This window comes from Devosia sp. 67-54 (genome assembly GCF_001899075.1).
Taxonomy (GTDB): domain Bacteria; phylum Pseudomonadota; class Alphaproteobacteria; order Rhizobiales; family Devosiaceae; genus Devosia_A.
The window spans coordinates 35,180-91,786 of record NZ_MKVA01000001.1 but is presented as its reverse complement, the minus strand read 5'-3'; the positions used below and the strand labels follow the sequence as shown (position 1 = coordinate 91,786).

The window sequence follows — 56,607 nt, the reverse complement described above, 5'->3', positions numbered from 1 at the left end:
GCTTGGCAGATACGCTGTCGATGGGCATAAAGAAATCCCCGCGGCCTGCGAAGCCATCGCATGAAAATTCTCCACGTCTTCAAGACCTATCTGCCGGACTCCTTCACCGGCATCGAGCGGGTCATCTGGGAAATTGCCGAGAACACGCGGCAGTTCGGGGTCGAGACCGAAGTGCTGTCGGTCAGCCGCAACGCCGAGCCCGGCGAGGTGCCGGTGGCGCATCATGTGTCGGTGCGGGCGCGGCAGGACCTCTATGTCGCTTCGACCGGCCTGTCGTTGGCGCTGTTCCGCGAATTCCGGCGGCGGGCCGCCACCGCCGACATCGTCCACTATCATTTCCCATGGCCGATGATGGATCTGCTGCAGCTGCTGACGCCGCCGCACAAGCCGTCGGTCGTCACCTACCATTCCGACATCGTGCGGCAGAGGACCCTGCTGCGCCTCTACCGGCCGCTGATGCACCGCTTCCTGCGCTCGGCGGACCGCGTGGTGGCGACCTCGCCCAACTACGTGCAGAGCAGCGACGTGCTGAAGCGCTATTCTACAAAACTGTCGGTCATCCCCATCGGTCTCAGCGAGCAGCCGCCGGTCGATCCGCAGCGGCTGGCCCAGTATCGCGAGCGGGTGGGGGAGGGCTTCTTCCTCTTCGTCGGCGCCCTGCGCTACTACAAAGGGCTGCCGGTGCTCGTCGAGGCAGCGCGCGCCAACGGCCTGCCGGTGGTGGTTGCGGGCAAGGGCGAGGGCGAGGAGCTGATCCGCGCGGCCAGCCTGCCCAACGTCACCTATCTGGGGCCGGTCAGCGACGACGACAAATGGGCGCTGCTGCAGCTCTGCGGCACCTTCGTGTTTCCCTCGCATCTGCGGTCCGAGGCCTTCGGCGTCGCCCTGCTGGAGGCGGCGCGGGCGGGACGCGCGATGATCTCGTGCGAGATCGGCACCGGCACCAGCTACGTCAATCTCGACGGCGACACCGGCCTCGTGATCGCGCCCGACGACGCCGGCGCCCTCGACCAGGCGATGCGCCGCCTCGCCGCCGACATCGGCCGGCGCGACGCGATGGCGGCGCGCGCCCGGCAGCGATACGAGCAGCACTTCACCGCCGCGGCGATGGGCGAGGCCTACATGGCGCTCTACCGCGAGCTGGCGCCGGAGGCCGCAGCATGACCGAGGCATTTGCGCCGGCGGCGGTGCGGCGGACCGTGTCGCGCACCGATGCGTGGCTCGTCGTGGCGCTTGCGCTGGCGGGCGTGCTGACGCGCTATCTCGCCTTCGCGCTCCTCAATGGCGACGCCGATCCGAACCGCTATTTGGGCGCGCTCTGCACCTGGGATTGCAACTGGTACACGCAGCTCGCCGCGCAGGGCTACGATCTCGTGCGGCGGCCCGACGGCACGGCCAACTGGGCCTACTTCCCACTGACGCCGCTGCTGCTCGCCGCGCTGCACGCGCTCAGCGGCTGGTCCTGGCAATTGTGCGGCGTGGTGATCGGCGAGATTACGATCGCTGCGGCCTGCCTGTTCGCGCGGCCGCTGTTCGACGGCGAGCGGACCTATCGCCTGTTCTGCGTGTTCGTGCTCATCGGCCCGTTTGCCTATGCCTATGGGCTGGGCATGAGCGAGCCGCTGTTCTTCGGGCTGTCGATCGCGGTGTTCGTCGGCCTGCGGCAGCAGCGCTACATGCTGGTCGCGCTGGCGGCGCTGCTGCTCGCCACCACGCGGGTCACCGGACTGTTCATCGTCGTGCCGATCGCCCTGGCCCTGGCGGCCTCGTTCAGGCGGACGGGACAAGGCGGCTGGACGAGAGCGTCCGTCGGCGCGGCGCTGGCCAGCCTCGCGGCCGCGCCCGTGGGGCTGCTCGCATACATGCTGTATCTCCACCTGCATGTGGGGGATGCGCTCGCCTTCATGCACGTGCAGACCGCCTGGGGACGCGGACTCACGAACCCCGTTACAAACATCATCGACGGTCTGCTGCTCAAGGCGCAGGAGGGCCACCATGCCGGCTATCGGCTGACCATGGCGATCTTCGCCTTGCTGGGGCTCGGCGCCGCGCTGTTCCTGATGCTGAGCCGGCGCGTGGGCATGGGCCTGTTCGTCGCCCTGTCGCTGGTGCTCTCGCTGCTGACGGGCATGCAGTCAATCCTGCGCTTCACCGCCGGCCTGTCGCCGGTGACGATCGCCGCAGCCGATCTCTGCGGCCGAAATCGCTGGTCGTTCTGGCTCTCCGCCTGCATTGGCGGCGCGCTGGGCCTGGTGTTCTCGCTGCTCTGGGTCGGCGGCTCGCCGCTGATGGGGTGACCGAGGCGGTGTCGCCGCCTACTCGGCCTCTGCCCGCGTGCGCTGCACCAGGACATGGGCGGCGAGGTTCATGGCGTCGAATTGCTCCCGGCGCTGTGCCGTCAGCTGAGGCGGTTCTGCCGCGCGCGACGCAGCCGCGTGCTGCGAAGAAAAATGCCAAGTGTTGCCGCCGGGATTGAGCTCGAGCACGTAGACACGCCCATTGCGGTGATCTCGAACGACGTCGCAGCCTAGCAGCGGCGGATGCGGAACGACCTGAGCAGCACGGCGAGCCGTCATGATGACGTCGGCGTCGAACACGTAGGTGCGCACGCGGTCCTCGACTGGCACGGCCTGGATTTGCACGATTGCTGCTTCCAGAACGTCATCCGGTGCGTCGAGCGCCACACGGGGCGGCCTGGCAACTATGCGATAGCAGTAGAGCGGCTCTCCAAACAGCAGCAGCACGCGGAACGACTCCACATGCTCGCCGGTGTCGACGAATTGCTGGACGATCATCGGCCCGCGTCGGGCCGGGTGGTCCTCGGGATAGTCCTCGGGCGGGCGGTAGCGCACCCGGGAGGTCCGCATGAGCTGGAAGCCGAGGCCGTGCGACGAGGTGGCGATGTCGCTAGGCTTGAGGATGACGAATTCGCCCCACAGCGCGGGATCGAGCGGCGTCTGCGCCGTGAGATAGGCGGTGCGCGGCACGGGCACGCCCGCCGCCGCCAGGCGCCGCAGCTGCTCGAGCTTGGCGATCTGGTGCCCGGCATAGACCTTGCCGCGCCGCGGCGCGAAATTGCCGAGTGGGCCGAACGACACCACGAGGCTCGGCCGCTCGGCCGCCTTCTCGCTGGCCAGGATGTCGTTGACCTCGGCCGTCACCACGAACACGGCGATGCTCGGGTCGAGCCACCGGACTTTCCTCGCGATCTGGAACAGGTCGTCGACCGACTGCCACCCCGGCTGGTTGACCAGCACCAGGTGCCGCGTGATCGGCGGCGCGGGTGGACGGCGCCGTGGATCGGGCGCCGCCGCCTGCGCGGATGTCGTCGTGTCGTCGCGTGCAGCCTGGTCGTTCATGCCCGATCCGGGAAGTTGAACAGCGCGTCCCGTGGTCGTCGCATGACTTCGGCCCGCCAGTAAAGGGCCGGCGCAGATGCAGGAAACCGGCGAGGACGAAGCATTGAGGCAGGATCGGCCTGAATTTGACCAGCAAGTCCGTGCTATAGACTTGCCCGAGGGTTTTTGGGAGGCAGCGATGCAGATGAGGGCAGATGCGGTTGGGCCGGTCGTCGGGCTCGCGAGCTGACGCGCCCATGTCGCTCGAACAGGCGCCAAGACCCGGCATCGTCCGCAAGCTGACGCTGGCCTTCATCGTGGCCGCCGCGGTGCTGGCGGCGGGCGCGGCGTATTTTGCCTGGCAGAAGCTGGTGCCGCCGGCCGTTCCCGACGCGACCGGCGCTTGGCCGGCCGCCGCCGCCGCGAGCAGCCGGCAGCCGGCGCCGGCAGTGTCGGCGACCCGCATCGGCGACTGGCTGGTGCTGTGCGACCCGCCGCAGGCCGACGTCGCCGGTTGCGTGCTGCAGCAGACGCTGCGCTCGCGCGACAGCAACCAGATCGTGCTGGTCTGGACCATCCGCAAGGACGGCAGCGGCGCCTATCGCACCAGCTTCATGGTCCCCGCCGACGTCGACCGGGGCAAGGGATTGGTGCTCGATCTCGGCGACGGCCGGCCCAGGGGCGTGCCGTTCGCCTCCTGCGGGCAGCAGACCTGCGAGGCGCGGGCGGTGCTCGCCAGCGATTACCTGCAACTGTTGCAAGGTGCGAGCCGCATCGTCGTCGCGGTGGTGGTGCCGTCGCGGCCGCAGCCGCTGGTGCTCGGTCTCAGCGCCGCCGGCCTCGCGGACGCGCTGGCGAAGCTCTAGCGCCGCAGCCTGTCGAGGAATTTGCCGAGCGGCGCGGCCCAGCTCGCCTCGGCGCCCTTGGTATTGATCAGCGCATGGCCGTCGCCCCGGACCGGCGGCAGCAGCACGAGCTGCGCCGCACCACCGGCCGTGGTGAAGGCCGTGGCCATGGCCTGCGCCAGCTCCGGTGCAAAATACGTGTCGTTGCGCGCATAGAGCCACAGCGTGGCGAGGCGCGCCGTGGCGCCGAACTGCCCGGCCGCCGCGACCAGCCGGTCGGGCGCGCAAGTGTTGCCCGGCAGATTGTGGTTGCGGCCGCCGCGGCCGCCGGCGAAATTGACGATGCCGGCGACGCCCGGCGGGTTCTGGCTGGCGAGCGCCAGCGCCCCCCAGCCGCCGGCCGAATTGCCGATCACCACCACGCCGTCGCGCCGGATCGACGGCAGCGTGCGCAGGTAGTCGAGCGCGGCAATAAGGCTCGCCGCGGTGCCGAGCCCCGCCTTGCCGTAGTCGGGCAGCAGGCACGGCCCCTGGCTCTCGAGATAGGGCCCGCCGGCCGCGCCATGCCCCGGCCGCTCCGGGATGGCGACGGCGAAGCCCCGCGCCAGCAGCCACGCCGTCAGCGCCGGAAAGCGCGGGAACGCCATCTTCCGCCGCAGCGACGCCGCCTCGTCCGAGCCGTGCGCGATGAGCGCGAGGCGGAACGGCCCTTTGCCGGCGGGAAGGTAGAGATCGGCCGGCATGCCGCCGCGGACCGCCGCCATCGGGATGGTGAGCCGCTGCGCCGGCGCCGCCTCCGCCGCGGGCGAGGCGGCAGGCAGGAACAGCAGCAGCATCATGGAGATAAGAGCGATTACTTGCATCCGCCGCGACGATCGGGATCGCTCAGAGTCGACGGCCGGAAACAACTTGGCCGCGTGAAATCGGGAGCAGGTTGTCGGCCACGGATGAGTCATGAGGTCTTGCTCGTGACTCCGAAATAGAGTCCGGGAAAGTCATCTAGTTTTTGTGTCGAGTCAGCAACACTGAAGTTGTTCTTCGGTGGATTCATCGAGCCGTTCTTGCGTCAGTAAAAGGCGGCAGATAGTTTCCGCCGACCAAGGATAGTGCCGTCCGTGGCCGTCCAAAAGGGGGTTGGTATGCGCCGTCAGCGAGTCTCCCGCCGTGCCTCTGTCAGTCGTTTCTTTGGAGATGCGGGGCGCTTGCGCCCCTCGCAACTGCTCGCCTCCACCGCCATCGTCGCTGCCGGAATGATCGCCGGCGGCGTGGCGCTGCCAGCGGTGGCGGTGGCATCGCCGGTGTGCACGGGTATCAGCGATTTCATCTGCAACGGCACCGGTTCAACCATCCCGTCGGCGGAATCGCTGATCCCGGAGGACGGGCCGTTTTCGGTTCTCATCGGCCCCGACCCTGAACTTCCCTTTGTGCAGGAGGTCAGGAGCAACACCACGGCTTTCACCATCGATGCCGATGGCTACAGCACCCATGGAGACGGCATCCATATGTATGCCGGGTCGTCGATCGGCTTTGCCGACGGCGAAACCGGCATCGGCCTGGCGATTAAGAATCCCGGCGAGGATGTGGAGGCGACTATCGACGGCGCGTCTGGCGGGAGCGCCGCGGCGTCGATCACCGGGACCACCGGCATCCTCGTGACGGGTGAGGACGGCTATGTGCACCTCACCAATTCCGGGCATGTGCTGGGGACTCAAAACTACGGCATCGAAGTCTATGGCGAGGACGGCGGCCTGGCTTTCGATCTCGACAATGATGGCTCGGTAGTCAGCGAGGGAACCGGCCTGTTAACGGGTATCTTTGTGCACGGCGTGCAATATACGCACATCAACAACAATGGGAGCGGCGTGATCGCGGGTTTCGGGGGGGATGGCGTCTACGTCGCCGACGTCACCGACGGGGTCAGCGTCAGCAACACTGGCGGTGTCATCTTCGGCAGTGGAGCCGGCGTCTACATCGCCGATGCTGGTGGAGAAGACGGCGTCACCGTCAACAATACAGCCGGCAGCATCATCGGCGACGGCAATGCCGGTATCCATGTCGGTAATCCCGAAGGAATCGGCGGAATCTCGCAGGCCAACGTCTACAACTGGGCCCAGCTTGGCGACAGCACCCCGACCGGCGGTGGGCACGTCATCGGGCAGTATCAGGGCATCATGCTTGCCGCGAGGCAGGTGTTCGTCGGCAACGGCCCCGGCGGCGCCATTCTTGGCAGCGGCTATGAAGGAAACGAAGATGGCTATGGGTCCACCCCGATCGTCGAACTGCATTCGTGGTATGGAGCTGGGGTCAACAATTACGGCCTGATCGCGACCAGCGATTCCGATCGTGCGCTCCCGCATTTCAACTGGACGCACGACTTTACGCTCAGTGATGACAACGGCGCCGTCGTGGACGCCGGCTATACCCTCGATACTTCCGCCATCGCGGCGGATGTGAGCCAGTTCGGGACGTTTGCGTGGACAGGCGGGCAAACCGGCTCGCTGACGCGCAACGGCACGTCACTTGCCGACTACGGAATGGCGGCGCAGGCGCTGGCCGTCCAGGCTTCCGGAGACACGGAGGATGGTCTCACGCCTGGTGGCAGCGCCAATGTTACCAACAAAACGTCCGGCATTCTGATCGGCCGGGTGGAAATGGGGGTTAGCAACGAAGACGGCGCCTCGCTGCAGAATTTCGGCACCTGGTACACGCAGGATCAGGCCGAAACCTACTACGGCTTCGGCTATGCGGCCGGTCTTTATTCCGAAGACGGATACGCCGGCATCGACAATGCGGGCCTCGTGCAGACGGCGTTCGCCCCATCGACGCAGGAGGCCGCGCACTTCATCGTGCCGAGCGGCTTTAGAAACGGTGCCTATTGGTCGGAGGAGCAGGATGGCCCGGTTGCGTCGCCCGGTCTGCTCAGCGCCATCGATGGCGGGGTCGGCGACGGCATCTATATTCTCAACGGCCCGAGCGAGGATGGCTTCGGGAGCTACCTCCACAACGGTGGCCGCTTCCACGGCTCGACCGGCGGAGCGCTGACCAGCTTCATCGGCCTCGATGCCAATCTCGCCCCGGGCACGGTCGAAGATCCGATGACCGACGACTGGAGCGATCCGTCGGCGTGGCGGTCCGACCGCTTCGCGGCGGGCAATGTCAGCGGCTCGACCGGGCTCATCATCAACAAGGTCAACACCACCTCGACCAATCTGATCGGTGACACTGTCATCCTGGCGCATGCCAACTACGTCGACGGTTCCGAAGACGGCGCCGATCCGGGCTGCGCTACCGACACCTGCAAGGCCGGAGACACGTTCTACATCGCGCCGCAATCCAAGGGCTATGTCGAGGTGGGCGGCGTGGGCGCCGTGCAGGACGGGGCTTATGCCTGGTTCCTGCACGCGGTGGGCACTGCGCCCGATCCCGACTACATCGTGGTCAGCGACTGGTCGCCGGCCGACGTGCAGATCCCCGGGCTGGTCACCGGCGCGCAGAACATCTGGTACGATACCTCGGGCGTCGTTGCCGATCATATCTACGGCAATCACTTCCCGCAGGCCGGCGAGGGCGGCGGCGGCGCCGATTTGCCGGTCGGCGTGGCGCCGCCGACGGTGCCGGCCGCCAAGCCGGCGGTCTCCATCTGGGGCAAGTTCAGCGGCGACCATTTCAACCGCACCACCGCCGTCACCGAAACGCTGGGCGGCGTCACCAGCTCGATCAACACCAGCCTGGTGCAGGACACCTTCTCGCTGCTTGGCGGCGCCGACTTCCAGCCGAACGGCGATGGCGACGGCATCCGTGCCGGTGCGTTCGCCGGTGTCGTGGGGTCGAGCCTGAGCTTCAGCTCGTACGGCGCCACGGCGACCTACCAGGGCGGCACGATCGGCGGCTATGCGGCCTACACCAGGAACGGCTTCTACGTCGATGCCGAGGCCAAGATCGATGCCCTCAACATGACCTATTCCGGCGGCGGGTTGACGGCCAACGCCTGGTCGACCAGCGCCGGCATCCTCGCCAATGCGGGCTACCGCATGCAGATGGGCGACGCCTTCATCGAGCCCGTGGTGTCCGCCTCCTATGTCAACACGACCATCCAGAACCTGGGCCTGAGCGGGGCCACCGTCAGCTTCAGCAACGGCCAGAGCTTCAGGCTGGGCGCCGGCGCCAAGGTCGGCACCACGGTGCAGGTCAACGACGAAATGTCCGCCGAGCTGGCGCTGCAGGGCAAGCTGTGGGACGAGCTCGGGCCGGCCAACAAGATCACGATTACGGACGGCTTCGGCAACAGCACGAGCTTCAGCGACAATATCAGCGGGCTGTTCGGCGAAATTTCCGCCTCCGCGACCGTGTACAATCTCGACAAGTCGATGTCGGGCTTCGTCACCGTGGCCGACAAGTTCAACGGCTCGTTCAACAATGCGAGCATCAAGGGCGGCATCCGCAAGACGTTCTGACGGCACTGCCGATATGCCAATCGAGGCCGGCCGCAATGGCCGGCCTTTTTGCTGGAAGCGGAATGGATGCGAGCGTCGCACGGCGGCTTCTTGATGGCCTGCTCGACAGCCAGGGCTGGAGCCAGGCTGCCTTCGCGGCCGAGCAGCGTCGCCGGCTCGGCGCGATCGTCGGCTTCGCCCATGCCGAAATTCCGTTCTACAGGAGCCGCCTGGCGCCGCTGTTCCGCGGCGATGGCAGCATCGCCTGGGACGCGTGGGCCGATCTCCCGATCCTGACGCGGCAGGATCTGGCGCGACATGCCGGCGCCATGCGTCCCTCGGCGTTGCCGCCCGGGCACGGGGATACGCACGATTTCAGCACCTCCGGCACCACCGGCGAGCCGGTGACGGTCCGCGTGTCGCGGTTCGCCAATGTGGTGTCGCAGTGCTGCCTGTTCCGCGGCCAGATGTGGAACCACCTCGACTGGTCCGGCGATGTCCTCACCTGGTTCGGCGACAGCGGTCCCGAAGCCGAGCCCGGCGTGCATCGTCGCGGCCCCTGGGGGCCGCCCTGGCGTCCGGGCAGTACCGGCAGCCTGTTTTCGATCGCCCGGGCGACGCCGGCGGCCGAAGTGATCGACGCGGCGCGCCGCCTGCGGGTGAGCTATCTCATGGGGCGTCCGCGGACGCTGCAGGAGCTCGCCGCCGAAACGCTGCGGCGCGGCGAGACGCTGCCGCTGCGCGGCCTGCTCACCTTCGGCGCCGAAACGACCGGCGATGCGCGTGAGGCCTGCCGGGCGGCCTTCGGCGCCGAGATGATCGGCGGCTATGCCTCCAAGGAGGCGGGGCTGCTGGCCTACGATTGCGCCACCTGCGGCAAGCGCCACATCAACGCCGATACGGTGCTGGTGGAGGTGGTCGACGCCCGCGGCCGGCCGGTGCCGCCGGGCGAGGTCGGGCGCATCGTGGTGACGCCGCTGTTCAACTTCGCCCAGCCGCTGATCCGCTACGACCAGGGCGATCTCGGGGTCGTCGGTACGGCGGAGGCGGCGCACACCGCATTGCCGGTGCTCGAGCGCCTCGCCGGCCGCACGACGGACCTGTTCCGTTTGCGCGACGGGCGCGTGCTGGCGCCGAGCATTCCGGAGTCGATCGGCGAAAGCGCCGGCGCCGCGCTGTGGCAGGTTGCGCAGGTCGACGAGGCGACCGTCGAGATCCGCTATATTCCCGCCGCCGGTCGCCGGTTCGACGAGGCGGTGTTCAGCCAGGCCATCGCGCAGTACCTGGATCCGGGCCTCCGCGTCCGCTTCGCGATGACTCCCGCGCTGGGGAAGGGCCAGGACAAGTTCCGTCGCTACAGCTTCGAGGCATAGCCGACGCTCACACCATCAAATGCCGGCGCACATCGGGGCGGTCGAGGTCGCTGGCGGGGCCGCTGTGCATGATCTGGCCGCGGTCCATGATGTAGATGTCGTCGGCGATCTCGCAGCAGAAATCCAGATATTGCTCGACCAGCAGGATGGTCATGCCCTTTTCGTCGCGCAGGAACCGCAAGGCGCGGCCGATGTCCTTGATGATCGAGGGCTGGATGCCCTCGGTCGGCTCGTCCAGCACCAGCACCCTGGGTCGGGTGACCAGCGCACGCCCGATTGCGAGCTGCTGCTGCTGGCCACCCGAGAGGTCACCGCCGCGCCGGCCGAGCATCGACTTCAGCACGGGGAAGAGGGTGAAGACGTCGTCCGGAATCGATTTGTCCCTGCCGCCGAGCCCGGCATAGCCGGTCTCGAGGTTTTCCCTGACCGTCAGCAGCGGAAAGATCTCGCGGCCCTGCGGCACATAGCCGATGCCGAGGCGGGCGCGCTTGTAGGGCGGCGCCTTCCTGAGAATCTCGCCGTCGAAGACGATCTCGCCGGCCGCCACCTGGTTGATGCCGGTGACGGCGCGCAGGGTCGAGCTCTTGCCGACGCCGTTCCGTCCCAGCACCGCGGTGATCCGCCCCGGCTTGCAGTCGATGGTGACGCCGTAGAGCGCCTGCGCCGCGCCGTAATAGAGGTCGGCGGACCGGATCGAGAGGCTCGAGCTCATCGTCCCAGGTACCTCTCGATCACCACCGGATTGGCGCTCACCTGGTCGAGCGTGCCTTCGGCCAGCACCGATCCCTCCGCCAGGCACGACACCCGCACGCCGAGCTCGCGCACGAAGCTCATGTCGTGCTCGACCACGACGACCGAGCGGGTCCGGGCGATATCCTTGAGCAGCTTCGCCGTCTCGACGGTCTCGGCATCGGTCATGCCGGCCACCGGCTCGTCCACGAGCAGGAGCTTCGGGTCCTGCGCCAGGAGCATGCCGATCTCGAGCCACTGCTTCTGGCCGTGGCTCAGTCCGGCGGCGAGCTCGCCCTTGCGGCCGCTGAGCCGGATGGTGTCGAGAATGGCGTCGATGCGGGCGACGTCGTCGTTGGCGGCGACATAGGCCAGGGTGGAGAACACGCCGCGCGGCGTCTTCAGCGCCAGTTGCAGATTGTCCCACACGGTGTGGCTCTCGAACACGGTGGGCTTCTGGAACTTGCGGCCGACGCCGAGATTGGCGATCGCCGCCTCGTCGAGCCGCGTCAGGTCGATATTGCCGTCGAAGAACACCTCGCCGTCGTCCGGACGGGTCTTGCCGGTGATGATGTCCATCATGGTCGTCTTGCCCGCGCCGTTCGGGCCGATGATCGCCAGCATCTCGTTGGGATGGACGATGATCGACAAATTGTTCAGCGCCTTGAAGCCATCGAAGCTCACGCTCACGCCATTGAGGTAGAGCATCGTCTTGAAGCGGTCGCTGGCTTCGCTCATGGCTACTCCGCGGGTTCGGTGACGAGCGGCGCGTCCTCGGCGCCGGTCGCTTCGGGCTGGGTATTGTCGCGGCGCGGCGGCGCCTTGCGGGCCAGGAGGTCGCGGATCGTGCCGACGATCCCCTTGGGCAGGAACAGGGTGACGAGCACGAACAGCCCGCCCAGCGCGAACAGCCAATAGTCGGGCCAGAGGCTGGTGAAGACGGTCTTGCCGAAATTGAGCAGCAGGCCGCCGACGATCGGACCGACCAGGGTGCCGCGGCCGCCCACGGCGGTCCAGATGACGATCTCGATCGAATTGCCCGGCTCGAATTCGCTCGGGTTGATGATGCCGACCTGCGGCACGTAAAGCGCGCCGGCGACGCCGGCGATGACAGCCGACACCACGAAGGCGAACAGCTTCACGTTGTCGACCCGATAGCCCAGGAAGCGCGTGCGGCTTTCGGCATCGCGGATGGCGACCATCACCTTGCCCAGCTTGGAATTGACGATCGCGGAGCACACCAGCACCGCGACGGCGAGTGCGATGCAGGTCGCGGCGAAGAGCGCGCCGCGGGTCGTCGCCGACAGCACGTTGAAGCCGAGGATGTCCTTGTAGTCGGTGAGGCCGTTATTGCCGCCGAAGCCGAAATCGTTGCGGAAGAAGGCAAGCATCAGCGCATAGGTCAGCGCCTGCGTGATGATCGACAGATAGACGCCGGTGACACGGCTGCGGAACGCCAGGAAGCCGAAGACGAAGGCCAGCACGCCCGGCACCAGCACCACCATCAGGCAGGCGAACCAGAAATTGTCGAAGCCGTACCAGAACCAGGGCAGCGTCTTGTAGTTCAGGAACACCATGAAGTCGGGCAGGATCGGGTTGCCGTAGACGCCGCGCGTGCCGATCTGGCGCATCAGGTACATGCCCATGGCGTAGCCGCCGAGGGCGAAGAACGCGCCGTGGCCGAGCGAGAGGATGCCGCAATAGCCCCAGACCAGATCGAGGGCGAGCGCCAGCATCGCGTAGCTCATGTACTTGCCGAGCAGCGGCACCAGATAGTTGGGCAGGTGCAGCGGATGGCCCTCGGGCAGCACCAGGTTCGCGAACGGGATCGCCAGCGCCACGAGCAGCAGGGCGCAGACGAGCCAGACGGCGCGCCGATCGAGCGCGCGCAGGAGCATCGCCGAGATCATGGCTCGACCGCCCGGCCCTTGAGGGCGAACAGGCCGCGCGGGCGGCGCTGGATGAACAGGATGATCAGCACCAGGATGATGATCTTGCCGAGCACCGCGCCAAAATACGGCTCCATGAATTTGTTGGCGACGCCGATCGAGAGGGCGCCGATCAGCGTGCCCCACAGATTGCCGACGCCGCCGAACACCACCACCATGAAGCTGTCGATGATGTAGCCCTGGCCGAGATTGGGCGAGACGTTGTCGATCTGCGTCAGGGCCACGCCGGCGAGCCCGGCGACGCCCGAGCCGAGGCCGAAGGTCATGGCGTCGACGAACGGCGTTCTGATGCCCATGGCCGAGGCCATGCGGCGGTTCTGCGTCACCGCGCGCATCTGCAGGCCCAGCGGCGTGCGGTTGAGCACCAATTGCAGGGCAGCGAACACCAGGATCGCGAACACCAGGATCCAGAGCCGGTTCCAGGTGATGTCGAGGCCGCCCAGCGACACCTGGCCGGTCATCCATTGCGGGATGAGCACCGGCCGGTTGGTGGGCCCGAAGATCGAGCGCACCGCCTGCTGCAGGATGAGCGACAGGCCCCAGGTGGCCAGCAGGGTTTCGAGCGGCCGGCCATAGAGCCAGCGGATGATGCCGCGCTCGATGGCGATGCCGACCAGGCCGGTGAACAGGAAGGCGGCGGGCACGGCGATCACCAGCGACCATTCCATGGCGCCCGGCGCGTAGCTTTGCAGCAATTGCTGCACCACGAATGTGACGTAGGCGCCCAGCATCACCATCTCGCCATGCGCCATGTTGATGACGCCCATCACCCCGAAGGTGATGGCGAGGCCGATGGCGGCGAGCAGCAGCACCGAGCCAAGCGAGACGCCATAGGCGAGGTTCTGCGCGACGCTCCAGAGCTGCAACTGCCGGTTGATGGCGTCGATCCCCGCCTGCACGTCCGGTTTGAGCGCGTCGGGTACCGTGGTGAGCGCCGCCGTCAGCACCGTCAGCGCATCGCGGTCGCCATGGCCGGCGACGGTCTGGATGGCGGCGCGCTTCTGTTCGAGCGTCGCGTCGGTCTTGAGCACGATGACCGCTTCGGCCAGCTCCATCACGCTCTTGATCTGGGGATCGGTCTCGGCCGCGAGCGCCGTCTGCAGCAGTTCGAACGTCGTGGGGTCGGCGGTCTTCAAAATCGACTGCGCAGCGGAGAGGCGCGTGGCGCGATCGGTCGAGAGCAGCGTCATCTGGCCGATGGCGGTGCGGATCTTGCCGCGCAGGCCGTTGTTGATCTTGATCTTGTCGAGATCGCCCGCGGCAGCGGTGCCCAATTCGCTGCCGTCGAGGGGCCCCTTCAGCGCGAAGGCGCTGCCGGCCTTGGCGGCGATCACCACCTTGCCGTCGGAAATGCGCGTGTAGAGGTTGCCGTCCGACAGCGCCTGCAGGATCGGCACGACGCGGGCGTCGCCGGTGGCGACGAGCGTCGCGATTGCCGCTTCGCGCTGCGGGAAGCCGCCCTGGCCGAGCGCGTCGACCATGGCCGCATTGGCCTGCGACTGCGCCAGGGCAGGGGTCGCCGCGAGCACGAGGCAGGCGAGCAGGACGCCAATCAGTCTCAACAGGCGGGTGGCCATCGTATGCGCTGTTCCCCCGGGGAGAAGCGAGGGCGGAGGCCGCCCTCGCACGCTGTTCCGGCGCCGGTCAGGGCGCGGTGGTGCAGGCCTGCTTGGCCGTGTCGTAGTGGCCGCAGCCCTTGATCGGGTCGGTCCAGTCGGCCTCGATGCCCTTGTCTTCGGGCAGTACGTCGGACCAGGCGTCGCCCGGCACCACGTCCTTGGTCTGCCACACCACGTCGAACTGGCCGTCCGCCTGCACTTCGCCGATCAGCACTGGCTTGGTCAGATGGTGGTTGGGCAGCAGCGTCGCGGTACCGCCGGTGAGGTTGGGAACCGACAGGCCCACGATCGCCTTGAGCACCGCGTCGGTATCGGTGGTGCCGGCCTTCTCGACCGCCTTCACCCACAGGTTGAAGCCGATATAGGCGGCTTCCATCGGGTCGTTCGTGGTGCGCTTGTCGTTGCCGATGAACTTGTGCCAGCCATCGATGAACGCCTTGTTCTCGGGCGTATCGACGGATTCGAAGTAGTTCCAGGCGGCGAGATGGCCCACGAGGTTCGTCGTGTCCATGCCCGAGAGCTCCTCTTCGCCCACCGAGAAGGCGACGACCGGAATGTCCTCGGCCTTGATGCCCTGGTTGGCGAGCTCCTTGTAGAACGGCACATTGGCGTCGCCGTTGATGGTCGAGACCACCGCCGTCTTCTTGCCGGCCGAACCGAACTCCTTGATCGCGGCGACTTCGGTCTGCCAGTCGGAGAAGCCGAACGGCGTGTAGTTGATCCTGATGTCTTCCTTGGCGACGCCGTGATCGAGCAGGTACTGCTCGAGGATCTTGTTAGTCGTGCGCGGATAGACGTAGTCGGTCGCCTCGAGCACCCAGCGCTTCACGCTGCCACCGTCTTCGCTCATCAAATAGTCGACCGCCGGAATCGCCTGCTGGTTCGGCGCGGCGCCGGTGTAGATCACGTTCTTTTCGGACTCTTCGCCCTCGTACTGCACGGGGTAGAACAGGATCGAGTTGAGCTCCTTGAACACCGGCAGCACGGATTTGCGCGACGACGACGTCCAGCAGCCGAACACCGCGGCGACATGATCCTGGCTGATCAGCTCGCGCGCCTTCTCGGCAAAGGTTGGCCAGTCGGACGCCGGGTCGACGACCACGGGCTCGAGCTTCTTGCCGAGCAGGCCGCCCTTCTTGTTCTGCTCATCGATGAGAAAGAGCATCGTGTCCTTGAGCGTCGTCTCCGAGATCGCCATGGTTCCCGAGAGGGAATGCAGCACGCCCACCTTGATGGTGTCGTCCGCGGCGACGGCGGGCGCCAAGGCGCCCACCGACACGATGGCGCCGAGGACGAGCCCTGCGGCGATGCGGTCTACTCCTGTCACGTTTGCCTCCGACAGATTTGTTGTTCGCAGGCAAAGCGGAGCAAGCGACGTGCCAGACGGCGAGCGCCGCTCTAACTATATGTTATTCCAGCGAGTTCTCGCACCGTGGCGAAAGGCGCCGGCCATTGCCGCCGCGCCGGATGCCGCTCGTTCAGGCATCGGCCAGGCAAATTGACTACAATATAGGCGGAAATAAAATGTGCCTAACAAATACGCAGAGTGGCGCAGCGCTGGCTTACTGCCGATCCTTGAAGATTTCGCCGCCGCGCATGATCAGCGACAGATGCTGGCCGTCCGCCTGCAGCAGCGACAGGTCGGAGAGCGGGTCGCCGTCGACGACGAGGAGGTCGGCGTGGGCGCCGGAGGCGATGCGGCCGAGCGCGTCGGGCATGCCGCAGAGCCTCGCACCCATAAGCGTGGCGGAGCGGATGATCTCGGCGGGGGTGAGGACCTTCGCCAAGAGCTCGAACTCCATGCAGTGGTATTTGCGCAGGCCGCCGAGCAGGTCGGAGCCGAAGGCCATCGGCAGGCCGGCGTCGCGCATGATCTCGAGCGATCTGAGGCCGCCCGCGCGCACGATGTCGATCTTTTCGAATTCCACCGGGCCGAGGCCGAGCGCCTTGCCCTCGAGCCAGAGCGCGTCATAGGCGACGAGCGTGGGAACGGCGATGCAGCCTTTTTCGGCGGCGAGCTTTGCGGTCTCGGGTTCGATCAGGTTGCAGTGCTCGAGCGAATGCACGCCGAGCTCGACGCAGCGGCGGATCGCCTTGTCGGTATAGACGTGGGCGGCGACGTAGAGGCCGGCGTTCTCTGCCTCCTCGACCATCGCGGCGATCTCGTCGCGCGAGAACTGGATGGAGTGGATGGGATCGTTGGGCGACGACACGCCGCCATTGGCCATCACCTTGATGAAGCTCGCCCCCTCCTTGATCATCTTGCGGCAGGCGAAGCGGACCTCGTCGACGCCGTCGGCGATGTAGCCCATCGAGCCCAGCCGGTCCGACATCATGCCGGGGCGGTCGTCGGTGCGCTTGCGCAGATCGGCATGGCCGCCGGTGGTGGTGAGGCCCTTGCCGCAGATGACGATGCGCGGGCCCGCGATCAGCCCCTCCTCGACGCCGCGGACGAGGCCGTGGTCGGCGCCGCCGAGGTCGCGCACGGTGGTGAAGCCGCGCTGCAGCATCTCGGACATCACCCGTGCGGCGCGCAGGCCGGCGAGCGAGGAGGGTGCGATGATGTTGGACCACAAATGGAGGCTCTCGGCGGTGACGTGCACGTGGCAGTCGATCAGCCCCGGCATCAGCGTGCGGCCGCCGAGGTCGACGATGCGGGTGCCGTCGGGCGCGGCGATGCCGCTTGCCACCTCCGCGATGCGGCCGTCGCGGACGAGGACGCCGAGTCCCTGGCGCAGGGCGCCGGCCTCGGGATCGAGGACGTTGCCGTTGATGAAGAGGATCGGCGCGGACATCGGGGCAGGGCTCCTAGCGGTGGTGGCAGGCGACGAGCCGGCCGTCGGCGCGGGGACTGAGCGGCGGCTCGACGGCGGTGCAGATATCGGTCGCGAGCGGGCAGCGGGTGTGGAACGGGCAGCCCGTCGGCTTGTTGATGGCGCTTGGCAGTTCGTCGGTGGTGGCGCTGAAGCTGTGGCGCTGGCGCGGATCGAGGGTCGGCGCCGAGCGCATCAGCTTTTCGGTATAGGGATGGGTCGGGGCGGCGAAGATCGCGGCCTTGGCGGCGATCTCGACGATCTTGCCCAGATACATCACCGCGACGCGGTTGGAGATATGCTCGACCACGCCGAGGTCGTGCGAGATGAAGAGGTAGGCGACGCCGAGGTCGCGCTGCAGATCGGCGAGCAGATTGAGGATCTGCGCCTGCACCGAGACGTCGAGCGCCGACACCGGCTCGTCGCAGACGATGATGTCGGGCTTGAGCGCCAGGGCACGGGCGATGCCGATGCGCTGGCGCTGGCCGCCGGAGAACTGGTGCGGAAAATTGTCGGCCTGGTCGGGCCTGAGGCCGACGCGCTGCATCAGGGCGGCGACCTCCGCGTCCCGCTCACGGGCGTTGCCAACGCCGTGGATGTCGAGCGCCACGCGGATGGCGTCGCGCACCCGGCGACGCGGATTGAGGGACGAGAACGGGTCCTGGAAGACGATCTGCATGCGCCGGCGATAGCGCTTGAGCGCACGATGGTCGAAGCTGCGGATCTCCTGGCCGTCGAAGCTGACGCGGCCGCCGGTCGGCTTGACGAGGCCCATCAGCGCGAGGCCGGTGGTGGACTTGCCGCAGCCGGATTCGCCGACGAGGCTCAGCGTCTCGCCGCGGGCGATTTCAAAGCTCACGCCGTCGACCGCCTTCACGGCGCCGACGCGGTTCTGGAACACGCCGCTGCGGACCGGGAAGTGCACCTTCAGGTCTTCGACCGCGAGCAGCGGAGCGGCAGCGGCTGCCTCAGTCATGGACGTGCTCCCAGCACGCGGCGAAGTGGCCGGGGCGCTTTTCCTCGAATGGCGGACGCTCGGCGAAGCAGCGGGCCGACGCGCCGGGGCAGCGTGGCGCGAAGGCGCAGCCCACCGGCAGGTCCCAGGGCGGCGGCACGGTGCCCGCTATGTCGGTCAGCCGCTCGGCCGCGGAGCGGCCGGGAACCGAGCGCGGGATCGCGCCCATGAGGCCGAGCGTGTAGGGATGGATCGGGTGGTCGAAGAGCTCGTAGACGCTGGCCTCTTCGACGCGGCGGCCGGCATACATCACCACCACCCGGTCGGCGACCTCGGCGACGACGCCGAGATCGTGGGTGATGAGGATCAGCGCCGTGCCGAGCCGCTGCTGCAGGTCTTCGATGAGGCCGAGGATCTGCGCCTGGATGGTGACGTCGAGCGCCGTAGTGGGCTCGTCGGCGACGAGGATGCGCGGATCGCAGGCCAGCGCCAGGGCGATCATGGCGCGCTGGCGCATGCCGCCCGACAGCTCGTGCGGGAACTGTCTGGCGCGGCGCGCGGCGTCGGGCATCTGCACCAATTGCAGCGTCTCGAGGGTGCGCTGCATCGCGGCACGATGGCCGACCTTGCGATGCTGGCGCACGGATTCGGCGATCTGCTCGCCGATGGTCAGCACCGGGTTGAGGGCGGTGAGCGGCTCCTGGAAGATCATGGCGATGCGCTCGCCGCGCAGATCCTCGACGCGATGCTCATTCATGGCGAGCAGGTCCTCGCCGTCGATCAGGATCTCGCCCCTGGTGACGCGCGCGGCCTCGGGCAAGAGGCGCAGCAGCGACAGCGCGGTCATCGACTTGCCGCATCCGGACTCGCCGACGATGCACAGCGTCTCCCCCGGCCGCACCGCCAGCGCCATGTCGGCGACGACGGGGTAGGAGCCGCGGTCGGAGCGGATCTCGACGGTCAGATCGCTGACCGCGATCACCGGCGGGCTGTCGCTGTGCTGCTCAGCTGCCATCGGCGGCTATTGCTCCGCGCCGTCGAGGTTGCCGACCATGAAGCCGTAGTCGCCGGCTTCCACCAGGTTGCGGGTCAGATGCTGCATCACCATGATGCCGTTGGCGAAGGGCGTCGGGATTTCCTCGATGACGGAGAAATCGTAGGGGCTGACGACGCGGCCGAGCAGCTGGCCGCCCTTGATGATCTCGCCATTGGGCGGCGACAGCGGCTCGAGCCAGCCGCCATGCTTGGGCCGGATGCCGACGAGCTCGCGCACGACGACCTGCTTCGGCGGCGCCTTGGGGGCGCCCTCGATGCTGCCGAGATAGCGGAGCTGGTTGAGCATGCCCTCGACGGTGCGCTGCACATAGGGCGTCTGGTCGACGATGCCGCCGCCGAGCTCGATGGTCACCACCTTCATCTCGGGCCGCCGGTCGATGGTCACCGTCTTGCTGGTGCCGTCGTAGAGCGTGCCGGCCTTGCCGGTGGTCGGGCGGTAGAGGATCTTGCTGCCGAAGGCGCGCGACAGGCCCTCGTCGCTCCAGATGTAGACGTAGTCCACGGTGGGGCGGTCGGTGCCCGAATGCAGGTCGATATTGGCATCGAGCTTGTCGAAATAGTCGCGCGTCAGGGCAAAGGCGAGCTGCTGGCTGTAGGTGCCGCGGTCGTCGCCGGGGAATTCGCGGTTGAGGTTGAGCTGGTCGAGCGGATTGTGCCGGTGGTTGACCGCGAAGGAGCGCGGGTTGGCGACCGGCAGCAGCAGGATGCGGCCCTTGAGCGGCATGTCCTTGAGCTGGCGGTAGAGCTCGAGGATGGCCTGCGAGCCGGTGTTCTCGTTGCCGTGGATGGAGCCGGAGATGCCCACGGTCGGCCCGTCGGTTTCGCCCACCAGCTCATGGATGAAGAGCACGGCGTCGGAGCCGTCGGCGTGGGTCGAAAATTTCGGCCGCAGCTTGTTGATGGATTTGACCATGGAGATTTCCTTCTTGTCGTCTGACTATTTGTTGCCGCCGGAGCGGCTGAGCTGGCGCGGGTCGAGGACGTCCCTCAGCCCGTCGCCCAAGAGGTTGAAGCCGAGCACGGTGATCATGATCGTGGCGCCCGAGATGATCGACAGCCACGGCTCGTCGCGGATGAAGCGGGTGCCGTAGGCCAGCGTCCAGCCCCAGGTGGGGGTCGGCGGCGGCAGCCCGAAGCCGAGGAAGCTCATGGCCGATTCGATGATCACCGCGGTGCCGAGGCCGAGCGAGGCGAGCACGACGATCGGGCCGAGCGTGTTGGGCAGGATTTCGGTGAACAGGATGCGCGGGGAGCTGGCGCCGAGCGCGCGCGCCGCCTGCACGTAGTTCTGCTCGCGCAAGACGAGCGTGGTGGCGCGCACCACGCGGGCATATTGCGTCCAGGTCACGGCGATGATGGCGGCCGAGATGTTGAGGATGCCCGGCCCGAGCACGGCGACGATGGCGAGGGTGAGGACCACCGCGGGAAAGCCGAGGAACACGTCGGTGATGCGCATCAGCAGCATGTCGATCCAGCCGCCGAAATAGCCGGCGGCAAGGCCGACCACGGTGCCGATGAGGGCGGCGACGGTGACCGAGATGATGCCGATCGACAGCGACACGCGGGCGCCGAAGATCAGCCGCGCCCACAAATCGCGCCCGAGATTGTCGGTGCCCAGCCAGTGCTGCAGCGACGGGTAGGAGAAGCGGTTGCGCATGTCGGGCGTATCGACGCCATAGCGCGCCAGCCACGGCGCGAACACCGCCAGCACGATGAGGATGAGGATGATCAGCCCGCCGATCACCAGCGAGGGATTGCGCAGGGGCTTGGGCAGGCGCCGGCGGGTCATCCGAGCCTCACGCGCGGATCGACCACGGCATAGAGCAGGTCGACGATGAGGTTGATGATGGCGAAGGTGAGCGCGAAGGTGAGGGTGATGCCCTGCACCAGCGGCAGGTCGCGCTGCGAGATGGCGCCGATGGTGAGCTGGCCGAGGCCGGGCCAGGCGAAGATCTGTTCGACCAGCACGGCGCCGCCGAGCAGGATGCCGAACTGCATGCCGATGACGCTGAGCACCGGCAAGAGGGCGTTGCGCAAGGCATGGCGGATGACGACGCGCGGCCGGCGCAGCCCCTTGGCATAGGCCGTGCGGATGAAATCTTCGCGCAGCACTTCGAGCATCGAGGTGCGCACCAGCCGGGAGATCACCGCCGCCGAATAGGCGGCCAGCGCCAGCGCCGGCAGCAGGATGTGCATGAGGGAATCGGCGAGCACCTGCGGCCGGCCGGTGAGGGCGGCGCCGAAGGCGTCGAGCAGCGGCGCGCCGCGGCCGATGGCGGGCAGCCAGTTGAGCTGCACGGAAAAGCCCAGCATCAGCAGCAGGCCCATCCAGTAGACCGGCATGGAGACGCCCAATTGGGCGAGCAGCATGGTCGCCGTGTCGATGAGCGAGCCCTGGCGCATGGCGGCGATGACGCCCAGCGTCATGCCGATGAGTGTGGCGAGCAGCAACGCCACGACGGCGAGCTCGATGGTGGCGCCGAGGCGCCCGGCGATGATCTGCGAGACCGGCGCGTTCTGGAAGATCGAGCGGCCCATGTCGCCCTGCAGCAGATGGGCGAAATAGTCCCACAGCCGCACGTACCAGGGATTGTCGAGGCCGAGCGAGGCGCGCAGATTGGCGATCATGTCCGGCGTCGCCTCGGGTCCGAGCAGCACGTGCGCGGGATCGCCCGGCACCATAAGCAGCAGGGCGAAGGTGACGATCACCATGCCCGCCGCCATCGGCACCAGCAGCAACAGCCGCCTGATGGCGTAGGCTAGCACGGCGAATTGCCCGGTCGGTGCGATAGAGTTTCAGGCAATGACGATCTCGTCGAGCTTGCGGGGATAGTGGGTGAGGCTGTCGGGGCCGGCGGCGGTCACCAGCACCGTGTCGGCGATGCGGTAGCCGGCGAAGTCCGGAATGGTGATCGACGGCTCGCTCGAGGCGATCATGCCCGGCGCCAGCAGGGTCTGGTCGCCGGCTTCGATCCACGGCGATTCATGGAACATGATGCCCATGCCGTGGCCGACGCGGTGCAGCGCGTTCTCCTTCATGCCCTACGTTTCGATGTAGTCCTGCGCGACGATGTCGGCCGAGGCGCAGGTATGGCCCGCGATGAGGGCGGCGGTTGCGATCCGCTGCGCCTCGTAGGCCACCGAATAGTGGCGCCGCTGTTCGGCGCTCGGCTCGCCGATGAAGAAGGTGCGCTCGCTTTCGGCGGCACGGCCGCCGACGCGGCAGCCGAGCGACAGGATCAGGCTTTCGCCGCGCTTGACCGGGTTGCCGGTGGGCATGCCGTGCGGGAAGGACGAGCGGATGCCGGAATAGACGAGGCCCGAAGCGAGGCCCTGGACGAGCATCAGGTCCTCGTGCTCGCTGTACATGATGTTCATGGCGTGCCGCGAGACGTGCGACTCGATCTCGATCTCGCTGGGCAGCGCGCCATTGCGGCGCAGCGCCTCGGAGATCAGGGCGACGCCCGATTTCACCATCTCGTCGGAGATGCGGGCGGCCTCGCGATGCAGGGCGATTTCCTCGGGATATTTGCGTAGCCGCATCTGCTGCACGATCGGCGACGGCACGACGCGGGCGTTGGGGAAAGCGGCAGCGATCTGGCCGACGCGGGCGAAGGCGATGCCGGGGCTGTGGCCGATGGTGCCGGTGATGGCAGGCAGCGCGCGGGCGAGCACGTCGAAGGGACGGTCGACGCCGGGGAATTCGAAATAGACGATCGGCTCCGCGGCGATCTGCTGGTGCGCCGCGTGGCCCTGTTCGAGCCGCGGCAGCAGCAGCCAGGCGCCGGCCTGCGTGATGGCGAAGACCACCGGACGCTCGGTCGTGTAGTGCGAAAAGCCGGTGGTGTAGATGACGTCGTCGTTGGAATCGAGCAGCAGCAAATCGATGCCGGCCTCGGCCATGCCGGCGCGGATGTCGCGATGCACGCGAGCGTAGAAGTCGGAACCGAGCCGCTGCGAGAAGGCCACTTTGTCGTCCTTTTGCAAAACAGGAACCGGCCGGCGCCAGGGCGCGCCGACCGGCAGGGAGGAGAGTCTTACTTCGGCATGCCGATCAGGCCGCGGAAATTGCCGCGCGGCGTGACGTCCACATCCACCGGGAAGGGCTTCTTGTAGAACAGCTGGTAGCCCTGGTCGGAGATGATGTAGTAGGGCAGGTCGCTGGCGAGGATCTTGGCCGCCTTCTGGTAGGCGTCCTTGCGGGCGGCCTGGTCGAGGCTCGATCGGCCGAGCTGCAGCAGCTTGTCGACCTCGGGGTTCGAGTAGCCGCCCCAATTGGTGGCGCCGCCGGTCGAGAGCTGGTTGAACAGCAACCGGTCGGGGTCGACGATGTTGAGCCAGCCGAGCAGCGCGATCTGGTGCTCGCTCTTCATCACGTAGTTGGTGGAGAAGGACGGCCAGTCGCTGATCTGCACCTTGGCGTCGACGCCGGCCGACTGGAAGATCGCCTGCTCGAGCTCGACCGCCTGGACGCGGTTGGGGTCTTCGCTGTGGGTGGCGATGGTCACCGTCAGCTTCTTGCCGTCCTTGTCGAGGATGCCGTCGCCATCGGTGTCCTTCCAGCCGAGCTCGTTGAACTTGGCGACCGCGCCGGCGACGTCGAAGGTCGGCTGCTTGATGTCGGGCGAGAAGGCCCAGGACGAGGGCAGGATGATCGAGGTCGCGACCTTGTCGACGCCCTGGTAGATGTCGTTGACGATCGAATTCTGGTCGATCAGCATCGAGAAGGCCTGGCGCATGCCGGCGTCGGCGAGCAGCGGGTCCTTGGTGTTGAAGTTGATGTAGGTGACGCCCAGCCCCGCCTCGATGACGTTGCCGAAGCGGGTATCGGCCTCGAGCCGCTTGATGTCGTTGGGCGACAGCGGCGACTGGATGACGTCGAGGTCGCCGGCCTCGAAGGCCTGGGCGCGGGCGGAGTTGTCGCCCACGATCTTGACCACCACGTCGGTGACCTTGGGCGAACCGGCCCAGTAGTTCGGATTGGCGACGAGCTCGATATTGTCGCCGCGGGTCCAGTTCTTGAGGGTCATCGGGCCTTCGCCCAGCGGGTTGGTGGCGAGGTCGCGGCCGCTTTCGGCCGCCGCCTTGGAGACGATGCCCTTGTCGAGATAGCTGAGCAGCGGCGCGTAGGGCGCGTTGAGGGTGAACTTCACCGTGTCGGGATCGACGGCCTCGACCTTGGTGATCGGGCTGTAGAGCCCGCGGTCGGGGGCGTTGAACTTGGGATCGGTGATGGTGGTGAAGGTATAGACCACGTCGTCGGCGGTGAGCGGCGAGCCGTCGGAGAATTTGAGGCCCTTGCGCAGATGGAAGATGTAGGTCGTCGGATCGGGCGACTCCCAGCTTTCGGCGAGGTCGGGCTTGGCCTCGAGGCTCGGCGTCAGGGTGACGAGGCCGGCATAGATCAGGTCCACCGTGCGATAGGCGGTGGTGTCGGTGGTCAGGCGCGGATCGAGCGTGCCGGCGTCGACGTCGGTGCCGATGGTGATCTTGGTATCCTGGGCCAATGCCGCCTGGGGCGACAGCAGCGCCAGCCCGCCGAGGGCGGTGGCTAACAACAATAGGCTTTTCATTTCCGGTCCCCTTGTGATGGCTAGAAGTGGTGTGGCCGCCCGCCCGCGATTGGTTCAGATGTTGGCGGCTCTCCGTGCTGGGCGTTTTGCAGATGCCGGCTGGTCGGTCTGGTTGCCGGCCAGCTTGTCGCGGCGCAGCTCGGCCAGATGCGGCACGAGCACGGTCTCGAGCGCACCCGGATCGGGCGCGTGCCGGTACTCGAAGCAGGGCACGCCGGGCGGCACGAGGTCGGCCACATGGTCGGCGCCCGAGGCGAAGATCACCGCGTCGCATTCGCGCACCAGGCCGGGCAGGTCCGGCGAGGAGGACCAGGTGACCTTGATGTCGGCGATGTGCGGGGCGAATTCGCGCACGCTGGGGCGCATGATGGCGATGTATTCCTGGAAATAGGTCACGGCGGCGACCCGCATGCGGGGGTCGAGCCCGGCCAGTGCCTGGCGCGTGCGCTCGGAGGGAATGAAGCGCAGGCCGAGCACGCGCGCCTCGGGGATCAGCGCCTTCACCTCGACCTCGCGGTGGAGGAAGGTGAGCACGATGTCGGCTTCGCTCGACACTTGCCGCGCTTCCTCGGACACCCGCAGGGCGTCGAGTGTCAGCAGCTGCACCTGGTCGGTGGCGGCGAGCACGGATTTGATCTGCGCGATGTAGTCGCGTCCGGGGCCCTCGAAGATGGCGATGAAGACGATCCTGAGCCCGGCGGTAGGGCGGCGTAGCAGCGCCTGGGCGCTGATCATCGAGGTCAGCGTCAGGGTGGAGACGCCGAGCTTTTCGGCCTTGCCGATCAGCACCTCGATATCGGCGCGAAGCGCCGACGCCGGAAGCTGGTCGCGGCCCAGCTTTTCCGGGTCGCTGACGGCGAAGGCACCCAGCCCGTGCTTCATTTCGATGAGGCCGGCGTCGCGCAGGCGCTGATAGACCTGTGCCACGGTCATCGGCGCGATGCCGAGCTCGGAGGCGAGCTGGCGCACCGATTGCAGCTTGGTACCGTGCGGGATGCCGCCGAACGACAGCGCGTAGCTCAACAGCCCATAGAGCTGCGAGCCGACCGGCACGGGCAGCGACTTGTCGATGCTGTTGGCGTCGATGGGGAACACGTGTTCTAGTTCCTCGATACACGTGGACCGTAGCCGGCCCGTACGGCAATGGCAATGGGGTGCCGCGCACTGTTGAAGCAGGACTTGGCAACACCCCGATCCGCGTGCAAGGAATAGCCGTGGGCACCCGAAACGTGCGAGGATATGGCGGTTTGCGGCCGGCTTGCCGCAGAGACGGCCTCGCCGCGATGGGCGTGCCCGACCCAATGGCCGGTGTACTGCGACACTAGGTCAGTTGGGCGGAAGGTGGATTTCTCGGAGAGCCAGGATGCAACTCGGACTCGAACTCGCCCGGCTCACCGCCGGCCTCGACAAGCTCTATCGCGAGGTGCCGCGCACCGGCAGCTTCCTCGATCGCGAGGGGCTGATCCCGGTGGCGGTGGCGCAGGTCGAGCCGTATCTGCTCAAGGATTATTGCGAGGCGCGCGACCGGCTCGAATCGCTGCAATCGCGCATTCCCACCGACGCGCCGACCGCGCTGCGCCAGGCGTATTTGCTCGAAATGGTCGACTCGCTGCTGGCGCTGCTCGACACCTTCGAGAACCGCCAGATCTCGTATGCCGAGCGGCTGCGCCGGCAGATGCGCGTCGACACGCAGATGGTGAGCGACGAGATTCTCGATGGATATCGCGCCACCATCCGCGGCAACCTCGACGAGCTCGGCTATCGCGGCGGCTCGCTGGCCGAGGACGTGGCGCGCTTCGAGCGCGACAGCGTCGTGCCGGCCGACAAGGTGCTCGACACCATGGCCGAGTACACGCGCGAGGCGCGGCGCCGCACCTCCGAGACGATGTATCTGATGAACGACGAATGGATCGAGCCGGTGCGGCTCGACGACGTGCCGTTCACCGCCTATTGCGACTATCCCGAGCGCAAGATGCGGCTGAATCTGGCGTTTCCGTTCACCCGCTCCAGCATCAAGCATCTCGCCTGCCACGAGGCGTTCCCGGGCCATCTGGTGCACCTGGCGCTGCGTCAGCGCTATGTCGCGGAGGGCAAGATGCCGCTCGACGGGGCACAGGTGGTGACGAGCTCGGCCTCGAGCGCGATGTTCGAAGGCATCGCCGACAATGGCTGGTTCTTCCTCGACTGGATCAACACGCCGGAAGACGTGGTCGGCATGACGCTGGAGCGGCTGCGCGCCGCGCTGCGCTGCAACGCCGCCTGGATGCTGCATGTGGAAGGCCGTTCGCCCGAAGAGGTGGCGCCGGTCATCGCCGCGGCGGGCTATCAGGACGTGGCGACGGCGGCGGGCCGCATCGCGTTCCTGCGGCACGGGCTGCGAGCGCCCTTCGTCTATGGCTATTGGTGCGGCGACACGTCGCTGCATGCCGTGTGGGAGAAGGTGCCCAGGGAGCGCCACAAGGAATTCTGGCAGTACCTCTACGGCAACATGCATACGCCGTCGACGCTGCGCGATTTCTGGGTGGCGTAGATGGCGGCGTTGGAGTCCCGCTGGCCGGCGTTCCTCGAGCTGGTGCGGCAGCCGGACGCCATCGAGCCGATGTTCGGCTTCGTCGCCGGGCTGATTGGCGAGGCGATCGGCAGCAAGCTCACCACGGCGACGCTGTTCGACGTGCCGGCGGGGCGGCTGCGGCGCGTCTACACCGAAAATGCCGCCGCCTATGCGGTCGGCGGCTACAAGCCGATCCCGGCCAACAGATGGACCGACACGCTGATCGGCCGGCAGCAGATCTATACGGCGCTCAGCATCGAGGCGATCGCCGAGGATTTCTTCGACTGGGAGCTGATCCGCTCGCTCGGCTGCGAATCCATCGCCAATTTGCCCATCGTCGCCGGCGGCCGCACCATCGGCGCCTTCAACCTGCTGCACGACGCCGGCCACTACACCCCCGACCGCCTCGCCCGCGTGCCGGACGTGATGCCCTTCGCCACGCTCGCCTACCTGGCCCTGCTGCAAGCCGAGAGCCCGCGAGCAGCGGCTTAGCCTCGCTCAGGGAAACGACCCCATCTGCTAACCGTCATAGCAAGGCGTCGGAAATCTCGTGACAGACTTTTACCAGTTGATCGCGAATGTCCTCGAATGCCCACTCCGTGCCGACGCGCTGCAGGCAGGGTATTGTTATGCCGGCGATCGCCCAGCCGGAGCGGTCGAGGATCGGCGCACAGATATCGGTGACGCCGACAAGCCGGTGACTCGCCGCGACCACCGAACCTGCCGCGGCGATGCGGTCGAGTTGCTCGATCAGCTTGTCGAGCGGCGGTGGGGTTTCGAGCAGCGCGAAGCTGTCACGGATCATGGCAGCACGCCTTTCGGCCGACTGGAATGCGATGATAGTTCGCCCGGACACAGCCTCGGTGGTCGGATTGCCATAGCCGAGCCGCAGGGTAAAGTTGAAGTCCGTGCGGGCCGCGGCGTGGGCGATCACCACTGTCTCGCCGCGGCTGATCACCACGAGGTGGCTGGCATGGCCCACCATGGCCGTCAGCCGCTCCATCGCCGGCAGCGCCACTTCGACCAGCGTACGTGAGCGCGGCGTCTTCATCCCCAACTCGAACAGCCGGTTGCTCAGCGAGAGCTGGTCAGTAGCAGGATCGCGACGGAGATAGCCGCGCTCGACCAGGACATAGACCATGCGGAAAATCTCGCTCTTGGATCGCCCGAGTCGCTCGCTGATCTGCCGGGTGGTCATCGGCTCGGCTTCCGTCGCGAGGAGCTCAAGGATGTCGAGGCCTTTCTCCAGCGCCGGAGCGGAATATCCGGCGCGCTCTTCCACCGGCGCTTCAGTCACCTCAGCCCTCTTGTCGATTTATATACAATTCTTGACTTCATATACAAAACAATGCCCTGTTGCTAGTGGCGACCCTGAACCGGTCGGATGAGCGTGCTTTTATCGCATGGCGCGCCCGAAGCGAAATTGGTCCACCGGCTCGCCCGAGGCAAACGAAAGGGAGGCGCGAGTGAGGAGTGTGCCGAGGGTGATCCGGTGCGGCGCTCTGGTGTTCGTGGGCGGCATCTTGGCGATTGATGCCGAGGACCGCATGGCGCCGCCGGACGTGACAGTGCAGACCAAAATGGTCTTCGACAGCTTGCGTGAGGCGCTGGCTGGCATCGGCGCGAGCCTTGCCGACGTGGTCAAGCACAGCATCTACTTCAATTGCCCGCCCGAGCAGGAGGCCATCGACGCCTTCATGGCGCAGGTCAATGCCGTGCGGAGCAGCTATTTCAGCGCGCCCGGTCCGGCGACCACCGAGATTCGCTGCGGGCTCGACCGCGAGGGCGCGCTGTTGATGCTCGATGTGTGGGTGGTCATCGGCGGCAAGCGCGAGGTGATCGCACCGCCGGACGGGCACTGGCGATGGGCGGACGATCTGCCGTTCGTGCATGGCTGGAAGGTCGACGACATGCTGTTCATCGGCGCGCAGCGCGCGCTCGATGCCAATGGGCAGGTGCTTGGGCAGGACGATATCGAAGTACAGACCGACGAATCCTTCCGTAACCTCGACACCATGCTGCGCGCCGGCGGCGGTGATCGCCACAGCCTGATGCGCCAGAACACCTACTTCCTGTTCTACGGCCAGGGCCGTGAGGTCACGAGCTATTGGGAGAAGATGAACGCGGTACGACGGCGCTATATGTCGGTGCCCTCGGCGGCCGGCGCCGGCCTCCGTGTGCAAGGCATGCCCCGGCTCGAGGAACTGATCCAGGTCGAGGGGATCGCCGTTCTGGGCGACGAGCGCCTGCGGTTGCAGCCGGCCAATCATTGGGACTGGAGCGTGCCCGGCATGCAGTACACCCAGGGATGGGTGAAGGGCCCGCTGATCTTCATCGGCGGTCAGATTTCAGCGGACAATCACGGCCGGGCCGTGGGTGACGACATGGAGACCCAGGCGCGCAACGTCTTTCAATTCATCCGCAGCACGCTGGCGGAAGGCGGCTACACGGAGGCCAATATCTCCAAGCTCTATATCTATTTCCATGCCGAAGGCGACTGGCGGCAGATCGAGGACACGCGCGCGGTGATCGCCAGAGTGCAGCGCGAATTCTATCCCGACCCCGGCCCGGTGGTGACGGCCGTGCGCGTGGCCGGCTTCGCCTACGAAAACCTGCTTGTTGAAATCGAGGCGTTCGGCGTGAGACCGGACTGATGTCGAAGGACGACTTCCCGGTCGCCGAGTTCAGCGAGCGGCTCGGCCGGGTTCGCCGAGCGATGGCGGCGCGGAACCTCGACTGGCTGGTCGCGGTGCATCCGGTGTCGATCCTCTGGCTCACCGGCAGCGAGGCTAAGAGCTATCAGGAGTTCCAGTGCCTGTTCGTCGGGGCGAATGACGAGCCGCTGACGGTTCTCGTGCGCGCCGGCGAAGTCAACGAGCTGGAAGCGGAGTCCATTGCGGACCGCGTGGTGGGCTGGGGCGGTGGCGTCAGCGAAAACCCGCTCGACGCCTTCGCCTCCCTTGCCCACGACCTCGGGCTGATCGGGCGGCGCGTGGGGCTCGAAGTGCAGGGCGCCTATCTGCACCCCTATCACTATCTCGGCCTGCGCGATCTGCTCGGTCCCGATCGGCTGGTCGATGCGACCTCCCTGATCGCCGACCTCAAGCTGGTCAAATCGGCGACCGAGCTGGACTATGTCCGGCAGGCCGCCCGAATGGCAGATGACGCGATGGCCGCTTTCCACGACGAGTTGGCGGCCGGCAAGACCGAGCTACAGCTCGCCGGCCGCATCTACGAGACGCTATTGTCGCGGGGCAGCGGCATCGCGGCGAGCCCGATCAATCTCGTCTCGGGGCCGCGTTCGGCCTTCAGCCACGGAGCGCCGACGACGCGGGTAATGCGCCGCGGCGATTTCGGCAATGTCGAATTCGGCGCGACCTGCCGGCGCTACACGGCGACGCTCGGACGGCAGTTCGTGCTGGGCGAGCCCAGCCGGCGGATGGTCGAGCTGTATGACGTGGTGCGCCTAGCTTCCGATGCCATGCTGGCCAGCATCGCCGATGGGGTGGCCGCAACGGCCGTGCACGAGGCGGCGCGCCGGGTCATCGCCGATGCCGGGCTCGACCGGCACCGCGTACATCTGTCGGGATATGGACTCGGCCCCGGGTTCCCGCCGACCTGGGCGGAGCCGCTCCACTTTCTGGATCGGAGTTCTTACACGCTGCAGGCCGGGATGGTGGTGACCGTCGAGCCGCCGGTGTTCGTGGGCGAGGAAGGGCTTGGCGCGCGGCTCATCGACAATGTTCTGGTGACCGCCACCGGCCATGCGACTCTCGCACAATATCGCAGGGAACTGATGGTCGTCTCGTAGGACTCTTGCAGGGCTCTTGCACGGTTCTCGCACGGTTCTCGCATCGAGCGTGCGCTGTTTCATGTATGGTACTTGACTTCATATATGACTCGATCATAGCCTTGCCCTGACTGCGAACGGGATCTGACCAGTGAGTTACAATTTCCGGTTCAGCGCGCTGTTGCCCTACACGGACGAGATCGTCCGGGGCGTGGTGCTGACCCTGCAATTGTCGGTCATCACGATGAGCATCGGGTTGGTCATCGGCCTATTCGTGGCGCTGGCGCGAACCGGCTCGATCCCGGTGCTGCGCGGCGCGGCCACGACCTATGTGGAAGCCATCCGCAACACGCCGCTGCTGGTGCAATTGCTGATCGTGTTCTTCGGCTTGCCGCATCTGGGAATCAGGTTCGACGCCAATACGGCGGCGGTGGTGGCGCTTTCGATCAACCTCGGCGCCTATTGCGGCGAAATCCTTCGTGCCGGACTGCAATCGATCCGCACCAGCCAGGTGGAGGCGGGGCGCTCGCTCGGGCTCACGGCCGGGCAGACCTTTCGGCACGTGGTGCTGTTCCAGGCCGTCAAGGCCGTCTATCCGGCGCTGACCAGCCAGTTCGTGCTGCTGCTGCTGGCCACCAGCGTCGTCTCCGCGATCGGCGCGACGGAGCTGTTCAGCGAAGCGTCCTTCATCGACTCGCGCACCTACCGCTCGTTCGAGACCTATTCGCTGATCACCGCGGCCTATCTGGTGCTGACACTGACGTTCCGCGCGCTCTTCGCCGTCGTCTGGCAGCTCGTCTTCGTCCGGCGGAGCCGCAGCAGATGATCCGTGAATTCGGGCCGAACGACATCGTCTATCTGCTCGAGGCGGCGCGCTGGACGGTAGCGCTCGCCCTGATCGCGGCGGTTGGCGGGGGTATCCTCGGCGTCATCGTCGCGGTGCTGCGCATCGTGCCGTTCAAGCCGGCCAACTGGCTCGCCATCGGGTTCATCAATCTGATCCAGGGTACGCCGCTGCTCGGGCAGCTCTTCGTCTTCTTCTTCGGCTTGCCGCTCTTTCATGTGGTGGTCGATCCGTGGGTCGCCGCGGCGCTGTCACTGTCGATCTACGCCTCGGCCTTCCTCGGCGAAATCTGGCGCGGCAGCCTGCAATCGGTGTCGCCGCGGCAATGGGAGGCGGGGGCATCGCTGGGCCTGCCCTACCACCAGCGCCTGCTGCATGTGATCCTGCCGCAGGCGATCCGCATCGCTGTTCCACCGACGGTCGGCTTCCTGGTGCAACTGGTCAAGGACACGTCGCTGACGGCGCTGATCGGCTTTGTCGAACTGACGCGCGAAAGCCAGATCCTCTCCAACTCGACCTATGCGCCGCTGCAGGTCTACGGCGTCGCCGCACTCATCTATTTCGTCATCTGCTTTGCCCTGACGCGCCTGAGTCAGCGGCTCGAAAGGACGCCTCATGCCGCTCGTTGAGGTCAGCGACATCCATAAGAGCTTCGGCGTGGTCGAGGTGCTGAAGGGCATCTCGTTGACGGTGGACAAGGGTGAGATCGTCGCCGTCATCGGCCGCTCCGGCTCGGGCAAGTCGACGATGCTGCGCTGCCTCAACGGCCTCGAAAAGGTGCAGGCGGGGCGGATCGTCGTCGCCGGCACCGAGGTCACTTCGCCGGACGCCGACCTCAACCGGCTGCGCCAGCAGGCCGGGATGGTGTTCCAGAGCTACAATCTGTTTCCGCATCTGTCGGTGGAACGCAACATCACGCTCGCCCTGACGCTGGTGCGCAAGATGAAGCTGCCGGCGGCGCGCGAGATCGCCAAGGAAATGGTGGCGCGGGTCGGGCTCGCCGACAAGCTGGGCGCCTATCCCGACGAATTGTCGGGCGGCCAGCAGCAGCGGGTGGCCATCGCCCGTTCGCTCGCCATGCAGCCGACGCTGATGCTGTTCGACGAAATCACCTCGGCGCTCGATCCCGAGCTCGTGGGGGAGGTGCTGCGCGTGCTCGAAGGCGTGGCCAAGGATGGCATGACCATGATGCTCGTCACGCACGAAATGAACTTTGCCAAGAACGTCGCCGACCGGGTGATCTTCATGCATGAGGGCCGCATCCACGAGGATGGCCCGGCACGTCAGACCCTGGTCGAGCCCCGTACCGCGGAGCTCAGGAGCTTCCTGAGCGCGGTTCTGCACTAACCGAAACCGACCACTCCAAGACCCAGAGGGGGAACTACCATGTTGAAGCATCTCTCCAGGATCGTCTCAGCCGTGCTCCTGGCCGGCGCCGTCTCGGTCGTGCCCGCCATGGCCGCCGACCTGCAGCAGATCATCGCGTCAGGCAAAATTCGTATCGGCGTGCCGGTCGATGTGGCGCCGTTCGGCTCCATGGACGCCAGCAACCAGCCGGTGGGGCTCGACGTGGATATGGCCAACGCCATTGCCAAGGCGCTGGGCGTCACCGCCGAGCTGACGCCGATCACCGGCGCCAACCGCATTCCATACCTGATGACGGACAAGCTGGATATCGTCATCGCGGCGATGGGCGCGACGCCACAGCGGGCGCTGCAGATCGACTTCACCTCGCCTTACGCGGCGCTGTCGGAGGGTGTGTTCGGCCCCGACAATATCAACGTCAGCAGCGCCGACCAGCTCGGCGATTACACGATCGCGCTCACCAAGGGCACGACGCAGGACCTGCTGCTCACCGCGCTGGCGCCCAACGCCAAGATCCAGCGCTACGATGACGATGCCAGCTCGGCGGCGGCGTTCCTGTCGGGGCAGGCGCAATTGCTGGCCACGGCCGACATCGTGGCGCAGGACATCATGAGCAAGAACAAGGGGGCGGTGCTGCATCCCAAATTCATCATGAGCGAATCGCCCTGCTATATCGGCCTGCCGCAGGGCGAGCCGGAGCTGCTGCACTGGCTGAACACCTATGTGCATCTGGGCTGGCATGACGGCTCGCTGTCGGCGCTGTCGCAGAAATGGCTCGGCACCAACATCACCTCGCTCCCCCCGATCTGAGCGATTCCCCGCGACGGGGAGGCGGTGCCTCTCCGTCGTCTTCCGGCGCCCTCCCAACAGAAAAGCGTTCCATGTCCAGCGCGCGCACGACCATCGACTTCGATCGCCACGGCAAGCAGATCGGCTTCATCGATATTGCCCACTCCCCGCACGAGGACGCGTGGGGGGCGACGCGCATCCCACTGGCGGTGATCAAGAATGGCACGGGACCGACGGTGATCCTCGAAGGTGGCAATCACGGCGACGAGTATGAGGGGCCGATCACGCTGGGCGAGATGATCCGCGAGCTCGACCCGGCCGAGGTGAGCGGCCGGCTGATCATTCTGCCGGCGCTCAATACGCCCGCGGTCGGGGCAGGGCAGCGCACCTCGCCGGTCGATGGGCTCAATATCAACCGCAGCTTTCCAGGCGACCCGCTGGGCACGATTACGCAGCAGATTGCCGCCTACATGGACGAGGTGATCCTGCCGATGGGCGATGCCTTCCTCGATCTGCACTCAGGGGGCTCGTCGCTGAACATCATGCCGAGCGCAGCGATCGAGCCGACGCCCGACCCGGTGCTGCGCAAGAAGAACATCGCGGCGGTGCTGGCGTTCGACGCGCCGGTGACGGTGGTGATCGACAATCTGGGCGACACGCGCACGGCCATGGCCACCGCGGTTCGCCACGGCCTCGTGGCGGTGGGCACGGAGATGGCCGGTGCGGGCACGGTGTCGCTCGATGCGCTCGGCATCTGCCGGCGGGGCGTGCGTAACGTGCTGGCGCATCTGGGGGTGCTGCCGCCGACCGGTGCGACGCCGAAGTCGCGGCCGGAGATGATCCTGCGCATTCCGGGACCCGAGGGCTTCGTGCTGGCGACGACCGACGGGGTGTTCGAACCGTTCCATGCGCTCGGCACACAGGTGTCGGCCGGCCAGCCGGCCGGACGCATCCACAAGCTCACCGATCCGTCGCGCCCACCCGAAATCGTCTATTATTCGGCCGACGGCATCGTTTACGGGCGCCGGCAGCCGGGCCGCGTGGTGCCGGGCAATTGCTGCGTCACGGTAGCGGTACCCTATGAGGGAGACATTGCGTGATCGTCGAGCTTGACGACATCCACCGGGCTGCGAGCCGGATTGCCGGCAATGTGCGCCGCACGCCGGCGATCGCCGCGACCGGGCTCAAATCTCCGCTGCCCGGCGGCTATCGGCTGCTGCTCAAGCTCGAATTGCTGCAGGTCACTGGCTCGTTCAAGGCGCGCGGGGCGACCAACCGGCTCCTCGGGCTCGACCAGCCGGCACTGGCGCGCGGCATCGTCACCGCCTCGGGCGGCAATCACGGTCTTGCCACGGCGCGCGCTGGCTACATGGCGGGGGTGCCGACGACGGTGTTCCTGCCCACCAATGCGGCGCCCGCCAAGATCGAGAAGCTGCGCGCCTGGGGCGCGGATGTCCGCATCGTGGGGTCCGCCTGGCACGAATCCAACGCTGCGGCGCTGGCGTTCCAAGCGGAAACCGGGGCGGCGTATTTCCATCCCTTCGCGGATCCCGACGTGGTCGCGGGGCAGGGGACGGTTGGGCTGGAGATTCTCGAGGATATGCCGGACGTCACGACGGTGCTGGTCGCGATGGGCGGCGGCGGGCTGGTGAGTGGCGTCGCCACCGCCATCAAGGCGCTGCGACCGGATGTGCGGATCGTCGGCATCGAGGCCGACGGCTCGCCGGTGTTGCTGCGGTCGCTCGAGGCGGGCCATAACATCGCGCTCGAGCGGGTGACGACGGCCGTCGCCACCATGGCCTGCGCACGCTCGGACGAACGCATCTACGAGGTGGTGCGCGAGCGGGTCGACGAGATCGTGTTGGTGAGCGACGACGAGATGCGCGCCGCCGCAGAATGGCTATGGTTCGAGATGGGGCTCGCCGCCGACCTCAGCGGCGCTGCGGCGCTGGCGGCATTGCGGGAAGGGCGGGTGCGGCCGGCCGATGGCGAGACGGTGTGCGCCATTGTCTGTGGCGCCGGGCCCGATGCCCTCACCTGAGAGTCCGCCAGGCCTGCATCCGCTGCTGGCGGCGGGCGTTGCAGCACGGCGCAGCCAGCCGCGCTACCAGGATGTCGGCATCGCCGAGGCCCGCGCCCTGAACCGCCGCCGCAATTTGCCGGATGGCGCGACGCCGCCCATCGATCTGCTTGCCGTCGAGGCGCTGCAGATCGCGGGGCCGGGCGGGACGCTGCCGCTGCGCCTTTATCGGCCCTCTGCGGAACGGCCGCTGCCGCTGCTGGTCTATCTCCACGGCGGCGGCTTCGTGGCCGGCGATCTCGACACGCACGACACGATCCTGCGGCGGCTGGCGCGGGAGGCATGCATCCTCATCCTGTCGGTAGACTACCGGCTGGCGCCCGAGCATCCGTTTCCTGCCGCCGTGGATGATGCCCGGGCGGCGACAGTCTATGCGCTGGAGGCGGCTGAGGCGCTGGGTGCGGGCGCCATCCTGGTCGGCGGCGACAGTGCCGGCGGTGCGCTGGCCGCTGCGGCGGCAGCGGGCGTCCCCGAACTCGCCGGGCTTGTTCTGCTCTATCCGGTCACCGATCTGTCGCGGATCGGCGAGAGCGAAAGCTATCGGCTGTTCGGCGACGGCCGGGCCGGGCTGTCCACCGATGACATGCTCTGGAACTCCGGTCTCTACGCTCCCCACCCGATCAGCCGAGGCGACTGGCGCTGCTCGCCGCTGCTGCTTCCGCCCGGCATGCGCCTGCCGCCCACGCTGGTGCTGACGGCAGAATTCGACGTGCTGCGCAGCGACGGTGAAGCCTTTGCCCACCTCTTGGGGGCGCGGGGCGTAGCTGTGACCCGCCACCGGATGACCGGGGCCAATCATGGATTTCTGGCAGCGCCCGATGCGGTGCCGCAAGTCAGCGCGGCCTTTGCAACGATAGCCGCATGGATCAAATCCGAGGCCAGGGGCGCCGCTTTCAAGCATCGGCGCTAGGCGCCGCCCTTTCGTGATCGAACGCGACAACGCCGGATCGGTCCACGATTTTCCTCGCATCGCCAAAAGTCTGTTGACAAATCCTTTCGGAAAAACTTCCATGCATACTGTCGCCTGTCGACAGACGGCATGAAGGGGAGGAATGGATGGGAATGGATCGGCGATCTTTCTTGGCTGGTGGTGTGGCGCTGGGTGCAGCAGCGTCGTTGCAACTGCCGCGGGCAGCTTGGGCACAGAGCAACCCGAACCGCTTAATCTATGGCGAAATCGGTGGCGTCTTCGACAAGGCCTACAAGAACTTGGGCGCCAGATTTCAGCAGAAGACCGGCATCGAACTGGTCACGGATGTTGCCTCGTCGGAGCCGATGCTGGCCAAGCTCGAGGCCTCTGCGGGACAGCCCTCGTACAATGCCGTCGCCATAAGCTTCGATGCCGTGCTGCGCGGTCTGCAGCGCGAGTTGATCGAGCCGCTCAAGATGAGTGATGTGCCGTCGCTCTCGAAGGTGCAGTCGAAAATCCAAGCACCGCTGTTGCTCGAAAATGGCCTGATCGGCGGTATCCCCACGCATTGGAAGGCGATCGGTATTCTGTGGCGCAAGGACAAGGTCCCGTTCGAGATCACGTCGTGGAAGGATCTGTGGCGTCCCGAACTGGCGAACCGCATCAGTGTGCAGAAAATGCCGACATTGGGCGCAGCCCTGATGCTGATCGCCGCCAATATCGTGCATGGCGGCAGCCAGAAAGACGACGACATGGAGCCGGGCTGGGCGGCGATGAAAGCGCTCAAGCCCAATATTCGTGAATTCTACCCGCTCACCTCGGCTGCAATCACCTCGCTGGTCGCCGGCGACACCTGGGTTAGCGTGAATACGCTCGATCTCGGCCTGCCACTGGCTTCGGAAAATATCGTCGCCACCATCCCGGCTGAGGGATGCACCTGGGCGGGCGATGCGTTCTGCATCCCCAAAGGGGCGGAAAACCGCGAGAGCGCCCTAAAATTCATCGACTTCATGCTGCAGGACGCAAATCAAATCGAGTGGGCCAAGGAGGCGCAAGTAGCGCCTTCAACCACGGTTGTGCTTCCGCCTGACGTGCAAAATGGCCTGATCGAAAATGCCGACGTAGCAGACAAGCTGTTCCCGATCGATTTCCTCCATGCCGGCACCAATCTGCCGAAATGGTCCGATCGCTGGCTGCGCGAGATCAGCGGTTGACGATGACGACGGCCGCTGCCGCAATCGCCGACGTGCCGACATCGCGGGCGGAAAAGCGACTGCTCGTTCCAGTGTTGGCCCTGCCGGTGTTGGCACTGCTTCTCCCGTGTCTGGTAGCGCCGCTCCTGCTGATGATCCGCATCAGCGTCGGCGGCGGCCGGATCGGGCTTGATGGCTTCACGTTCGATCGCTTCGGCGAGGTCCTGAGCGACCCCTACTATCTGGGGTCGCTCGGCGTCACCCTGTTCATCGCATTGTTGACTGCGCTGGGCAGTCTGGCCCTGGCGCTGCCGCTCGCCTACGTCATGTTGCGGCAGCCGCGTTGGCGCATGGTCATCATCGGCTCGCTGATCGGGCCGCTGGTGATCAGCGTCGTGGTGCGTCTCTATGGGTGGCAGTTGCTGCTGTCGGAGAGCGGGCCGGTCAACAATCTAATCGCGCTGGTCTTTGGCGATGAGGCTCGGATGATGTTCATCGGCTCATGGAGCGGTGTGGTCATCACCATGATCCACACCCTGCTGCCTTATGCCTGCATCGCAATCTTCAACTCGATGCAGTCGATAGGTCCGGGGGTAACGGAAGCCGCGCAAACGCTGGGCGCCAATCCCTGGCAGGTCTTTCTCAAGGTTGTTCTGCCGCTGTCTGCACGAGGTATCGCCACTGGAACGGTGCTCGTATTTGCTCTATCGGCGACCTCGTTTATCGTGCCCGCGGTGATGGGGGCAGGTCGCGTCAACACCTTCCCCATGCTGATCTATCAGCAAGCGACGGCGTTGAATTTTCCCGCGGCTGCTGCGCTGGCGGTCGTGCTGTTGGTGCTGCTGCTGCCTCTATCGGCGTTGTCCACCCGAGGGAGAGACATCGCGTGAGCGCCATGATCATGCGAGGCGTGGGTCGGCTGTATGCCTGCCTGATGGTCCTCTTCCTGCTGTCTCCGCTGGTGGTGGTGGTGATCCTCTCATTCAGTTCGACGAGCTTCATCGCCTTTCCGCCACGCGGTTGGTCGTTGCGCTGGTACGAGCAGCTTGTCGAGGACACGCAGATCCGCGAGTCCTTGTTGTTCAGTCTGCAGATCGCCGGCATTGCGACGGTTCTCGCGCTCCTGATCGCACTGCCAACGGCTGTGCTTCTGGTTCGCCACAGATTTCGGGGAAGGAACATGCTCCGGGCGCTGGCGCTCAGCCCGCTCGTGCTGCCGGAGGTGCTGCTGGCATTGGCGCTGCTGCTTTACATGCAGAACGGGCTGCACATCCGGCCGTCCATCTGGACACTCACCGTCGGCCATCTGCTCGTGATCTTTCCCTTCAGCCTGCAGCTCATCTCCAGTGCGATGGGGGATCTCGGACCCGAACTCGAAGAGGCCGGTATTACGCTGGGCGCTACGCCCGCCCGCGCCTTCTGGCTCATTGCCATCCCGGCGATGTTGCCCAGCATCGCGGCAGCGGCGCTCTTCAGCTTCATCTTCTCGTTCGACAACGTGGCCATCTCACTATTCCTGTCGGTGCCCGGACACGTCACCTTGCCGGTACGCATGTTCGAGTTGGCAAACACGACGAACGACCCCTCGCTCTCCAGCATCTCTTCGGTGCTCATCCTGGCCGGTGCTATCCTGATGGCAGTCCTTGGCCGCTTCAAGCTATTCGATGGAGTGGTGAATGCCCGGCAATAACGATGCCGCTTATCTGTCGGTGCGTGGGATCAACAAACGTTTTGGCACCGATGTCGGGGTTTTCGACATCGATCTCGATGTCCAGAAGGGCTCGGCACTTTGCCTGCTCGGGCCGAGCGGCTGCGGCAAGACCACGTTGCTGCGCATCATCGCCGGACTGCTCGAGGCTGACAGCGGTTCGGTCCGGCTGGGCGGCAACGATCTGAGCCGGGTGCCGGTCCACAAGCGCGACATTGGCTTCGTGTTTCAGACCTGGGCCCTGTTTCCCCATCTCAATGTGCGGCGCAATGTAGAGTTCGGCCTCAGCATGCGCGGCATCGATAGCGCCGAACGCGGGCGCCGCGCACGTGACGCGCTGGCGCTGGTGGGACTCGAAGAGCTGAGTGCGCGTATGCCGCGGCAATTGAGCGGCGGGCAGCAGCAGCGAGTGGCATTGGCGCGGGCTCTCGCCATCAATCCTAGCATCCTGTTGCTCGACGAACCGATGAGTAGCCTCGACTTCAATACTCGCGTTGAAGTGCGGCGGCAGATCCGCGAGTTGCAGCAGCGGCTTGGTGTTACCGCGATCTACGTGACGCACGACTACAGCGAAGCCATGGCGGTCGCCGACCGCACCATCGTCATGTCGGGCGGCCGCATTGTTGAGCGGGGCGAGACCGCTGCCCTGTTCCATCATCCGGGCACCGACTATGCGGCGCGCTTTCTCGGGATGCACAATGTGCTGGACGGCACGGTTGCAACGATCGGCGATGCCGTCGCACGGGTGCGCGTCGGCAACGGACTCGAGGTAGGGGTGCCGCTTGGCGACGCCGCCGTTGTCGCAAACGCGCCGGTCAAGCTTTGTTTCGATCAGTGGACCGTTGCGATCGGCGCGGAGGGAATGCCTGCCGAGGTGATCTCGGTCACGGCCGAGCATGGCTATACGCGCATCGTCGCGCGCCCGGCAGGCATGTCTCAGAATATCGACTTCCGCGTGCCCGGCATTAGCCTGGTTGCCCCGGGGGCGCAGGTCCGCCTGGCCATCGACTGGGGCCAGGCCTGGTTCCTCAAATCCGTCTGACATTGCCAAACCAAGGAGAACTCCTGATGTCCACCCTCGCCAACGCTTCGGCCGAGCAAGACCTGAAGACGCTGACTGCGCAATTGCAGGCGGACAATATTGTCTGGAACATCTGCGACACTACGCAGATCCAGCACGCTGATGCCGAATATGCGAAGAAGATCATCGACTCCGGAATGACCGCTTCAGTTCACACCGTGCTTGCCTACGACGTCGGAGCGGCCGAGGCGATGGAGCGAATGATCCGGTGGCGGCGCTTCTACGAGGAGTCGGGGCTGTTCATGCTTGGACTCAAAGCCGGCGATTCTGCCGAGGCGAAACGCAGGGGCAAGGTGGCGATGTATATCGCCTGGCAGGACATTGGCCCGCTCGAGGGCCGGATCGACCTCATCAATGCGTTCTACGATCTTGGCTTGCGCGTGTTGCAGCCGACCTACCAGCGGCGGAGCCTCGCCGGCGACGGTTGCGGCGAGCGCCATCCGGCGGGCCTCAGCCTGTTTGGAATCGAACTCGTCAAGCGTTGCAACGAGTTGGGTATCGGTCTCGATGTGTCGCATGTGAGCGAACCAACGACCCTCGACATGGTCGAGTTTTCAAGCGCGCCGATCTTGGCTACCCATGTCGGCGCCAAGTCGATCAACGACAATATCCGGAACAAATCGGATCGCGAGATCAAGGCCATTGCGGCCAAGGGCGGGCTGATCGGCGTGGTTGGCAAGTCCGGTTTTCTCAAGGCCGACGGTCTCAAGAAAGGTACGACGCTGGACGACTATGTCGACCACGTGGTGCGCATCTGCGAGCTGGTGGGCCCCGACCATGTCAGCATCGGCACTGATATCGCCGATGAGCGCAAATATTCGGCGGCGTTTCTCGGGGAGTTCAACAAGCACTTTCCGGAGAATTCGCTGGTGGACGAAAACATGAAGATCGAGCTGATCCACCCCAGCGACCTGCAGTCGCCGCGCTACCTGCCCAACATTACCGAGACGCTGCTGCGCCGACAGTTTTCTGAGGGTGATGTCAAGAAAATCATTGGCGGCAATGCCGAACGCGTTATGGCAGAAATCCTGAGGCCGCGTCGGGGAGGCAGCGCAGACAATGGACACGCCGGATAAAAGCGCGCCGCTTCTTGCCACAACTTCTGTCTCGAAGGCCATTGCCGAATGGCTGTCGCGCCGCATTCTGACAGGAGCGCTGGGGCCTGGCGAGCCGCTCGTCGAGGCCAAGATCGCTCGTGAACTGGGAGTGAGCCGGGCACCTCTACGTGAAGCTATCCAACGCCTCGCCAGCGAAGGGGTTATCGAACTCATCCCACGGCGCAGTCCGATTGTCGCAGGCTTTTCGCTTAAGGAATATCGCGACCTCTACGATTTCCGCATTCTGGTCGAGGGCTACGTGTTCAGCGATTTTGCCAAGACCGCGACCTCGGCCGATCATGATGCGCTCAGCGCCATCATCGAGCGCATGCAAGCTTCGTTCGCCGCAGCTAATATAACGGCCTTTCGGGACGGCATCTCCGATTTTCATCACTATGTCTACGAACGGACATCCAACGAAGTGGCTGGCCGCGAAGCTTCCAATCTCTGGCGACGCACGGCGCGCTATCGCAATTTGGTCGCGCACCGCAGCGGAGCGTCGGAGCGCTCTCTCAAATGGCACGGCGCCATCGTCGACGCCATGCGTTCGCGCGACGGCGCCAAGGTGCAACGCATTCTGATCGAGATGCTGACCACCGTGCGGGACGAAGGCATTCCCTTCCTAACCCCGGAGGGGTAGCGACCGGCGGCTCCTCCGCGAGCCGCGTTGTGTCATGGCGCAACGGCGCCACTCCAAGGAGTTGGAGTCCGTCGCTATGTGCGATCCGCGCCGAGAAGTGCGTCCATGAACATCGTGTGGTAGCGGGCCACATCGGCCTGCATGATCACGGTGACGCCCTCGTCCTTGGAGGTGTCGGGTTCGGTCAGCTTGCGCAGTTTTCGGCGGTCGGCCACGAGCTGGGAGCGGGTCAGCCGGCCGTTCAGCTCGACGTCGACGTTCAGCCGGTGGGTCTTGGTGATGAGTGTCGGATCGATCACCAGCGCGAGCAGCAGGCCGCAATGGCCGGCGCAGACGCGCTCGCCCAAGATGCTTTCGTAGAAATCCAGATAATAGGGAATGATCTTGACGAGGTGCTGCACACCCGGATGCCGGACGCGCTTCAGGCGGTCGATGTCGTCCTGCGAGATGAGGGCGTGCATGGTCACGTCCAGGGTCAGGATGGTCAGCGGCAGGTTCGAGGTGCAGACGATCTTTGCCGCCTCGGGATCGCCGTCGGCGTTGGCCTCGGCGACGGGGCTGGTGTTTCCCGAGACCGAGATGGCCCCGCCGATCCAGTAGATCTGGCCGACCTTGCGCATGAGATCGGGATCGAGGCGGGTTGCGACCGCCAGATTGGTCAGCCGTCCCATGGCGACGATCACCAGTTCTTCGCCATAGCTGCGGATCTGATCCAGGATGAAGATCGGCGCATAGCCGGGGGTGATCCGCGCCTCGAGGTCGAGCTTGCCGAGCGGTCCGCGCGAATATTTTCCGTGCACCTGCGGGGCAGGGCCGCAGCCGCCGATCAGGGGCTCGCTGATGCCTTTGACCACGGGCACGCTCTTGCCCATCAGGTCGATGATTTCGATCGCGTGATAGGCGCAGTCGATCATCTCGCCATTGCCGAAGACGCTGGTGACGCCGATGATCTCTATCTCGTCCGAGAGCAGGCCGTGGACGAAGGCCATGGCGTCGTCGAGCCCGGTGTCGGAGTCGATCAGGACTTTCTTCATAGTGATCTCCCTCTGGGGCGCGCGCGAACGTCGTTCGCGGCGCGCGTCTCAAACTGCCGGCCGTCTCCGGCGGATCGGCCATGCTTCACCTTGCGGCGGCCCCGCAATCGCACTGGTCCTGCCAGTCGCGCCGCCTGCTGGTGTGGCCGATGCCGGGGTTGAAGCTGTTGGTTGGATCGAGCGCGCGGTAGAACTCGCGCAGCGCCGGCTTGGCGACGTAGCGATGCCCGACATTGTGTTCGGCCGGATATTCGGCCCCCCGCTGATCGAGGAGCCGGCACATCGCCTGCTCGATCTCGAGGCAGTTCTCGCCCTTCTTGACGAGATATTCCTGATGCAGGACGTGGCAGAAGAAATGCCCGCAATACATCTTGAATTCGAGCTTGCTGTCGATCTCGGGGGGCAGCGTCTCGAACCAGTCGAGCGTGTTGCGCGGCAGCGCCACATCCAGCGCCACGATGTCCTCGACCGTGCGCGGATGCACGGCGCGATAGCGCACGATGGCGCCGCCGACCGCAAAGCGGTTCAGGAACGCAGCCTCGCCTTCCGGCCCGGTGCATTCGAAGAAATCCCCCGCCGATGACGGAAAGATCGATGTGAGATAGCCGCGCGCTTCCGCGCTGCCGGCGCCGTCCATGCGCAGCAGCAGATGATGGGCGAATCGATCGCGGTAGGCGTCGAGCCGTGCCGGCAGATGGTGCGGCAGCAGGCGGGTGGCGGCCTGGATCAGCCGGTCGCTGACGGCGCCACCGAGGCCCAGCCGTTCGGTGAGACCGTCGAACCGGCTTTTCCACGCATAGGCGCGCGGTACGTTGTCGGTGCCGAAGTGGCGAACGAACCAGAACAGGTCCTTGCCGTAGTCGCGGCTGGCGTCGTAGGCCGACCGGTGCATGTATTCGCCGGCGATGGGAAGGTTCCGGAAGTCGCCGAGGATGTGGCGGCGGATGGCCTCGAGCTCGCGGTGGTCGTTGCTGCCGATATAGAACACCGTAACATCGCGATCGGCGGGGAAGGTATCCAGCCGGACGGCAAACACCGCGACCTTGCCGGCCGATCCCGACGCTTCGTAATGCCGCCGCGGGTCGGCGTTGAAGCGGGCCGGGACGGGCGAGGCGATGTCGCGCACATGCTCGGCATACTCCCGGTCCGACGCCCAGCGCCCGGCCACATCGCGCACATCCTGCGGCGTGTAGGCGCCGCGGTCGAGCCGTCCGAGGATTTCTTCGGGATCGCGCCCCAGGTCGATGCCCAGATGGTTCACCAGCTCCAGCCGTCCCGCCGCATCGACGCGGGCGAAGAGGGCGCATTGCGTGTAGGCCGGCCCGCGGCGGATCAGGGCGCCGCCGGAATTGTTGCAGACACCGCCGGTGACCGAGGCGCCGATGCAGGTCGAGCCGATGACCGAATGCGGCTCGCGGCCGACGGGGCGCAGCGCCTTTTCCAGCTGGTCCAGCGTCGCGCCGGGCCGGCAGACGACCTGGCGTCCGTCCGCGATGAGGTCGATCGCCTTGATGCGCAATGTATTGATGATGACGACGGGCCGGTCGTAGGCGTCGCCGTCCGGCGTCGATCCTCCCGTCAGGCCGGTGTTCGCGGCCTGGCAGATCACGATGGCGCCGGCGTCGACGCAGGCCTTGAGGCAGCGCCATTGTTCGAGCAGCGAGCCGGGCCGGACCACCGCAAGAACCGGGCCGTCGCCATAGCGGTAGCCCTTGCGGAAGCGCCGCGTCGCACTGTCGCCGGTGAGCACGTGGCGAGCGCCGGCGATGCGTCGCAGGGCATCGGGCAAATCGTGCATGACGGTCTGGCCGGGCACCGGCTAGAGCTCGATGCCCAGACGCCCAGCGGCCCCGGCGATATGGTGCCGCATGGCGTCTTTCGCCCCCGCTTCGTCCTGCCTGGCGATCGCATCGTAGATCGGGCGGTGCTCGGCGATCGTGACCTCGACGACCGTCTGCAGGCCATTGGCCTGCCGCGCCTCGAGGATCGTTTCCCGCATCGTCTGCGCGATGAAGCGCAGAAAGGTGACGATGTAGTCGTTGCCGGTCGCCATGGCGACGCGATGATGGAAGGCAAGATCGGCGTCGATGCCGGCAGCGGACCATTTTTCCGCGCCGCTCATGCTCTCGAGCGCCTCCGCGATATCCCGCAACTGGCTGTCGGTCCGCCGCAGCGCCGCCATGCCGGCCGACTGGATTTCGAGGATCGAACGCAGCTCGAACAGCCCCCGGACATTGGACGTGTCGCGCAGCGCCGTCGCGTCGATGCGGATCGACTGCCGATCTTCCGGCGGCAGCACGAAGGCGCCCAGCCCCTGGCGCGAATCGATGACGCCGTCGGCCCGCAGGCAGGCGATCGCCTCGCGAATCACGTTGCGGCTGACATCGAAGGCGGTGGCGAGGTCATGTTCGGTCGGCAGCCTGTCGCCTGGCTTGAACTGGCCGCCTTCGATTTCGCGCAGGATCAAGGCCGCCACCTTCAGGTGCAGCGGCTCGGCCCGACCGAGCGATCCAAAAGACCCGCGCTTTTCCCCGGACATGCGGTCTTCCCCAGCCAATCGAAGTCTCCCTGGTGTTCCAGGCGGTCGAGCTCCACGCGAACGCGAAGCGTGAGGACAGTGATATAAGAAAGCCGGTTGCCCTACAACCGGCTAATGTGTATTTTGGGGTGAAATGACAAAGGCCGGTGGCGGCCGCGAATTTGGGAGGGCGACACGCGATGGCGCGGCATGTCGCAGATCGGTTCAAGGGCAGGGTGGCCATCGTGACCGGGGGCGCTGCCGGCATCGGCGCGGCCATTGTCGAGCAATTGCTGCTGGAAGGTGCCGCAGTCGTCTTCAGCGATCTGTCTGCGTCGGGCGCCGACGTTGCCGCGGCGCACGCCGCCAGGGGGCGCCAGGTGCTGTTCGTCGAGGGCGACATGGGCGACGAGGCGTTCTGCGAAACGCTCGTCCGCCGCGCCTTGGAGACCTTCGGCCGCGTCGATCATCTGGTCAACAACGCCTTCGCCTTCGTCGCGCGCGCCATGGATGCGACCACCGAGGACTGGCAGCGCTCGCTGTTAGTCGGTCCGGTCGGCTTTGCCCGCATGATCCAGCACTCCGCCCGCGCGATGCGTTCGACGGGCGGCGGCTCGATCGTCAACATCGGCAGCATTTCGGGCGTCGTCGCGCAGAAGGAGCGCTGGACCTACAATATGAGCAAGGGCGCAGTGCTGCAGCTCACGCGCTGCGCCGCGCTGGATCTGGCGTCCTGGGGTGTGCGGGTCAACAGCGTCAGCCCCGGCTGGATCTGGTCGCAGGAAGTCTTGCGCGCCGCCGAGCAGTCGGGCGGCCGCGACAAATGGGCTCCGATCTGGGGCAGCTATCACATGCTGCGACGCTGCGGCGAAGTGGACGAGGTGGCGCGCCCGGTTCTTTTCCTGCTTAGCGACGACGCCTCCTTCATCACCGGAACCGACCTGCCCGTGGACGGCGGCTATCAGGCGATGGGTCCTGAAGGGCTCGGGGATATGGGCGTGGTCGTCGGCAGCACCGCGGCTTCACAATGAATGGACAGGACAATGCGTGAACTGACGTCTCCGCGCGAGATCGCCGAATCGTATTGGCGCGCCGAATGCGCCCACGACATCCCGGCGATCCTTGCCCACTATCACCAGAACGCCGTTTTTGTGCCGCCGCGCGGCGACCGGCTGGTCGGCCATGAGCGGATCCGCACCTTCTACGAGGAATCGTTCCGCCGCTTCGTCGGGCTCGAAGTGGAGATCGTCCACGAAATCTCCCGCGGCAACGAGGCGGCGCTGGAATGGCGGGCCGTATTCACCGACGCCGCCGGCAAGCGCTACCCGCTCGACGGCATCAACGTGATCCGGGTGAGCGCGGGCAAGTTCGAAGAGGTGCGGTGCTATTTCGACCCCGATCTGCTGATGGGGTGAGCGCGAAGTCGCGGAAGCGGGGCCGGACGCTCAATCGCCGGCCGGCAAGGAGGAAAAGGCAATGACAATGCGTAAACGGCTGGTTCTGGCAATCGCGCTGCTGCTGGGCGGCAGCGCCGTGGCACAGGCTCAGGACGCGCCCCGGATCGTGATGGTGTCGCCCAACCCGCTCGGGGTCAACGACTACCTCAAGCTGGGCGCGGCCGGTACCCAGCAGGCCGCCGCGGCACATGGCGGCACGGCGAAGATCTTCGAGAGCGTCGATCCCATCACCCGCAAGCGGGACCTCGAGGCTGCCGCCAAGGACGGCGCGAGCATCGTCGTCTCGCTCGGCTTCGAGTTCACCGACCTCGTGACCGAGGTCGCCAAAGCCTATCCCAAGACGAGCTTCATCGCCGTCGACTATTGTCCGGCCGAGCAGCCCGACAATCTCTATTGCGTCTTCTTCCGCGAGCACGAGATGAGCTTCCTCGCCGGTGCCGAGGCCGCCTGGCTGAAGCCCAGCGGCACGTTCGGGGCCATTGGCGGCGTGGATATTCCGCTCATCCATCGCTACACGGACGGCTTCCTCGATGGCGTGAAATACGCCAGCCCGGATGCGCAGACCAGGACCGTGCAATTCGTGGGCGGCGCCAATCCCTTCTCCGATCCGGCGCGCGCCTCGCAGGTCGCCTCGGCCATGTTCTTCGACAATGTCGATACGATCCTTGTCGCCGCGGGCGCCTCGGGCGGCGGCGTCATCAATGCGGCGCAGGGCATGCCCGGCAAGACGGTGGTGGGCGCCGACGCCAACCAGTGTCCCACGGCGCCCGGCTCGGTGATCGACAATGTCGAAAAGCGGCCCGATCGTGGAATCGTGTTCGCCGTCGATGCCCTGTTGTCCGGACATCTGGAGCGGCAGATCTCGCTCGGTCTCAAGGAAGGCGCGGTGACGCTCTCGACCTTCGAAGGCACGGCGGACGAGACGCAATGCCTCGGCTCCAAGAACGCCGACGTGCTGGCGCGGGTGAAGGCCCTCCGCCAGGACATCATCGATGGCAAGGTCAAGGTCAAGGACCCCATGGGGCAGTGACATCGCCGGCCCGCCGCGTGCGGGCCGGCCACCCATCCGGCTTCGAGGGTAACAGGTTCGATGGACAATATTCTCGAAGTCGAAAACATCGAAAAACGCTACGGCGACCTGGTGGCGAACCGGGACGTCAATCTCGCCGTCCGTCAGGGCGAAATCCATGCCGTGATGGGCGAGAACGGCGCCGGCAAGTCAACCCTGATGGCCATCCTGTTCGGCATGATCCGGCCCAGCGCGGGGACCGTCCGGCTGCGCGGCAAGCCGGTGCAGTTCGCTTCGACGCTCGATGCGATCTCGGCCAGGATCGGCATGGTGCATCAGGCATTCAAGCTCTTCCCCAGCCTGACGGTGTGGGAGAACATCGTCTTCGGGGCGGAGCCGGTGAGGGGCGCCTTGCTCGACCGCAAGGCGGCACGCGAACGGGTCGCAGCGCTGGCGCGCACCCACCATCTCGATGTCGACCCGGATGCGGTGGTGGGCAAGCTGCCGATCGGCATGCAGCAGCGGGTCGAAATCCTCAAGGCGCTGTACCGGGACGCGGAGATCCTGATCCTCGACGAGCCCACCGCGGTGCTGGCGCCGGCAGAGCGCGACGGCCTGCTGAAGATCATGCGCGAGCTTGCCGCGAGCGGCAAGACGCTGCTGTTCGTGACCCACAAGCTCAATGAAGTCATGGCGGTGTCGGACCGCGTCACGGTCATGCGGCGCGGCGAGGTGACCGACCGCATGGTCACGGCCGACACGACCGCCGCCGCCATCATCCGTGCGATGACGGGACGCGAGGTCAGCCACGAGGTGGTCAAGCCGGCGACGGCGCGTGGCCGGCCGCTGCTCGAAATCGACCGGCTGATGGTCGGCAATGCGGCAAAGCCCGCCCTCGACGCAGTATCGTTCGCGGTCCATGCCGGCGAGATCGTCGGTATCGCAGGCGTGGCCGGCAACGGGCAAGCCGAACTGGTCGACGCCGTCACCGGCCGCCGCGTCATCGACGGCGGCACCCTGACCATCGCCGGCACCCGGGCCAACGACCTGTCCTTGCGCGAGCGGCGCGGGTTGGGCATGGCCATCGTGCCGGAGGATCGCCATGACGTCGGCTCGGTCGCCGGCATGCCGGCCTATGTCAACATGAGCATGGGCAAGCATCGTGCGCCGCCGCTGTCGCGCCGCGGGCTGATCGACCGCGCCGCCATGCGCCGGCATGCCGAAACGCTGATCCAGCGCTTCGGGGTGGCGATCCAGGGACCGGACACCCGCGTCGGGACGCTCTCCGGCGGCAACCTGCAGAAGCTGATCGTGGCGCGCGAATTCGACCATCAGGCGCCGGTGCTTCTGGTCGAGCAGCCGACGCGTGGCGTCGATGTCGGCGCCATCGAATATATCCACCGCGTGCTGGTGGACGAACGTTCGGCCGGCCGCGCGGTGCTGCTGATCTCGTCCGAGCTGCCGGAGCTGCTCGCGCTGTGCGACCGGATTCTGGTGCTCTACGAGGGCCGGATCGTGCGCGAGCTGGCGGCGTCGCAGACCGACGAAAAGGAAATCGGATTCTATATGGCCGGCGGAAAGGGCGCCTGATGACGATGGCGACCGGCAGGCCAGCCCAAATCTGGATATCGCTGCGGCGTCCCGCGATCACCGGGGCGGTCGGCATCGTCGTCGCCGTACTGGTGCTGGCGCTCTCGGGCGTCGATCCGCTGCGCGCCTTGAGCGCGCTCGTCTATGGCAGCCTGGCGCCCGCCAATATCGCCGACACGCTGAACTGGGCGGTGCCGCTGGTCGGCATGACGCTGGTCGCGGCCGTGCCGCTGCGCGCCGGCATCATCAACCTCGGCGGCGACGGCCAGATGGTGGTGGGCGCGCTCGCGGCGGCGCTGACCGCGATCTACCTGCCTGTCCCGGGACCTCTGGCGCTGGTGCTGGCGCTGCTGGCGGGGGCGATGGCCGGGAGCATGCTGGCGCTGCTGGCGGCGTGGGGCGAAACCCGCTTCGGCGTGCCGCTGCTGATCTCGAGCCTGCTGCTCGGCTATCCCGCCGCCGGCGTCGCCTCCTATCTCGTCAGCGGTCCGCTGGGCGATCTCGGATCGGGGCTGGCGCAGACCGCGCAACTGCCCCTCGACGCCCGCCTGCCGTTGCTGGCCGGCGTCAATGGCGGCGTGGTGCTCATCGTCCTGCTCTGCGTGCTGGTGATCTTCATCGATCGGCGCACCGTCTTCGGGCTGGAGACGCAGGTGCGAGGCGAAAACCGGCTGTTCGCCTCCTATGTCGGCATCAACGCGCCCCTCCAGACCCTGCGGCTGATGGGCTTTGCGGGCGCCATCGCCGGCAGCGTCGGCGCGATCCTGGTGCTGGGGGCCTTCTATCGATTCATCGACGGGGCGCTGCTGAGCCCCGGATATACCTGGTCGGGTCTCATGGCGGCCCTCGTCGGCCGCGGCGAGCCGATCGCCTCGGTGCTGGCAGGCTTCTTCTTTGCCGCCCTGCAGACCGGCGGCTTCGCCATGCAGCGCGAAACCTCCGTGCCCCGGGTCTTCACCACGATGATGCAGGCGGTGATCGTGCTCGTGCTGACCCTCCGCTTCGGCGGCCGGAGCGGGCGCCATGATTGATCTGATCTCGCCGTTCCTGATCTACTCGGCGATCCAGGCGGCCACGCCGCTGCTGCTGGCGGCGATGGCGGGCGTGTTCTGCTCGCGGGTCGGCGTCTTCAACATGGCCCTCGAAGGCCAGATGCTGGTCGGGGCGTTCGTGGCGGTGGCGGCCGGCTATTTCACGCACAATGCCTATGCGGGCATCGCCGCCGCGATGGTGGGCACCATGGTGTTCTCCGTCATTCTCGCCGCGGGCAGCACCTGGTTTCGCGGCAATCCGGTCGTCCTGTGCATCGGCATGAACCTGCTGGCATCCGGCATGACGGCCTATTTCCTGCGCCTGGTCTTCGGCGTCAGCGGCACCTTCACCAATCCGGCGATCCCGCTCATCCCGCGGCTGAGCCTGCCGGGCCTCGCGGCGCTCGGGCCGTGGGGAGCCGTGCTCAACAACCAGACGGCCGTGACCTATGTGTCGTGGCTGATCGTGGTGCTTTGCACCATACTGCTGTTCCGCACGCCCATCGGGCTCAGGATCCGCGGTGCGGGCGAAAATCCCGAAGCCGCCGTGGCGCTGGGCGTCGATGTCGACAAATTGCAGTTCGCGACGGTGGTCGTGAGCGGCGCGCTGGTCGGGCTCGGCGGCGCGCAATTGTCGCTGGGAGCGGTCACCCTGTTCTCCGAGGACATGACCGCCGGCCGCGGCTGGATCGCACTGGTCGCGATCATGCTGGCGCGCGACAACCCGGTCGGCGCCGCGCTCGCCTGCCTGCTGTTCGGGTTGACCGATGCGCTGGGGCTTCGCCTGCAATCGTTCGGATTGCCGAACCAGATCGCGACCATTCTTCCCTATGTCATCACCCTCGTGGCGCTGGTGGCATTCGCAAAACGCAAGAGGCAGCTCGCATGACCCGACCCCCCGCCGCGCCCTCCGCATCGGCCCAGTCGTTCGGCCGGCAGACGCCGATCACCGACATCTGCCTGCTCGTCGAAGACATCGACCGGTCGGTTGCGTTCTACATGGACCGGATGGGCTTTGCGCTGCGCCGCAAGCATCCGCATTTTGCCGATTTCGTCGGGCTCGGCGTGACCCTGGCGCTCTGGCGCGTCGATCACTTCCGCGACATCGCGGCGCTGCCGCCCGGCACGCCCGCGGGCGGACGAGCTCTCGTCGCCGTGCAGCTCGGCGGCTATGCGGAGCTGGAAGATTGCTACCGTTCGCTGCGCGCCTCGGGCATCGAGTTCACCGCGCCGCCGCGTGATCTGCCCTGGAACGCCAGGGGTGTCTATTTTGCCGATCCGGACGGCACGTTCTGGGAGCTCTACGCCTATCGCGACGGACTCTCCATCGATTGAGCGGCAGCCATCGCCGGCGCCGCAACGCAATGAGGATACGCAGATGAGCAGGATAACCGTGATCGGCGCCACCGGCCACATCGGCACCTATCTGGTGCCGCGACTCGTCATCGACGGGCACGAGGTGATTGCCGTCAGTCGCGGCGCGGCATCGCCCTATCGCCGCGACCCGGCCTGGCGGTTCGCCCGGCAGGTCACCCTGGACCGGAGCGCCGCCGAACGCGACGGCGCGTTCGGCGCATCGATCGCGTCGCTCGATTCCGACATCGTCATCGACCTGATCTGCTTCGATCCGCCGAGCAGCGCGCACCTGGCCGACGCGCTGCGTGGCCGGGTGGAGCAGCTCATCCATATCGGCACGATCTGGACGCACGGGCCGGCCAGTGTCGTGCCGACGCCCGAGGACGTGGTGAAATTTCCCTTCGGCGACTATGGCACGAAGAAAGCCGAGATCGAACGGGACCTGCTGCGCCGCCACCGGATGGAGGGGTTCCCCGTCACCATCATCCATCCCGGCCATATCGTCGGCGAAGGCTGGGTGCCGCTCAATCCGCACGGCAATTTCCGGCCCCAGACCTACGACGCCATCGCCGCTGGCGAGACGCTGACGCTCGCCAATTTCGGCCTCGAGACAGTGCATCACGTTCACGCCGACGATGTCGCGCAGATCATCGTCCGCGCGCTGGCAAACCCCGCCGCCATCGGCCAGAGCTTCCATGCCGTCTCCGACGCCGCCCTCACCATGCGGGGCTTTGCGGAGGGAATGTACCGGTGGTTCGGCCACGAGCCGAAGCTGACCTTCCTGCCGTTCGACGAATGGGCCAGAGGGCAGGAGGCCGCCGACGCGGAAACCACCTGGAACCACATCGCCCGCTCGCCGAACTGCTCGATCCTCAAAGGCCGCACGCTCCTCGGCTACTCCCCCCGCTACGCCTCGCTCGAGGCGGTCCAGGAATCGGTGAGACACCTGATCGCCACCGGCCAGGTCCGCGCTTCCGCTATGACCGCGTGAGTTTGGGCACCTGCGCTCGACGCGGGTTTCCATTGCGCCGAGACGGCGTTGCGGCTGGCCAAAATCCACGCGAGTGGAAAATCGCCGCGCGACGTGAAGGTTTCAGCTAAGTCATTGAAAAGATTGGCTGGGGAACCTGGATTCGAACCAAGATTAACGGAGTCAGAGTCCGCTGTTCTACCATTGAACTATTCCCCAATTCGCCGATGGCGAAGTGGTGAAGCGAGGGGTTTGGAGCCCGGAGCGGCGCAGGTGAGACGAGCCGCTTTTTCGTTTCGGGCGGGCTTGTAGCATATTCGGAGGCCCGATCAACTGCCGCGGCGGCGCAAAAGCAGGCGCTTTGGGGTTATCGTCAACGCCCGGGGAAACGGCCGGAATGCGGGGCCGGACGGGCGGGCGCGACAATGTGTCAGGCCCTTGGCGGGCTTTTGCCTTCCCGGTGCCCAGATTGCCCCCCATCTGCGCCGGTGAACCAACGGGGCCGATGCTCCGTTATTGGGCAGTTTCCGCGTCTTCGCGTTTGAGTTGCCCCCTTCGACAACCCAGATCGTGCCGGTTTTGGCCGGCCAACAGGACCTAAGATGACACGACCCCTCCGTTGGATCGCTGCCGCTGCGCTTGCGCTCCTTTCCGTCGGCCCGAGCTTTGCCACGGCCGCCACCACGTCTCCCGTCGGCCAGTGGCAGGTGACCACCGGCGAGGCCCGCTATACCGTGACCTCCTGCGGTGACGGCCAGCTTTGCGCCAAGCTCGTCTGGCTGCGCTCCGATGCGCGCAGCGACGACAACCTCGCTTTGCTCAACACCTATGTCGTCCGCGGCGCGCAGCCCGCCGGCAACGGCACCTGGACCGGCAAGGTGACCTTCAACGGCAACAACTATGCCGGCACGATGAAGCTCGTCAGCAAGAACTTCATGACCCTCAAGGGGTGCTCCGGCATCCTCTGCCAGACCTACGAATTCACCCGCATCTAGGGCTGGTTCGCGGTCCTCGCGATGGCGCTCCGGTCCCGGCCGGGGCGCTTTGCTTTTGACATGTCGCAAGACCTTGCCCTAAGCTTTCCGGGACGTATGAACAAGGCTGCGCCTTGGGCGCCGTCGCCGGCCCCGCACGACGGGGGAGGGCGAGCGGCGACCGCGCAGGACGACAGGTTGGCGAGTGACCGACGACGATCGGTCCGCTGCCGCAACCGCGCCCCCGGGCGCGGAGAATGCCGGAGGGCGGGGGCCCGGTCGGCCTGACGCCGCCAACGGGCCAGCCGCCCGTCGCGGTGATGCGGAGCGGCGCAAGGACAACGCCCTCAATCCGGCGCGCCGCCCGCGCGGGCCGGTCTATGCCGCGCTCGACCTGGGCACCAACAATTGCCGGCTGCTGATCGCCCGCCCGCACGATGGCGGCTTCCGCGTGCTCGACGGCTTCACCCGCATCGTCCGGCTGGGCGAGGGGCTGTCGGTCACCGGCCGGTTGAGCGATGCCGCCATGGACCGCACCATCGAGGCGCTGAAGCAGTGCCGCAACAAGCTGCGCGAGCACGAGCCGGCGCGCATGCGGCTGATCGCCACCGAAGCCTGCCGCCAGGCCAGCAACGGCGCCCAGTTCGTGGCCCGGATCAAGGCCGAGACCGGGCTCGATCTCGAGATCGTCGACCGCCAGACCGAAGCGGAGCTGGCGGTGACCGGCTGCGCCGATTTGATCGAGGCCGAGAGCGACGGCGCGCTGATGTTCGACATCGGCGGCGGCTCGTCGGAACTGGCCTGGCTCGATTTCCGCGGCGGCCGGCCGCGCCGGCAGGGCCGCATGGCGGCTTCCATCCGCTCCTGGCAGTCGCTGCCGGTGGGGGTGGTGTCGATCGCCGAGAAATTCGGCGGCGTCAGCGTCACGCCAGAAAGCTTCGAGGCGATGGTGGCGCACGTCGCCGGGCATCTGCGCGAGTTCAAGGGGCGCGGCAAGCTGCGGCAGATGATCGCCGACCATCCGGTGCACCTGATCGGCACCTCCGGCACGGTGACGACGCTGGCCGGCCTGCATCTGGGGCTCGAGCGCTACGAGCGGCAGAAGGTCGACGGGCTGTGGATGGCGCGCGCCGAGGTCGACGCGACCATGAAGGCGCTGCTGGCGATGCCGTTCGAGCGGCGCGTGGCGCATCCGTGCATCGGCCGCGACCGCGCCGATCTGGTGCTGCCCGGCTGCGCCATCTTCGAGGCGATCCGCCGCGAATGGCCGACCGAGCGCGTGCGCGTCGCCGATCGCGGCCTGCGCGAGGGCATCCTGATTTCGCTGATCGACGCCGACCGCGGGGCCGCGCGGCGGCCGAACCCGGGGCGACGCTGATGGTCAAGACCACCAACATGGGCGGCGGCACCGGCCGCCGTTCCGACCGCGACCTCAAGGTGCGGGTGAAGACCTCCAAGGGCCGCAAGATCGGCTCGACCCTGTGGCTGCAGCGCCAGCTCAACGATCCCTACGTGGCGCGGGCGAAGGCCGAGGGCCTGCGCTCGCGCGCCGCCTACAAGCTGATCGAGATCAACGACAAGCATAAATTGCTGCACAAGGGCATGCGCGTGGTCGACCTCGGCGCCGCGCCCGGCGGCTGGAGCCAGGTCGCTGCGCCGATCGTCGGCTCGACCGCGGACCACCCGCTGGTCGTCGGCATCGACTATCTCGACATGGACCCGATCGAGGGCGTCATCCTGCTCAAGAAGGATTTCACCGACGACGACGCCCCGCAGCTGCTGATCGACGCGCTGGGCGGGCACAAGGCCGATTTGGTGCTGTCCGACATGGCGGCACCGACGACAGGGCACCGTGCTACCGACCATCTGCGCATCATGCATCTGGTCGAGATCGCCGCCGATTTCGCCATCCAGATCCTGGCGCCGGGCGGCGCCTT

At 66.5% G+C, this 56,607-nt stretch carries 53 protein-coding genes, 1 tRNA gene and 1 pseudogene (1 of these 55 running past the window's edge); 33 read left to right on the top strand and 22 right to left on the bottom strand.

Annotation, left to right across the window (positions count from 1 at the left end):
* Positions 1-57: the 5' portion of a glycosyltransferase gene (locus tag BGO82_RS00435; RefSeq protein WP_291303561.1), read on the bottom strand. 978 nt of this gene lie to the left of the window's left edge; 57 of the gene's 1,035 nt are visible here — the first part of the coding sequence; its start codon is at positions 55-57; its stop codon lies beyond the left edge, outside the window.
* 3 nt (positions 58-60) lie between these two features.
* Between BGO82_RS00435 and BGO82_RS00430 the strand changes: the two genes are divergently transcribed.
* Together BGO82_RS00430 and BGO82_RS00425 are read left to right on the top strand one after the other, a co-directional pair.
* Positions 61-1,164 (top strand): glycosyltransferase, encoded by a 1,104-nt coding sequence (locus BGO82_RS00430; RefSeq protein WP_291303560.1) that lies wholly within the window; start codon positions 61-63, stop codon positions 1,162-1,164.
* The gene (locus BGO82_RS00425; RefSeq protein WP_291303559.1) at positions 1,161-2,297 is read left to right on the top strand and encodes a hypothetical protein; all 1,137 of its coding nucleotides are present in this window, start codon (positions 1,161-1,163) and stop codon (positions 2,295-2,297) included. Before BGO82_RS00430 ends, BGO82_RS00425 begins: the two co-directional genes overlap by 4 nt.
* A gap of 18 nt (positions 2,298-2,315) precedes the next feature.
* Here the strand turns inward: BGO82_RS00425 and BGO82_RS00420 are convergent, their stop codons facing one another.
* Entirely contained in the window at positions 2,316-3,359 is a 1,044-nt protein-coding gene (locus BGO82_RS00420; protein WP_291303558.1) for a hypothetical protein, read from the bottom strand.
* A gap of 236 nt (positions 3,360-3,595) precedes the next feature.
* Between BGO82_RS00420 and BGO82_RS00415 the strand changes: the two genes are divergently transcribed.
* Positions 3,596-4,204 carry an invasion associated locus B family protein gene (locus tag BGO82_RS00415; protein ID WP_291303557.1) on the top strand — a complete coding sequence of 203 codons (609 nt, stop codon included), beginning with the start codon at positions 3,596-3,598 and terminating at the stop codon, positions 4,202-4,204.
* On the opposite strand, the gene BGO82_RS00410 is transcribed toward BGO82_RS00415, so the two are convergent.
* Complete coding sequence (locus BGO82_RS00410; protein ID WP_291303556.1) at positions 4,201-5,046, bottom strand: dienelactone hydrolase family protein; 846 nt, start codon at positions 5,044-5,046, stop codon at positions 4,201-4,203. The genes BGO82_RS00415 and BGO82_RS00410 overlap by 4 nt on opposite strands.
* 339 nt (positions 5,047-5,385) lie before the next feature.
* Between BGO82_RS00410 and BGO82_RS00405 the strand changes: the two genes are divergently transcribed.
* Together BGO82_RS00405 and BGO82_RS00400 are read left to right on the top strand one after the other, a co-directional pair.
* Positions 5,386-8,637: an autotransporter outer membrane beta-barrel domain-containing protein gene (locus tag BGO82_RS00405; protein ID WP_291303555.1), complete on the top strand. Its 3,252-nt coding sequence runs from the start codon at positions 5,386-5,388 to the stop codon at positions 8,635-8,637.
* 62 nt (positions 8,638-8,699) lie between these two features.
* Positions 8,700-9,989 carry an AMP-binding protein gene (locus tag BGO82_RS00400; protein WP_291303554.1) on the top strand — a complete coding sequence of 430 codons (1,290 nt, stop codon included), beginning with the start codon at positions 8,700-8,702 and terminating at the stop codon, positions 9,987-9,989.
* A gap of 7 nt (positions 9,990-9,996) precedes the next feature.
* Here the strand turns inward: BGO82_RS00400 and urtE are convergent, their stop codons facing one another.
* The 14 genes and pseudogenes from urtE to BGO82_RS00330 all read right to left on the bottom strand — a co-directional run bounded on the left by urtE (position 9,997) and on the right by BGO82_RS00330 (position 25,778).
* Entirely contained in the window at positions 9,997-10,701 is a 705-nt protein-coding gene (gene urtE, locus BGO82_RS00395) for an urea ABC transporter ATP-binding subunit UrtE (RefSeq protein ID WP_291303553.1), read from the bottom strand.
* On the bottom strand, positions 10,698-11,456 hold the full coding sequence (gene urtD / locus BGO82_RS00390; protein ID WP_291303552.1) for an urea ABC transporter ATP-binding protein UrtD: 759 nt from the start codon (positions 11,454-11,456) through the stop codon (positions 10,698-10,700). The genes urtE and urtD overlap by 4 nt, the downstream gene beginning before the upstream one ends.
* Before the next feature lie 2 nt (positions 11,457-11,458).
* Positions 11,459-12,628 carry an urea ABC transporter permease subunit UrtC gene (urtC, locus tag BGO82_RS00385; RefSeq protein ID WP_291303551.1) on the bottom strand — a complete coding sequence of 390 codons (1,170 nt, stop codon included), beginning with the start codon at positions 12,626-12,628 and terminating at the stop codon, positions 11,459-11,461.
* A complete protein-coding gene (gene urtB / locus BGO82_RS00380) occupies positions 12,625-14,244 on the bottom strand; it encodes an urea ABC transporter permease subunit UrtB (protein ID WP_291303550.1) in 1,620 nt (539 codons plus the stop codon). Before urtB ends, urtC begins: the two co-directional genes overlap by 4 nt.
* Before the next feature lie 67 nt (positions 14,245-14,311).
* Positions 14,312-15,595 (bottom strand): urea ABC transporter substrate-binding protein, encoded by a 1,284-nt coding sequence (urtA, locus tag BGO82_RS00375; protein ID WP_291303615.1) that lies wholly within the window; start codon positions 15,593-15,595, stop codon positions 14,312-14,314.
* Positions 15,596-15,848: 253 nt separating this feature from the next.
* Positions 15,849-17,081 carry an amidohydrolase family protein gene (locus BGO82_RS00370; protein ID WP_291303549.1) on the bottom strand — a complete coding sequence of 411 codons (1,233 nt, stop codon included), beginning with the start codon at positions 17,079-17,081 and terminating at the stop codon, positions 15,849-15,851.
* A 13-nt stretch (positions 17,082-17,094) separates the two neighbouring features.
* On the bottom strand, positions 17,095-18,075 hold the full coding sequence (locus BGO82_RS00365; RefSeq protein WP_291303548.1) for a dipeptide ABC transporter ATP-binding protein: 981 nt from the start codon (positions 18,073-18,075) through the stop codon (positions 17,095-17,097).
* Complete coding sequence (locus tag BGO82_RS00360; RefSeq protein WP_291303547.1) at positions 18,068-19,069, bottom strand: ABC transporter ATP-binding protein; 1,002 nt, start codon at positions 19,067-19,069, stop codon at positions 18,068-18,070. Before BGO82_RS00360 ends, BGO82_RS00365 begins: the two co-directional genes overlap by 8 nt.
* Before the next feature lie 6 nt (positions 19,070-19,075).
* Entirely contained in the window at positions 19,076-20,023 is a 948-nt protein-coding gene (locus tag BGO82_RS00355; protein WP_291303546.1) for a succinylglutamate desuccinylase/aspartoacylase family protein, read from the bottom strand.
* Between the two features lie 24 nt (positions 20,024-20,047).
* Positions 20,048-20,899 (bottom strand): ABC transporter permease, encoded by an 852-nt coding sequence (locus BGO82_RS00350; RefSeq protein ID WP_291303545.1) that lies wholly within the window; start codon positions 20,897-20,899, stop codon positions 20,048-20,050.
* Complete coding sequence (locus BGO82_RS00345; RefSeq protein WP_291303544.1) at positions 20,896-21,876, bottom strand: ABC transporter permease; 981 nt, start codon at positions 21,874-21,876, stop codon at positions 20,896-20,898. Before BGO82_RS00345 ends, BGO82_RS00350 begins: the two co-directional genes overlap by 4 nt.
* 30 nt (positions 21,877-21,906) lie before the next feature.
* Positions 21,907-23,013 (bottom strand): annotated as a pseudogene (locus BGO82_RS00340) (Xaa-Pro peptidase family protein).
* Positions 23,014-23,147: 134 nt separating this feature from the next.
* Positions 23,148-24,683, bottom strand: a complete 1,536-nt coding sequence (locus BGO82_RS00335) for an ABC transporter substrate-binding protein (RefSeq protein WP_291303543.1) — start codon at positions 24,681-24,683, stop codon at positions 23,148-23,150.
* Between the two features lie 54 nt (positions 24,684-24,737).
* Positions 24,738-25,778, bottom strand: coding sequence for a GntR family transcriptional regulator (locus BGO82_RS00330; RefSeq protein WP_291303542.1), 1,041 nt, complete (start codon positions 25,776-25,778; stop codon positions 24,738-24,740).
* A gap of 268 nt (positions 25,779-26,046) precedes the next feature.
* Between BGO82_RS00330 and BGO82_RS00325 the strand changes: the two genes are divergently transcribed.
* The gene (locus BGO82_RS00325; RefSeq protein ID WP_291303541.1) at positions 26,047-27,213 is read left to right on the top strand and encodes a hypothetical protein; all 1,167 of its coding nucleotides are present in this window, start codon (positions 26,047-26,049) and stop codon (positions 27,211-27,213) included.
* Positions 27,214-27,726, top strand: a complete 513-nt coding sequence (locus BGO82_RS00320; protein ID WP_291303540.1) for a hypothetical protein — start codon at positions 27,214-27,216, stop codon at positions 27,724-27,726.
* A gap of 34 nt (positions 27,727-27,760) precedes the next feature.
* Here the strand turns inward: BGO82_RS00320 and BGO82_RS00315 are convergent, their stop codons facing one another.
* Entirely contained in the window at positions 27,761-28,531 is a 771-nt protein-coding gene (locus BGO82_RS00315) for an IclR family transcriptional regulator (RefSeq protein ID WP_291303539.1), read from the bottom strand.
* A gap of 106 nt (positions 28,532-28,637) precedes the next feature.
* On the opposite strand from BGO82_RS00315, the gene BGO82_RS00310 reads away from it, so the two are divergent.
* The 15 genes from BGO82_RS00310 to BGO82_RS00240 all read left to right on the top strand — a co-directional run bounded on the left by BGO82_RS00310 (position 28,638) and on the right by BGO82_RS00240 (position 42,731).
* On the top strand, positions 28,638-29,888 hold the full coding sequence (locus tag BGO82_RS00310) for a RidA family protein (protein ID WP_291303538.1): 1,251 nt from the start codon (positions 28,638-28,640) through the stop codon (positions 29,886-29,888).
* Positions 29,888-31,045 carry a Xaa-Pro peptidase family protein gene (locus BGO82_RS00305; RefSeq protein ID WP_291303537.1) on the top strand — a complete coding sequence of 386 codons (1,158 nt, stop codon included), beginning with the start codon at positions 29,888-29,890 and terminating at the stop codon, positions 31,043-31,045. Before BGO82_RS00310 ends, BGO82_RS00305 begins: the two co-directional genes overlap by 1 nt.
* A gap of 130 nt (positions 31,046-31,175) precedes the next feature.
* On the top strand, positions 31,176-31,850 hold the full coding sequence (locus BGO82_RS00300) for an amino acid ABC transporter permease (protein WP_291303536.1): 675 nt from the start codon (positions 31,176-31,178) through the stop codon (positions 31,848-31,850).
* The gene (locus BGO82_RS00295) at positions 31,847-32,497 is read left to right on the top strand and encodes an amino acid ABC transporter permease (protein WP_291303535.1); all 651 of its coding nucleotides are present in this window, start codon (positions 31,847-31,849) and stop codon (positions 32,495-32,497) included. Before BGO82_RS00300 ends, BGO82_RS00295 begins: the two co-directional genes overlap by 4 nt.
* The gene (locus tag BGO82_RS00290) at positions 32,484-33,215 is read left to right on the top strand and encodes an amino acid ABC transporter ATP-binding protein (RefSeq protein ID WP_291303534.1); all 732 of its coding nucleotides are present in this window, start codon (positions 32,484-32,486) and stop codon (positions 33,213-33,215) included. Before BGO82_RS00295 ends, BGO82_RS00290 begins: the two co-directional genes overlap by 14 nt.
* A 39-nt stretch (positions 33,216-33,254) precedes the next feature.
* Entirely contained in the window at positions 33,255-34,043 is a 789-nt protein-coding gene (locus BGO82_RS00285) for a transporter substrate-binding domain-containing protein (protein WP_291303533.1), read from the top strand.
* Between the two features lie 71 nt (positions 34,044-34,114).
* A complete protein-coding gene (locus tag BGO82_RS00280) occupies positions 34,115-35,122 on the top strand; it encodes a succinylglutamate desuccinylase/aspartoacylase family protein (RefSeq protein ID WP_291303532.1) in 1,008 nt (335 codons plus the stop codon).
* Positions 35,119-36,063: a threonine/serine dehydratase gene (locus BGO82_RS00275; protein ID WP_291303531.1), complete on the top strand. Its 945-nt coding sequence runs from the start codon at positions 35,119-35,121 to the stop codon at positions 36,061-36,063. The genes BGO82_RS00280 and BGO82_RS00275 overlap by 4 nt, the downstream gene beginning before the upstream one ends.
* Positions 36,050-37,012: an alpha/beta hydrolase gene (locus BGO82_RS00270; protein ID WP_291303530.1), complete on the top strand. Its 963-nt coding sequence runs from the start codon at positions 36,050-36,052 to the stop codon at positions 37,010-37,012. Before BGO82_RS00275 ends, BGO82_RS00270 begins: the two co-directional genes overlap by 14 nt.
* Positions 37,013-37,158: 146 nt before the next feature.
* On the top strand, positions 37,159-38,226 hold the full coding sequence (locus tag BGO82_RS00265; RefSeq protein ID WP_291303529.1) for an extracellular solute-binding protein: 1,068 nt from the start codon (positions 37,159-37,161) through the stop codon (positions 38,224-38,226).
* Between the two features lie 2 nt (positions 38,227-38,228).
* Positions 38,229-39,095, top strand: a complete 867-nt coding sequence (locus tag BGO82_RS00260) for an ABC transporter permease (RefSeq protein WP_291303614.1) — start codon at positions 38,229-38,231, stop codon at positions 39,093-39,095.
* A 5-nt stretch (positions 39,096-39,100) separates the two neighbouring features.
* On the top strand, positions 39,101-39,895 hold the full coding sequence (locus tag BGO82_RS00255; RefSeq protein ID WP_291303613.1) for an ABC transporter permease: 795 nt from the start codon (positions 39,101-39,103) through the stop codon (positions 39,893-39,895).
* Positions 39,882-40,955 carry an ABC transporter ATP-binding protein gene (locus tag BGO82_RS00250; protein WP_291303528.1) on the top strand — a complete coding sequence of 358 codons (1,074 nt, stop codon included), beginning with the start codon at positions 39,882-39,884 and terminating at the stop codon, positions 40,953-40,955. Before BGO82_RS00255 ends, BGO82_RS00250 begins: the two co-directional genes overlap by 14 nt.
* Before the next feature lie 26 nt (positions 40,956-40,981).
* A complete protein-coding gene (locus BGO82_RS00245; protein WP_291303527.1) occupies positions 40,982-42,070 on the top strand; it encodes a membrane dipeptidase in 1,089 nt (362 codons plus the stop codon).
* Complete coding sequence (locus BGO82_RS00240; RefSeq protein WP_291303526.1) at positions 42,054-42,731, top strand: GntR family transcriptional regulator; 678 nt, start codon at positions 42,054-42,056, stop codon at positions 42,729-42,731. Before BGO82_RS00245 ends, BGO82_RS00240 begins: the two co-directional genes overlap by 17 nt.
* Positions 42,732-42,805: 74 nt before the next feature.
* Here BGO82_RS00240 and BGO82_RS00235 read toward each other — a convergent pair whose 3' ends face one another.
* The 3 genes from BGO82_RS00235 to BGO82_RS00225 form a co-directional block, all read right to left on the bottom strand.
* On the bottom strand, positions 42,806-43,765 hold the full coding sequence (locus tag BGO82_RS00235; protein ID WP_291303525.1) for a nucleoside hydrolase: 960 nt from the start codon (positions 43,763-43,765) through the stop codon (positions 42,806-42,808).
* Between the two features lie 85 nt (positions 43,766-43,850).
* Positions 43,851-45,563, bottom strand: a complete 1,713-nt coding sequence (gene dld / locus BGO82_RS00230; protein WP_291303612.1) for a D-lactate dehydrogenase — start codon at positions 45,561-45,563, stop codon at positions 43,851-43,853.
* Between the two features lie 21 nt (positions 45,564-45,584).
* Positions 45,585-46,304, bottom strand: a complete 720-nt coding sequence (locus BGO82_RS00225) for a FadR/GntR family transcriptional regulator (protein ID WP_291303524.1) — start codon at positions 46,302-46,304, stop codon at positions 45,585-45,587.
* A 179-nt stretch (positions 46,305-46,483) separates the two neighbouring features.
* On the opposite strand from BGO82_RS00225, the gene BGO82_RS00220 reads away from it, so the two are divergent.
* The 8 genes from BGO82_RS00220 (at position 46,484) to BGO82_RS00185 (ending at position 53,717) form a co-directional block, all read left to right on the top strand.
* Positions 46,484-47,314, top strand: coding sequence for an SDR family oxidoreductase (locus BGO82_RS00220; protein WP_291303523.1), 831 nt, complete (start codon positions 46,484-46,486; stop codon positions 47,312-47,314).
* 12 nt (positions 47,315-47,326) lie between these two features.
* Positions 47,327-47,698, top strand: coding sequence for a nuclear transport factor 2 family protein (locus BGO82_RS00215; protein ID WP_291303522.1), 372 nt, complete (start codon positions 47,327-47,329; stop codon positions 47,696-47,698).
* A 61-nt stretch (positions 47,699-47,759) separates the two neighbouring features.
* On the top strand, positions 47,760-48,770 hold the full coding sequence (locus tag BGO82_RS00210) for a BMP family ABC transporter substrate-binding protein (protein ID WP_291303521.1): 1,011 nt from the start codon (positions 47,760-47,762) through the stop codon (positions 48,768-48,770).
* Positions 48,771-48,830: 60 nt separating this feature from the next.
* A complete protein-coding gene (locus BGO82_RS00205) occupies positions 48,831-50,339 on the top strand; it encodes an ABC transporter ATP-binding protein (RefSeq protein ID WP_291303520.1) in 1,509 nt (502 codons plus the stop codon).
* Positions 50,339-51,370, top strand: coding sequence for an ABC transporter permease (locus BGO82_RS00200; RefSeq protein WP_291303519.1), 1,032 nt, complete (start codon positions 50,339-50,341; stop codon positions 51,368-51,370). The genes BGO82_RS00205 and BGO82_RS00200 overlap by 1 nt, the downstream gene beginning before the upstream one ends.
* Positions 51,363-52,259, top strand: a complete 897-nt coding sequence (locus BGO82_RS00195; protein ID WP_291303518.1) for an ABC transporter permease — start codon at positions 51,363-51,365, stop codon at positions 52,257-52,259. Before BGO82_RS00200 ends, BGO82_RS00195 begins: the two co-directional genes overlap by 8 nt.
* On the top strand, positions 52,256-52,705 hold the full coding sequence (locus BGO82_RS00190; RefSeq protein WP_291303517.1) for a VOC family protein: 450 nt from the start codon (positions 52,256-52,258) through the stop codon (positions 52,703-52,705). Before BGO82_RS00195 ends, BGO82_RS00190 begins: the two co-directional genes overlap by 4 nt.
* Positions 52,706-52,748: 43 nt before the next feature.
* The gene (locus tag BGO82_RS00185; RefSeq protein ID WP_291303516.1) at positions 52,749-53,717 is read left to right on the top strand and encodes an NAD-dependent epimerase/dehydratase family protein; all 969 of its coding nucleotides are present in this window, start codon (positions 52,749-52,751) and stop codon (positions 53,715-53,717) included.
* Positions 53,718-53,841: 124 nt separating this feature from the next.
* On the opposite strand, the gene BGO82_RS00180 is transcribed toward BGO82_RS00185, so the two are convergent.
* Positions 53,842-53,915 (bottom strand) — tRNA-Gln (locus tag BGO82_RS00180).
* Between the two features lie 383 nt (positions 53,916-54,298).
* On the opposite strand from BGO82_RS00180, the gene BGO82_RS00175 reads away from it, so the two are divergent.
* The 3 genes from BGO82_RS00175 to BGO82_RS00165 form a co-directional block, all read left to right on the top strand.
* Positions 54,299-54,691: a DUF2147 domain-containing protein gene (locus BGO82_RS00175; RefSeq protein WP_291303515.1), complete on the top strand. Its 393-nt coding sequence runs from the start codon at positions 54,299-54,301 to the stop codon at positions 54,689-54,691.
* A 184-nt stretch (positions 54,692-54,875) separates the two neighbouring features.
* Entirely contained in the window at positions 54,876-56,048 is a 1,173-nt protein-coding gene (locus tag BGO82_RS00170) for a Ppx/GppA phosphatase family protein (RefSeq protein WP_291303514.1), read from the top strand.
* Positions 56,048-56,607, top strand: a 560-nt coding sequence (locus tag BGO82_RS00165; RefSeq protein WP_291303513.1) for an RlmE family RNA methyltransferase, incomplete at its 3' end; no start/stop codon positions are given. The genes BGO82_RS00170 and BGO82_RS00165, both read left to right, overlap by 1 nt.

Bases quoted from the DNA above. Each gene is read 5' to 3' on its own strand.
- BGO82_RS00360 (WP_291303547.1), bottom strand. From the start codon at position 19,069: ATGGCAGCTGAGCAGCACAGCGACAGCCCGCCGGTGATCGCGGTCAGC.
- BGO82_RS00205 (WP_291303520.1), top strand. From the start codon at position 48,831: ATGGACAATATTCTCGAAGTCGAAAACATCGAAAAACGCTACGGCGAC.
- BGO82_RS00250 (WP_291303528.1), top strand. From the start codon at position 39,882: ATGCCCGGCAATAACGATGCCGCTTATCTGTCGGTGCGTGGGATCAAC.
- BGO82_RS00310 (WP_291303538.1), top strand. From the start codon at position 28,638: ATGGCGCGCCCGAAGCGAAATTGGTCCACCGGCTCGCCCGAGGCAAAC.
- BGO82_RS00400 (WP_291303554.1), top strand. From the start codon at position 8,700: ATGGATGCGAGCGTCGCACGGCGGCTTCTTGATGGCCTGCTCGACAGC.
- BGO82_RS00335 (WP_291303543.1), bottom strand. From the start codon at position 24,683: ATGAAAAGCCTATTGTTGTTAGCCACCGCCCTCGGCGGGCTGGCGCTG.
- BGO82_RS00410 (WP_291303556.1), bottom strand. From the start codon at position 5,046: ATGCAAGTAATCGCTCTTATCTCCATGATGCTGCTGCTGTTCCTGCCT.
- BGO82_RS00215 (WP_291303522.1), top strand. From the start codon at position 47,327: ATGCGTGAACTGACGTCTCCGCGCGAGATCGCCGAATCGTATTGGCGC.
- BGO82_RS00350 (WP_291303545.1), bottom strand. From the start codon at position 20,899: ATGACCCGCCGGCGCCTGCCCAAGCCCCTGCGCAATCCCTCGCTGGTG.
- BGO82_RS00325 (WP_291303541.1), top strand. From the start codon at position 26,047: ATGCAACTCGGACTCGAACTCGCCCGGCTCACCGCCGGCCTCGACAAG.
- BGO82_RS00255 (WP_291303613.1), top strand. From the start codon at position 39,101: ATGATCATGCGAGGCGTGGGTCGGCTGTATGCCTGCCTGATGGTCCTC.
- BGO82_RS00355 (WP_291303546.1), bottom strand. From the start codon at position 20,023: ATGGTCAAATCCATCAACAAGCTGCGGCCGAAATTTTCGACCCACGCC.
- BGO82_RS00220 (WP_291303523.1), top strand. From the start codon at position 46,484: ATGGCGCGGCATGTCGCAGATCGGTTCAAGGGCAGGGTGGCCATCGTG.
- BGO82_RS00370 (WP_291303549.1), bottom strand. From the start codon at position 17,081: ATGTCCGCGCCGATCCTCTTCATCAACGGCAACGTCCTCGATCCCGAG.
- BGO82_RS00430 (WP_291303560.1), top strand. From the start codon at position 61: ATGAAAATTCTCCACGTCTTCAAGACCTATCTGCCGGACTCCTTCACC.
- urtD (WP_291303552.1), bottom strand. From the start codon at position 11,456: ATGAGCGAAGCCAGCGACCGCTTCAAGACGATGCTCTACCTCAATGGC.
- BGO82_RS00280 (WP_291303532.1), top strand. From the start codon at position 34,115: ATGTCCAGCGCGCGCACGACCATCGACTTCGATCGCCACGGCAAGCAG.
- urtB (WP_291303550.1), bottom strand. From the start codon at position 14,244: ATGGCCACCCGCCTGTTGAGACTGATTGGCGTCCTGCTCGCCTGCCTC.
- dld (WP_291303612.1), bottom strand. From the start codon at position 45,563: ATGCACGATTTGCCCGATGCCCTGCGACGCATCGCCGGCGCTCGCCAC.
- BGO82_RS00240 (WP_291303526.1), top strand. From the start codon at position 42,054: ATGGACACGCCGGATAAAAGCGCGCCGCTTCTTGCCACAACTTCTGTC.
- urtC (WP_291303551.1), bottom strand. From the start codon at position 12,628: ATGATCTCGGCGATGCTCCTGCGCGCGCTCGATCGGCGCGCCGTCTGG.
- BGO82_RS00305 (WP_291303537.1), top strand. From the start codon at position 29,888: ATGTCGAAGGACGACTTCCCGGTCGCCGAGTTCAGCGAGCGGCTCGGC.
- BGO82_RS00225 (WP_291303524.1), bottom strand. From the start codon at position 46,304: ATGTCCGGGGAAAAGCGCGGGTCTTTTGGATCGCTCGGTCGGGCCGAG.
- BGO82_RS00270 (WP_291303530.1), top strand. From the start codon at position 36,050: ATGCCCTCACCTGAGAGTCCGCCAGGCCTGCATCCGCTGCTGGCGGCG.
- urtE (WP_291303553.1), bottom strand. From the start codon at position 10,701: ATGAGCTCGAGCCTCTCGATCCGGTCCGCCGACCTCTATTACGGCGCG.
- BGO82_RS00365 (WP_291303548.1), bottom strand. From the start codon at position 18,075: ATGACTGAGGCAGCCGCTGCCGCTCCGCTGCTCGCGGTCGAAGACCTG.
- BGO82_RS00175 (WP_291303515.1), top strand. From the start codon at position 54,299: ATGACACGACCCCTCCGTTGGATCGCTGCCGCTGCGCTTGCGCTCCTT.
- BGO82_RS00200 (WP_291303519.1), top strand. From the start codon at position 50,339: ATGACGATGGCGACCGGCAGGCCAGCCCAAATCTGGATATCGCTGCGG.
- BGO82_RS00320 (WP_291303540.1), top strand. From the start codon at position 27,214: ATGGCGGCGTTGGAGTCCCGCTGGCCGGCGTTCCTCGAGCTGGTGCGG.
- BGO82_RS00425 (WP_291303559.1), top strand. From the start codon at position 1,161: ATGACCGAGGCATTTGCGCCGGCGGCGGTGCGGCGGACCGTGTCGCGC.
- BGO82_RS00295 (WP_291303535.1), top strand. From the start codon at position 31,847: ATGATCCGTGAATTCGGGCCGAACGACATCGTCTATCTGCTCGAGGCG.
- BGO82_RS00415 (WP_291303557.1), top strand. From the start codon at position 3,596: ATGTCGCTCGAACAGGCGCCAAGACCCGGCATCGTCCGCAAGCTGACG.
- BGO82_RS00290 (WP_291303534.1), top strand. From the start codon at position 32,484: ATGCCGCTCGTTGAGGTCAGCGACATCCATAAGAGCTTCGGCGTGGTC.
- BGO82_RS00185 (WP_291303516.1), top strand. From the start codon at position 52,749: ATGAGCAGGATAACCGTGATCGGCGCCACCGGCCACATCGGCACCTAT.
- BGO82_RS00235 (WP_291303525.1), bottom strand. From the start codon at position 43,765: ATGAAGAAAGTCCTGATCGACTCCGACACCGGGCTCGACGACGCCATG.
- BGO82_RS00265 (WP_291303529.1), top strand. From the start codon at position 37,159: ATGGGAATGGATCGGCGATCTTTCTTGGCTGGTGGTGTGGCGCTGGGT.
- BGO82_RS00190 (WP_291303517.1), top strand. From the start codon at position 52,256: ATGACCCGACCCCCCGCCGCGCCCTCCGCATCGGCCCAGTCGTTCGGC.
- BGO82_RS00260 (WP_291303614.1), top strand. From the start codon at position 38,229: ATGACGACGGCCGCTGCCGCAATCGCCGACGTGCCGACATCGCGGGCG.
- BGO82_RS00285 (WP_291303533.1), top strand. From the start codon at position 33,255: ATGTTGAAGCATCTCTCCAGGATCGTCTCAGCCGTGCTCCTGGCCGGC.
- BGO82_RS00245 (WP_291303527.1), top strand. From the start codon at position 40,982: ATGTCCACCCTCGCCAACGCTTCGGCCGAGCAAGACCTGAAGACGCTG.
- BGO82_RS00195 (WP_291303518.1), top strand. From the start codon at position 51,363: ATGATTGATCTGATCTCGCCGTTCCTGATCTACTCGGCGATCCAGGCG.
- BGO82_RS00420 (WP_291303558.1), bottom strand. From the start codon at position 3,359: ATGAACGACCAGGCTGCACGCGACGACACGACGACATCCGCGCAGGCG.
- BGO82_RS00210 (WP_291303521.1), top strand. From the start codon at position 47,760: ATGACAATGCGTAAACGGCTGGTTCTGGCAATCGCGCTGCTGCTGGGC.